We start from the raw sequence: 56900 nt of genomic DNA on the forward strand, positions 1-56900 counted from the left end.
CCGCGCTACTCGCCGACTTTGACGACCTGGTCTCCACTGCTTGACGCCGATAGGAGCATCCCGGCCAATTCCGCGCTTCCGCCCCGGGGCAACTCCGCGCTTCCGCCCCGGGGCAATTCCGCGCTTCTGCACGATCGGTGGCGGGTGAGCATTGCCACACAGGGAAGGCTCGGCTAACTTAGGCGTGCCTTCCCGTCCTGCACCCTGGAGCGCGCCGTGTACGTGTGCATCTGCTTCGCCGTCACCGAGACGGAGCTGACGAACGTCATCTCCGCCGGCGCGCGCAGCGAGGAAGAGGTCGGCGACGCGTGCGCCGCCGGCACCGGCTGCGGCAGCTGCCTGGACCGGATCTGCGACCGGATCAGCGCCGTCGACCCGCTGCACGGCCTGCGCGTGGCCACCGCCGACGCGGCCTGAGAACGGCAAAAGCCCAGGTGAGCCTCCCCTCGCTAAGGGTGGCCTGAAGAGGTGGCACCCCCTCGGCTCCGGCTAGCCTCGACCCAGCCGGACCCCAGGAGGAGCACCATGCACGGCGACGCCCGAGTTCTCCAGCTGCTCAACGAGCAGCTCACCAGCGAGCTGACGGCCATCAACCAGTACTTCCTGCACGCCAAGATGCAGGAGAACTGGGGCTACACCAAGCTCGCCGCGTACACCCGCAAGGAGTCCATCGAGGAGATGGTCCACGCGGAGCGGATCACCGAGCGGATCCTCTTCCTCGAGGGCCTGCCGAACTACCAGAAGCTGCTGGCCCTGCGCATCGGGCAGACGGTCCGCGAGCAGTTCGAGGCCGACATGGCCGTCGAGCTCGAGGTCGTGGAGCGCCTGCGCCCCGCCGCGGCCTACTGCGACGAGGTCGGCGACCGCGTCACGAAGAACCTCTTCGAGGAGATCCTCCACAACGAGGAGCAGCACATCGACTACCTCGAGACCCAGCTGCACCTCATGGAGACCCTCGGCGAGCAGCTCTACCTCGCCGGGCAGGTGGAGCACCCCACCCACAGCAACGCCTGAGCGTCTCCGGCTGACGTCCGGCCTGCACCCTCCCCGGGTGCGGGCCGGACGTGGCACGTTCCGGCGCCCTCACCGACCTGACGCCGGCCCAGCTCGGAACTGTGCACTCCCCCACCGCACCCGTGGCCCGGGAGGTGGAGACGTGCACATACAGAGCCACGTGCCCCGCCCACCCCGGCGCAGTGCCCCCGGACCGGCCGGGCCGGAGACACCGGCCGACGGGTCAGCGGCCGATGAGCCCGGCGACGACGTCCGCGGCCCGCTCCACGCCCGCCCGGTCGACGTCCAGGTGCGTGACCAGCCGCAGCCGGCGGGCGTCGACCTGGGAGACCAGCACGCCCCGGGCCTTCGCCGCCTCGGCGATCATCGGCGCGGCGACGTCCTCGACGACGACGATGTTCGTCTCCACCCGCGCCGGGTCCACGCCGATCCGCTCGGCCAGCAGCCGCGCGTGCTCGTGGTCGTCGGCCAGCCGCTCGACGTGGTGGTCCAGCGCGTACAGCCCCGCGGCGGCGAGCACCCCGGCCTGCCGCATGCCGCCGCCCAGCCGCTTGCGCCACAGCCGCCCGGCCGCGATCCGCTCGGCGGACGCCACCAGCACCGAGCCCACGGGCGCGCCCAGGCCCTTGGACAGGCACACCGACACCGTGTCGGCGAGCCGCCCGTAGGTGGCCAGGGGCACGCCGGAGGCGACCGAGGCGTTGACCAGCCGCGCACCGTCGAGGTGGACGGCGACGCCGTGCTCCCGGGACCACGCGAAGAGCCGCTCGAGCTGGCCCAGCGGCTGGACGAGGCCGCCCCCGCGGTTGTGCGTGTTCTCGACCGCGATGGCCGCCGTCGCGGTCAGGTGCCAGTCGTCGCGGCCGCGGGCCTGGGCCACCAGTTGGTCGGCGTCGAGACGGCCGCCGGTGACCACCGTGCGGGTGGAGATGCCGAAGACCGCCGCGGCCGCGCCCATCTCGTAGGTGACGACGTGCGCGTCGGCGTCGCAGAGCACCTCCTGGCCGGGCTCGCAGACCAGGCGCATGCCGATCTGGTTGCCCATCGTCCCCGAGGGCACGAACAGCGCCGCCTCGTGACCGAGCAGATCGGCGACCCGCTCCTCCAGGGCGCGGACCGCCGGGTCCTCGCCGTAGACGTCGTCGCCGACCTCGGCCTCGGCCATCGCCCGGCGCATGCCGGGCGTCGGCCGGGTGACGGTGTCGGAGCGGAGGTCGACGAGCGGGTCGGCGGGGTGGGCCGGGGAGCCCACTAGCCGCGCAGCATCTCGGCCACGAGGAATGCCAGCTCCAGCGACTGGCCGGTGTTCAGCCGCGGGTCGCAGGCGGTCTCGTACCGGCTGTTGAGGTCCTCGTCGCTGATCTCCATGGCGCCGCCGAGGCACTCGGTGACGTCCTCACCGGTCAGCTCGACGTGGATGCCCCCGGGCCAGGTGCCCAGCGAGCGGTGCACGTCGAAGAAGCCGAGCACCTCGTCGACCACGCGGTCGAAGTGCCGGGTCTTGTAGCCGGTCGAGGACTCGTGGGTGTTGCCGTGCATCGGGTCGCACTGCCAGACGACGGTGTGCCCGCTGGCGGTGACCTTCTCCACGATGGCCGGCAGGACGTCGCGGATCTTCCCGTTGCCCATCCGGCTGATCAGCGTCAGCCGGCCCGGCAGCCCCTCGGGGTCGAGGCGCTCGACGAGCTCGACGGCCTGCTCGGGCGTCGTCGTCGGGCCGATCTTGACGCCGATGGGGTTGGCGATCTGCGAGAAGAACTCGACGTGGGCGCCGTCCATCTGCCGGGTGCGCTCGCCGATCCAGACGAAGTGCGCCGAGGCGGCGTAGGCCCGGCCGTCGTGCATGCGCGTCAGCGCGCGCTCGTAGTCGAGGATCAGGCCCTCGTGGCTGTTGTACAGCTCGACCCCGCGCAGCGCGTCGGAGTCGATGCCGCAGGCCTTCATGAACGCCAGGGCCCGGTCGATCTCCCGCGCGATGACCTCGTAGCGGACGCCCGCCGGTGAGGTGGCGACGAAGTCCTTGTTCCAGTCGTGCACCGCGTGCAGGTCGGCCAGCCCGCCGCGCGCGTAGGCCCGGATCATGTTCATGGCCGCGGCCGAGTTCGCGTAGGCGCGCACCAGCCGGCCCGGGTCCGGGATGCGCTTGTCCATCACCGGCTCCAGCGCGTTGACCATGTCCCCGCGGTAGGAGGGCAGGCCGAGGGCGTCGGTGTTCGAGCTGCGCGGCTTGGCGTACTGCCCGGCGACCCGGCCGACCTTCACCACGGGGACGCTGGCGCCGTAGGTGAGGACGACGGCCATCTGCAGCAGCGTGCGGGTGGTGCTCTGCAGGTGCGGCTCGGTGTTGAGGTCGAAGGTCTCGGCGCAGTCGCCGCCCTGCAGCAGGAAGGCCCGGCCCTGGGCGACCTCGGCCAGCTGGGCGCGCAGCGTGTCGACCTCGCTCGGCGCCACGATGGGCGGCACCGTGGAGAGGGTCTCGAGGACGTCGTCGAGCGCGCCGCGGTCGGGCCACTTGGGCTGCTGGGCGGCGGGCAGCTCCCGCCACCGGTCCAGATCGGGGACCAGCTCAGCAGATTCGGTCAGGCTCACCGCTCCAGAGTACGGCCCCCCGGCCACGCCCCGGGGCACGCCCCGAGCTCGCGCCAGGACCCCCGCGGCGGGGCCGTCAGCCGAAGAACACCTCCACCTCGGCGTACCTCTCCAGGGGCACGAGCTTGAGCCGGGCCGTGGCGTCGGCGATGGGCACCCGCACGATGTCGGTGCCGCGCAGCGCCACCATCACCCCCGACGCCCCGTCGTGCAGCGCGTCGACGGCGGCGAGCCCGAACCGCGTGGCCAGCACCCGGTCGAACTGCGAGGGCGTCCCGCCGCGCTGGACGTGCCCCAGCACGACCGCCCGCGCCTCCCGGCCGGTCCGCTCCTCCAGCAGCGCCGCCAGGGCCGCGCCGATGCCCCCGAGCCGCACGTGCCCGAAGGCGTCGAGGCCCCCGTCGGCGGTGACCAGCGTGCCCTCCGCCGGCCGGGCGCCCTCGGAGACGACCACGATCGGGGAGTAGCCGCTCTCGAAGCGGTGCCGGCAGTGCGCCACCACGGCGTCGACGTCGAACGGGCGCTCGGGGACGAGGACGACGTTCGCGCCACCGGCCATCCCGGCGTGCAGGGCGATCCAGCCCGCGTGCCGGCCCATGACCTCGACCACCAGCGTGCGGTGGTGGCTGTCGCCGGTGGTGTGCAGCCGGTCGATGGCCTCCATCGCCACCCCGACCGCGGTGTCGAAGCCGAACGTGTAGTCGGTGCCCTCCAGGTCGTTGTCGATCGTCTTCGGGACGCCGACCACCTGGACGCCCGCATCGCCGAGCCGCGCGGCGACGCCGAGGGTGTCCTCCCCGCCGATGGGCACCAGCGCGTCGATGCCGCGCCGCCGGAGGGTGGCCCGCAGCCGCTCCGCGCCGTCGTCGGAGGCGAACGGGTTGGTGCGCGAGGTCCCCAGGACGGTGCCGCCCCGGGGCAGCAGCCCGCGGACCGCGGCCAGGTCGAGCGCGACGGCGTCGTCCTCCAGCACTCCGCGCCAGCCGTCGCGGAAGCCGACCACCTCGTCGCCGTGGACGTCGACGGCCTTGCGCACGACCGCGCGGATGACCGCGTTGAGCCCCGGGCAGTCGCCCCCGCCGGTCAGGATGCCGATCCGCATGCGCTGCCTCCGGGAAGGATCCGGGCCGGTCGGGAAGTTGACGAGGGTCATGATGCCGCAGCCGCCCACCTCCGTCGCATGACCGCCGTCCTCGCCGTCACCGGGGCCACCGGCGGTCTCGGCCGCCGGGTCGCCGAGCGGCTCGCCGCCGCGGGCGCGGAGCTCCGCCTCGTGGTGCGCGACGCCGGCCGGACCCGGTTCCTGCCCGGCTCGGAGGTGGTCGAGAACCCCGGCGGCTACGCGGACGGCGATGGGTTCGCCGCGGCCCTCGACGGCGTGCACACCCTCTACCTGGTGTCGGCGGCCGAGGCCGAGGACCGGGTGCAGCAGCACCGCACCGCCGTGGCCGCCGCCGGGCGCGCCGGGGTGCAGCGCATCGTCTACACCTCGTTCCTCGGGGCCGCGCCGGACTCGGTGTTCACCCTGGGCCGCCACCACGCCGCCACGGAGGAGGCGCTCGCGGCGAGCGGGGTCGCGTGGACGGCGCTGCGGCACTCGCTGTACGCGGACTTCGTGCCGTCCCTGGCCGTCGTCGGGCCGGATGCCCGCGCGGTCATCGCCGGGCCGGCCGGCAGTGGGCGGGCGAGCTTCGTGTCGCGGGACGACTGCGCCGACGTCGCCGCCGCCGTGCTCCTGGACGACTCCGGCGCCTGGGACGGTCGGACCCCCGGCGTCACCGGGCCCGAGGCGCTGACGCTGGCCGAGGCCGCCGCCGTCGTGAGCGCGGTCGCCGGCGTCCCGGTGGACTACCGGGAGGAGACGGTCGAGCAGGCGTGGGCCTCCCGCCGGCCGTCCGGGCACCCGGACTGGGAGATCGAGGGCTGGATCAGCAGCTACACGTCGATCGCGGCCGGCGAGATGGCCGCCGTCACCGACGTCGTCGCCACGGTCACCGGGCACCCGGCGCGCACCCTCGCCGAGCAGCTGCGCGCCCACCCCGAGGACTGGGCGGCCCTGCGCCGCTGACGTCAGGCGCCCTGCGCCGCCTCGATCGCCCGCCAGCGCTCCAGGTTGTAGCGGGCGTCGACGAGGGCGTCGTGGGTGCCGGCCGGCTTGGGCGGCAGCGCCGGCTGCCCGGCGTCGTCCCAGCGCTGGCGCAGCTCGCGGGTGAACCGCGGAACCGCCCGGGGCAGCGCGGGCATCGCGCCCCAGAGCTGGGCGAGCGCGACGTGGTCGTAGGCGGCGAACCACGCCCACAGCTCGATCTCCTCCCCCGGCCCGGTGAGGAAGGCCAGGAGGTCGTCGCGGATCTGCTTGCGACTGCGCCAGGCTCGGTCGGCCGGCGGCGGCAGCTGCTCGAGCACGTTGCGGCGCACCCACGGCACGGCCCGGCGGTCGTCGAACTCGGTGCTCACCGCGTAGAACTCGCGGCCGGCCTCGTCGACCACCCCGATCGAGACGAGGTCGATCGTCGTCCCGTCCTCGATGAACTCCGTGTCGTAGAAGAACCGCCGCACACTCACGGGCCCACGGTAGAGGCGTCGTGCGGCGGCCCCGGTTCCGTCCAGCTGTCCCGCACCGCGACCGCCTCCACCTCGACGAGCTGGTCGGGACGGCCCAGCAGCGTCACCCCGACCAGCGTGCTGGGCGCGGCGTGCGCGCCGAGGGCCGCGCGGACGACGTCTTCGGCGGCCACGAGGTCGCGGCGGTCGGTCGTCGCCACGAACACCGTCGTCTTCAGGACGTCGCGCAGCCCGGCCCCGGCGCCCTCGAGGGCGGCGACCAGGTTGGCCATCGCCTGGCGGGCCTGGCCGGCGACGTCGCCCACCGCGACCGTGACCCCGTCGGCGTCGACCGGGCAGGCGCCGGCGGTGAAGACCATGCGCCCCGGATCGCTCACGGCCGCGTAGGCGAAGCGGGCGGTGCCGGTCAGGCCGGGCGGGCGGACGAGCTCGATACCGGAGGCCACTCCCCGATCCTCGGGCACACCCGGCCGCCTGTCGCGCGGAGGCCCTGCGCCGCCCCGGGCCCGCCGCTAGGTTCGCCGGCATGCCGGTACTCGCCATCGACGCAGGGACCACCGGGGTGACGGCGCTGGTCGTGGGCTCCGACGGCGGCGTCCTGGCCCGCGGCTACCGGGAGTTCGCGCAGCTGTTCCCCCGCCCCGGGTGGGTCGAGCACGAGCCGGAGGACATCTGGACGGCGACGCTGGCCGCCTGCCGCGAGGCGCTCGGGCGCACCGACCGGACGCCGTCCTGCGTGGGCATCACCGATCAGCGGGAGACCGCCGTCGTCTGGGACCGGCGCACGGGCCGGGCCCCCCGCCCGGCGATCGTCTGGCAGGACCGGCGGACGACCGGCATCTGCGACCGGCTGCGGGCGGCCGGGCACGAACCGCGGATCGCCGAGCTCACCGGGCTTCGGCTGGACCCGTACTTCACCGGCACGAAGTTCTGCTGGCTCGCGGCCGAGGAACCGCGCCTGTGGGACGGCGTCCGCGACGGATCACTGGCCCTGGGCACCGTCGACTCCTACCTGGTGCACCGGCTGACCGGCGGCGCCGCGCACGTCACCGACCCCAGCAACGCCAGCCGCACCCTGCTCTACGACCTGGCCGCGGGCGACTGGTCCGACGAGCTGTGCGAGCTGTTCCAGGTGCCGCGCTCGGCGCTGCCCGACCTGGTGCCCAGCTCCGGCGTCGTCGGCACCACCGACCCCGACGCGTTCCTCGGGCTGGCGCTCCCGATCGCCGGCATCGCCGGCGACCAGCAGGCGGCCCTCTTCGGCCAGGCCTGCTTCACCCCCGGGACGAGCAAGTGCACCTACGGCACCGGCTCGTTCGTGCTGACCAACACCGGGACGACGCCGGTGCGCTCGCAGGCCGGCCTGCTCACCACGGTCGCCTGGGACGTCGGCGACGGCCTGGTCTACGCCCTGGAGGGGTCGATCTTCGTGACCGGCGCCGCCGTGCAGTGGCTGCGCGACGGCCTCGGGCTGATCGACTCGGCGGCCGAGATCGAGGGGCTGGCCCGGACGGTGCCCGACTCGGGCGACCTCGTCTTCGTGCCGGCGCTGACCGGCATGGGGGCTCCGCACTGGGACCCGCACGCCCGCGGCACGATCGTCGGCATCACCCGCGGCACCACGCGGGCGCACCTGGCCCGGGCGACGCTGGAGGCCATCGCCTTCGAGGTGCGCGACGTCGTCGACGTCATGGTCTCCGAGGCCGGGCTGGCGGTGCCCGAGCTGTCGGCGGACGGCGGGGCGAGCGCCAACGACCTGCTCCTGCAGCTGCAGGCCGACCAGCTCGGCGTCCCGGTGCGCCGCCCGCGGGTCACCGAGACCACGGCGCTGGGGGCGGCCTTCCTCGCGGGCCTGGGCACCGGGGTGTGGGCCGGCCAGGACGAGCTCGCCGCGACCTGGGCGCTGGACCGCCGCTTCGAGCCCGAGGACGGGCGCCGGGACGACGGCCGGCACGACCGCTGGCGGGAGGCGCTGGACCGGGCCCGGCAGTGGACGAGCTGAGGAACGCGCCGGTTCCGGAGCGTCCTTGACCTGCCCGGATCCCCTCCCTACGGTGCGCTGAACGCGGTTCGGTCCCGGACCGTCGGACGCACGAAGGGGTGCGCAGTGGGACGACGTCTCGTGCTGGCCGTCGGCTGTCTGGCCCTGCTGGCGGCGAGGTGCAGCGACTCCGGCTCCGCCGACGACGACGGGGCGGGCGACACCGGCGCGTCGTCGGCCCCCGCGAGCCGGACGCCGACCGTGACGCAGGCCACCGTCTCCGACGCGCTGCCGGACGGGTTCACCCTCGCGTCCAACCCGACGATCGACTACGGCGCCCTGGGCTACGAGCAGGTCGAGTACCTCCTCGACGGTCTGGCGACGGCCCACGTCCCGGCCGGGCCGCTGTCGGAGGACGGGAAGTGGATCGTCACGGCCGGGGAGGAGGCGCCGTACACCACGCGCGTCGTTGTCACCCGGCCCGTGGACCCCGAGGACTTCAACGGCACCGCGCTCGTGGAGTGGCTGAACGTGTCCGGCGGCGTCGACGCCAGCCCCGACCTGACGCTGACCCACGTCGAGCTGACCCGCAGCGGCTACGTGCACGTCGCCGTGTCGGCCCAGCAGGTCGGCCTCGACGCCACCAGGACCGCCGACCCCGAGCGCTACGCGTCGCTCTCCCACCCCGGCGACAGCTACTCCTACGACATCTTCTCGCAGGCCGGGCAGGCCGTCCGGCTCGACGCCGACGAGCTGCTCGGCGGCCTGCAGCCCGAGCGGGTCATCGCGATCGGCGAGTCGCAGTCGGCCATCCGGATGACGACCTACATCAACGCCGTGCACCCGGTCGCCGACGTCTACGACGGGTTCCTCGTGCACAGCCGGTACGGCCGGGGCGGCGCGCTCTCCCAGGCGCCGCTGGAGCAGATCGACACCCCGCCGGCCGTCCGCATCCGGACCGACCTCGACGTCCCGGTGCTGGTCTTCCAGACCGAGACCGACACCGACGCCCTGCAGGCCCGCCAGGACGACAGCGACGTCTACCGGCTCTGGGAGGTCGCCGGCACGGCGCATTTCGACTCCTACGGCCTCGCCCTCGGCGCGACCGACGAGGGCGACGAGGCCGGCGCCACCGCCTGGTTCGACGCGATGCGCGCGCCCAGCACCGAGCCGATTCCCGGCTTCACCTGCGCCCTCCCGGTCAACGCGGGCCCGCAGACCTACGTGCTGCGCGCCGCCGTCGTGGCGCTCTCCGAGTGGGTGGCGACCGGCACGCCGCCACCCAGCGCGCCCCGGCTGGAGGTGGTCAGCACCGACCCGACCGCCCCGGAGTACGCCGTCGACGAGCAGGGCATCACCCTCGGGGGCATCCGCACGCCCGCCGTCGACGCCCCGGTCGCCGTCCTCCGCGGCCTGGGGCAGCCCGCCGGCTCGGCCGACTCCCTCCAGCGGTTCTGCCGCCTGTTCGGCACGACCGTCCCGCTGACCACCGAGCAGCTCACCGAGCTCTACCCCGACCACGACGCCTTCGTGGCTGCCTGGGAGGAGTCCCTCGACCGGGCCGTCGAGGACGGCTACGTGCTCGAGGCGGACGCCGAGCTGCTGCGGTCGGTCGCCGAGAACGCGGCGGTTCCCAGCTGACGCGCGCTCAGACGGGGGTGACCGGCGCCTTCTCCTCGGTGCCGTGCACCCGCTCGGCCCGCCGCGCGCGCCGCCGGTCCAGCCACAGCATCGCGGGGCCGGCGGTGATCCCGTGCACGACGACGGACCCCAGCACGACCAGGACGGTGACCGCCCAGAGCTGCTCGGCCCCCGGGATGTCCGCCTCCTCCAACCCGTAGGCCAGGTAGTACAGCGAGCCGACGCCCCGGACGCCGAAGAACGCGATGGCGTTGCGCTCCCACCGCCCGGTGTCCCCGCCCAGCTGCGCCAGCCAGCCGGTGAGCGGCCGGACCACGAGCAGCAGGAGCGCCGCGAAGACGATCTCGCGCCGGCCGACGTCGTCCAGCACTCCGCGCGCGACCGCGCCGCCGACCAGCACGAGGACGACGACGGTGAGCAGCCGCTCCAGCTGCTCGACGTAGGCGTGCAGCACCTGGTGCCGACCGTGCCGACGCTCGGCGGCGCGCACGGTGCAGGCGCCCGCGAACACCGCGACGAACCCGTACCCGCCGACCAGCTCGGCCAGGCCGTAGGCCAGCGCGATGCCGGCGAGGGCGATGAAGCCCTCCGCGCGCTCGGCCAGCCCGACCCGCTCGGCGGGGCGGGAGAAGAAGAGCGCGCGCAGCGCGAAGCCCACGACGATGCCGGTGCCGACGCCGGCGGCGATCCGCCACAGGACGTCGACGAGCAGCCACTCCCCCAGCCAGCCGCCCGGCGCGAGCCCCGAGGCGGCGACGGCGATGGCGGCGTAGACGAAGGGGAACGCCAGCCCGTCGTTGCTGCCGGCCTCCGAGGTCAGCGCGAACCGCGCCTCGTCCTCGCTCTCGACGTCCTCGCTGGGCTCGGCGACCTGCACCTCGCTGGCCAGCACCGGGTCGGTGGGCGCCAGCGCGGCCGCGAGCAGCATCGCCGCCGCCGCGCCGAGGCCGAGGAGCCAGCCGCCCAGCAGCGCCATCGCCAGGACCGACAGCGGCATCGTGATCGCGAGCAGCCGCCACGTCGTGGACCACCGCCGCCAGCCGACCGGGCGGTCCAGCGCGAGGCCGGCCCCCATCAGCGACACCAGGACGACGACCTCCGTGAGGTGCACCGTCACCGATCCGTGGCGGACGGGATCGGGCGAGGGCAGGCCGTCGATCAGGGCGAAGCCGAGCACCCCGATCCCGACGAAGACCATCGGCATCGACAGCGGCGCGCGGCTCAGCGCCCGCGGCAGGAGTGCGGCCAGGAGGGTCGCGACCCCCGCCGCGGCGTACGCCAGTCCGGTGGGGTCCAGGGTCACGCGGTCAGTGTGGGGTCGCCCGGCCGCCCCGGCCCGGTGAGCGGGGCGGCTCCTCGCCGGGAGCTCGTCAGGGGGTCCGGCGCGTGCCGCCGACGGAGGAGCGGCCGAACTCCTGGCCCTGCAGCGCCTCGATGTCGCGCTCCAGCTGCGGCACCGCCGCGGCGGCGATGCGGGTCATCGCCTTCTCCGCGACGGCTCCGGTGACCAGCTGTCGCAGCGCCGCCACGGCGCCCACCGAGCGCGGCACGAACACCCGCCGCCGCCGGGTCTCGAGGTTGTCGACCAGCGCCCGCGCGCAGTCCTCGACGGAGGTGGACGCACCCAGCGGGCCGGGGAGCCGCCTGCGGGTCGCGGCGAACGTGGGCAGCGCCGCCTCGGTGTCGCGCACCATGTCGGTGTCGATCCAGGTCGGGTGCGCGCTGGCGACCGTGACGCCGCGGTGGGCGACCTCCAGGCGCAGCACGTCGCCGAAGCGCTCGACGCCGGCCTTGGACGCGCAGTAGGCGCTCATCCCGGGCAGCACGGTGAACGCGGCCGCGGAGCTGATCAGCAGCACGTGTCCCCGGCGCTGCGCGACGGCGGGCAGCGCCGCGTGCGCGGTGAGCATCGTGCCGATCAGGTTGACCTCGATGGTGCGGGCCAGCGCGTGGGCGGAGCTGGTCATGACCGTGGTCAGCGGCGCGATGCCGGCGTTGGCGACGACGGCGTCCAGCCCGCCGAAGGTGTCGACGACGCGCCGCACGGCCGACTCCAGGGCGCCGGGGTCGGTGACGTCGCACTCGACCCACAGGTGCTCGGGCCCGAGCTCGTCGGCCACCTGGGCCAGCAGCTCCGGCTCGAGGCCCGCCAGCGCGACGCGGGCGCCCCGGGCGGCGGCCTTGCGGGCCAGCGCGGCGCCGATGCCGCGGGCCGCGCCGGTGATGAGCACCGTCCTGCCCGTCAGCGGTACGCGCGTGCGGGACAGAGGCGCCATCGGGGACTCCCTGGGGCTCGGTGCGCTCGTGTTGAGCACTGCTCAACTCCCGTTGTAGCTTGTTGACCGTTGCTCAGCAAGCCGAGGACCCGTGTGCCGACGACGTCGCACCGACCACCCAGGGAGCGCCAGACGGTGACCAGCACGCTCGACACCCGATCCGATGCCGCCGCGGCGGCCGCCCCTCGCACCGTGCGGGTGGCCGTGATCGGCACCGGCTTCGCCGGCCTGGGGATGGCCATCGCCCTGCTCCGCCGCGGCGAGGACGACCTCGTGCTCCTCGAGCGCGCCGACGACGTCGGCGGCACCTGGCGCGACAACCACTACCCGGGTGCGGCGTGCGACGTGCAGTCCAACCTCTACTCGTTCTCCTTCGCCCCGAACCCCGACTGGCCGCGGTCGTACTCCGAGCAGCCGGAGATCCAGGCCTACCTGCAGGCCACCGCCGACCGCTACGGCGTCCGCGACAGGTGCGTCTTCGGCGCGGAGGTCACGGCGGCCCGCTGGGACGACGCCGCCCGGCAGTGGGTCGTCAGCACCACCGCCGGGGAGTTCCGGGCCACCGTGCTGGTCTCGGCGGCCGGGGCCCTGGCCGACCCGACGTACCCCGACATCCCGGGCCTGGACTCGTTCGCCGGCACCGTCATGCACTCCGCGCGCTGGGACGCCGGCCACGACCTCACCGGCGAGCGCGTCGCCGTCATCGGCACCGGGGCCTCGGCGATCCAGATCGTCCCGGCCGTCCAGCCGCAGGTGGAGAGCCTGGCGGTCTACCAGCGCACGCCCCCGTGGATCGTGCCGCGCACCGACCATCCCGTGAAGCCGTGGGTGCAGCGCCTCTACCGCCGGGTGCCGGGGTTCCAGAAGCTGGTCCGCGCCCTCCTCTACGGCGTCCGGGAGTTCCTCGTCGTCGGCCTGGTCAAGCGGCGGATCTTCCTCCGTCCGGTCGGCCGGGTGGCGCGGGCCCACCTGGCGCGCCAGGTGCGCGACCCGCGACTGCGGGCGGCGCTGACGCCGGACTACACGATCGGCTGCAAGCGCATCCTGATCAGCAACGACTACTACCCCGCGGTCACCGCACCCAACGCCGAGCTGGTGACCGCCGGCATCGCCGAGGTGCGCCCGCACTCGATCGTGACCCGCGACGGCCTCGAGCGGCCGACCGACACGATCGTGCTGGCCACCGGCTTCCACGTGACCGACCTGCCGATCGCCGAGCGGATCGCCGGCCGCGACGGGCGCACCCTCGCCGACGTCTGGGCCGGCGGCATGGTCAGCAACCGGAGCACGACGGTGGCCGGGTTCCCGAACCTGTTCCTGCTGGTCGGGCCGAACGTCGGCGTCGGCCACACGTCGATGGTCTACATGATCGAGTCGCAGGTGGCCTACGTGGACGACGCGCTTCGGACGATGGCCGCCGAGGGCCTGGCCGTCCTGGAGACCACCCCCGAGGCCCAGCAGGGGTACCGCGACCACATCGCCGCCCGGTCGGCGGGCACGGTCTGGCTGGCCGGCGGCTGCGCCTCCTGGTACCTGGACCGCTCCGGCCACAACACCACGCTCTGGCCGGACTTCACCTTCCGCTTCCGGCGGATGACCCGGCGGCTGGACCGCGAGAACTACGTCGGCACGCCCGCCGGCGACCGGGAGGTGGCAGCGTGAGTGGCGTGGGCACGCGGACCCGCGAGCGGCGCACGGGCGCCGTCCGCACCGACGACGGCGCGCTGCTGCACGCCACGATCGACGGCTCCGACGACGCCCCGGTGACCCTGGTGCTGGCGCACGGCTGGACGCTGTCGCAGGCCTCCTGGGACGACCCGGTCGCGCTCCTGGTCCCGCGCATCGCCGCCGGGGAGCTGCGCCTGGTCCGCTACGACCAGCGCGGCCACGGGCGGTCGACCTGGGCACCGGGCGACGACGACCCCGGGGCCGTCACCATCGACCGGCTCGGCCTGGACCTGGGGTGCGTGCTCGACCAGGTCGCGCCCCGCGGCCCCGTCGTCGCCGCCGGGCACTCCATGGGCGGCATGACGATCATGTGCCTGGCCGCGGCCCGCCCGGAGCTGTTCGGCGACCGCGTGCGCGGCGCGTTGCTGGTGTCGACGTCGGCCGGCGAGCTCGGCCCGGCGCCGGGGACCACCCAGGACCGGCTGGCCCGCCGCTTCGCCCCCGGCCTGGTCGCCGCGGCGGTGGGCGGCGCGCGGGTGATCGACGGGCTGCGGCGGCTGGCCCCGCCGTCCGCCCGGCAGCACCGGAGGATCGTCCGGGACCTGCTGTACGGCGCCGACGCGACCGAGGAGATGGTGCGCGCGGGCGCGGAGATCATGCACGCGACGACGGTGCGGGCGTTCGCCGTCTTCTACCCGGCCCTGGGCGACCACGACAAGCGCACGGAGCTGGCCGCGCTCGCCCGCGTGCCGGTGGAGGTCCTGGTGGGCACGAGCGACCGGCTCACGCCCGTGCGGCACGGCCGGAGGCTCGCCGAGGCGCTGCCGCACGCCGGGCTGCACGTCGAGCCCCGCACCGGGCACATGCTGCTGCAGGAGCGCCCGCGGCTCGTCGGCGACGCCCTGGGCCGGCTGCTCGGCGCCGCCGTCGACCGGGTTCCCGCCCGGGCCCTGCCGTGACCTCCCCGGCCCGCCGCCGGTCGGCCGGCGACCGGCGCGCCCAGCTGGTGGCCATCGGGCTCGAGCTGCTGCCCACCACGCCGGTGCAGGAGCTGACCATCGACGAGGTGGCCCGGCGGGCCGGGATCAGCCGCAGCCTGCTGTTCCACTACTTCGCCAGCAAGCGGGACTACTACACCGCCGTCACGCGCGCGGCGGCCGACGTCCTGCGCGAGCACCTGGCACCCCGGCCGGGGCTGCCGGCCGGCGAGCAGGCCGCCGGGATGCTCGAGCGCTACGTCGGATGGGTGGAGACCTACCGCGACGCGCACCTGTCGTTCGTGCGCGGGGCGGCGGCGGGCGACCCCTGGGTCGCCGAGGTGTACGAGGAGACCCGCGAGCAGCTGGTCGACATGGCCCTCGCCGCGCTGGAGCTGCCCGACGACGCGCGGCGCCGGCAGCTGCTGCGCGCGTGGTTCGCGTTCACCGAGGACCTGGTGAGCTCGTGGGTGCGCGAGCCGACGATGGAACGCGGTGAGCTCGTGGACCTGCTGCGCGGCCTCCTCGACCGCCTGCTCGAGAGCTAATCGCGCTCGGGTCCGGTCGGGCGGCCCCCGTGCGCGGTTCCGCCGCGAGCGTGCGAGCGGTGGGAGGGCCCGTCAGCCGGCGAGGGCCTCGGGAGCGCGGTCGGCGGCCTCGACCGCCGGCGGCTGCAGGCGGCTGACCGCCTCGTTCGCGCTCATCCCGCCGTCCATCGACTTCTTGACCTGCGCGCCGTAGACGTCGACGTACTCCTGGCCCGACAGGGTCATGACCTCGTACATGATCTCGTCGGTCACCGAGCGCTCGACGAAGCGGTCGCCGGCCAGCCCCTCGTAGCGGCTGAAGTCCAGCGGGCGCCCGAACCGGACGCTCACCCGGGGAACGTGCCGGCCGATCAGCGGGATGTTCCGCCTGCCGTAGACCATCGCGACCGGCACCACGGGCACGCCCGTCTCCAGCGCCATCCGCGCGACACCGATCTTTCCGCGGTACAGCCGCCTGTCCGGCGAGCGCGTGCCCTCGGGGTAGATGCCCAGCAGCTTCCCCTCCTGCAGGATGCGCGTGCCGGTGCGGATCGCGTCCTCGGCCGCCGAGGCGCTGGACCGGTCGATCGGCACCTGCCCGGCTCCGGAGAAGAAGGCCCGCTGCAGGAAGCCCTTCACGCCGCTGCCGGTGAAGTACTCGGCCTTCGCGAGGAAGGTGACCCGGCGGCGCAGCTGCAGGGGCATGAAGACCCAGTCCGCCGCGGACAGGTGGTTGCTCGCCAGGATCGCCGCTCCCGTGCGCGGGACGTTGTCCACGCCCTCGGCATGCGGGCGGAACACGAGCGTGGCCCACGGCCCGATCGCCACGAACTTGAGGAACCAGTAGAACAACACGCCTCCCTCGGGAACTGTCAGACTAGGGAGCCGCGGAGCGGAAGGACAATCCGCCCGCCCCCGTACCGCGACACGCCTGCCCGTCGGCACGGCCACCGGACGCCGAGGAGAACCGTGCCACCCATCGAGTCCCCGTCCGTCGTCCCCGGTGCGGAGCCGTTCGCCTTCCCCGGCGGTGCGGCCGGCGCGGGCACCGGGGTGCTGCTGGTGCACGGCTTCACCGGGTCGCCGTTCAGCATGCGGCCGTGGGGCGAGCACCTGGCGGCCGAGGGCTTCGCCGTCCGCGGGCCGCTGCTGCCCGGGCACGGCACCCGGTGGCAGGACTGCAACCTGACCACCGAGACCGACTGGGTCGACGCGGTCGTCACCGCCTTCGACGAGCTGCGGGCCGAGTGCGACCGCGTCGTCGTGGCCGGCCTGTCCATGGGCGGGACGCTGGCCCTGCGGCTGGCCGAGCTGCGCCCCGACGACGTCGCCGCCCTGGTGCTGGTCAACCCGTCGCTGCTGACCGAGCGCCTGGACGCCAAGCTGCTGCCCCTGCTCGCGCGGCTCACGCCGAGCTGGAAGGCGATCGTCAACGACATCAGGAAGCCGGGCGTGGACGAGCGCGGCTACCCCAAGCTGCCCACCCGTGCCGTGCTCGGGCTGCGCCGGCTGTGGGCGGCCACCCGCGCCGACCTCGCCCGCGTCACCGCGCCGGTGCTGGTGTTCCGCAGCGTGACCGACCACGTGGTGGAGCCGGCCTCGGTGCGGGTCCTGCTCGCCGGCGTGGCCAGCACCGACACCACCGAGGTGCTGCTCGAGGACAGCTACCACGTGGCGACGCTCGACAACGACGCCCCGCTGATCTTCCGGCGGTCGGCGGAGTGGATCCGCGAGCGGGTCCCGGCGCGGGAGGGCGGCGCGTGACCTCCCCCCGCCGCGGGCGGCGCGACAACGGCCTGGACGCCCCGCTGTGGTCCCCGCTGCAGGACGTGGACCCGCGGGTCGGCGAGCACCTGCTCGACGTCCTGCGCGACGCCGGCATCGCCGCCTACCTGGAGCCCGCGACCGACGTCGGCCCCTACACCCGCACCGTCTTCCTGCCCAGCCCGCCCAGCGACCGGCTCTTCGTCGACCGGGCCCGGGTGCGCGAGGGGCGCGAGCTGGTCGAGCAGCACGGCGACGAGCACGTCCCCGAGCACGCTCGCGGGCCGCTGCCCGAGCGCCTGCCCGCCCGCCGGGACCTCGACGAGGACGCCGAGTGGGCACGGATCGTCTCCGCCTTCGAGGCGGAGAACGGCCGCATCGCCGTCGACCGCGAGCCCGCCGACCTCCCCCCGCCGACGCCGCACGAGCTGTCGGTGCTCGACCTGCCCGAGGAGCACTACGAGCCGCCGCCGCCCCCGCCGGTCGGCGTCCCGTCGCCGAACTCGCTGTACGCCTGCCTGCTCCTCGCCGTCGGCGCGCTGCTCGTGATCGCGCCCGGGCTCGTGGGGCTGACGCTGGAGGTGGGCCTGGTCCTCGGCGTGGCCGCCGTCGTCGGCGGGGTGTGGCTGCTGGTCTCCCGGATGCGGGAGACCTCGGCCGGCGACGGCGACGACGGGGCGGTCGTCTAGCCGGGAACGCGGTCCCGGCCGGTGCCGGCGGCGACCTCCAGGCGCACCAGGTCCGCGGCGCCCACGAGCCCGGCCTGCGGGCCCAGCGCGGCGGCCACCACCACCGGCCCCGGCCGGAACCCGCGACCGGGCAGCGCGCGCTCCAGCCGCTCGCGCGCCGGCCCCAGGACGGCGTCGCCCAGCGCGCTGACCCCGCCGCCGATGACGACGACGTCGGGGTCCAGCACCGCGGCGAGGTCGGCGATGCCCTGGCCCAGCCAGTGCCCGACCTCGGCGATGAGCTCCCGGGCCAGCGCGTCCCCCGCGGCCGCGGCCTGCGCGACGTCCTCCCCGGTGAGCGCATCGGCCCGGCCGGCCACCCGTTCCAGCAGACCGGCCGCGGCGGCCGGCGAGTTCAGCGCCACCTCCCGGGCGGTCTGGGCGAGGGCGGTGCCGCTGGCGTACTGCTCCCAGCAGCCGCGGTTGCCGCAGGCGCACAGCCGGCCGTCGGGGACGACCCGCATGTGCCCCCACTCCCCCGCGACGCCGTGCGCGCCGCGCTGCAGCCGTCCACCGAGCACGATGCCGCCGCCGATGCCGGTGCCGAGCGTGATCATCAGTGCGAGCTGCGCACCCCGCGCGGCGCCGAAGCGGTACTCGGCCCAGGCGGCGGCGTCGGCGTCGTTGCCCACCCACAGCGGCAGCCGCAGGCGCCGGGCCAGGTCGCGCCGCAGGGTCGTGCCGCGCCAGGCGAGGTGCGGGCTGAACAGCACCGTGTCCCCGGTGCGGTCGAACCAGCCGGCCGCTCCCACGCCGACCCCCAGCGGTGGCCGGTCGGCGGCCGCGGCGAGTTCCTCGACGACCGCGACGATCGCGTCCTCGGTCTCGGCCGGCGACCCGCCCGGGGTGCCGCGCCGGGCGGTGGCCAGCACCGTGCCCTCGCCGGTGACCAGGCCGCCGGCGACCTTCGTGCCGCCGATGTCGACGCCGACCGCGGTCGCGACCACCTCAGGCGATCTCGATGTGCTGCACCGACGGGCCGGGCCGCTCGTCGCCGTCGGCCCGGGACGGCGGATCGGCCGGCGGCGGCTCGGCGGCCAGCGCGCGCAGCGCGGCCGCGGCCGCGGTCAGGGCGTCGGCCAGCGCGGCGGTCACCTCGGGCCGCTCGCCGCGCAGCACCGCGACCGCCTGGCACAGCGGGCACCAGCGGCAGTCGCCGCCCCGGTTCCCGGCGTGCGCCGCGCCTCCGTGCGGGGCATCGGCGGTCGGGGCGTCGGCGCCGGCGGCGAACGACTGCCCCAGTCCCGCCACCAGCCGCCGCGCCTGGTCCAGCCAGTCGTTCCCGGTGGTCATGCGGTGCTCCCCTCGGCGGCCAGCAGGTCGGCCGGCCACTGCTGCGGATCGGGTGCGAAGTCGACCACCAACCGCGCCGTCGCGCTGCCGGCGTCGGCCAGCGAGCCGCCGGTCACCACGCAGCGGCGCAGCAGCGCGTCCAGGCGCAGCGACCGCCGGGACCCGGCGACGGTGACCACGAGGTCGTCGTCCCACCGGGTCAGCTCGAGCGCGCCGCGCCGCGCGTACGGCAGGGGGACGACGAGCTGCCAGCCCCCGGGCACGCGGACCGGCGCGGGCTCGACGGGGGCGGCGGCGGGTGTGGCGCCGTCGTCGTCCAGCAGCCCGGCGAGGTCGTCGGCGGAGGCGGGCGCGGACGCGCGCTCCGGCACCGTGGTCACCGGGGCGAGCTGCGCGAGCTCCGCCAGGACCTCGGCCTGCTCGGCGAGCCGCGACGCCCACCACTCCCCCGCACCGCCGTCGGGCAGCACCCGGGCGGAGACCCCCGCCACCCGCTGGCCGTGCAGCGCCAGGACGGGCAGGGACTCGCGCACGGCGGCGACCGCGGACCGTCGCGGCTCGACGACCAGCCGCACCCCGGTGGTGGCCGGATCGCCGAGGGACACCCGGGACAGCAGCCGCTCGACCACCGGCACCGCCGACAGGACGGCGTCCACCGGTCCGGGCCGGACGGTGCCGGTACGGACGGCGGCCGTGCGCACGGCGCCGAGCACGCGGAGCCGGGTCGGCAGCACCTGCCCGAGCCACCAGCGCAGCGCCCCGGGCAGGGCCAGCAGCGCGAGCGCGGCGTCCAGCGGCCCGGCGTCGACCACGACGACGTCGGCCTCGGTCCGGGCCAGCTCGGCCAGCAGCGCGAGGTCGGCCGCGCCCGGCGGCGCCACGACGGAGCTCCCGGGCGGGACCGGGAGGTCCGGCAGCGCGGCGGCGACCGCCGGCCCGACGGGACCCCACAGCTCCTCGAACGCCCGCTGCGGATCGACGGTGACGACGCGCAGTCCCGCGACGTCCCCGAGTTCCTCGACCGGCGGCGGGCGCCGGGAGATCAGCACCGCGCTGCTGCCCGACCGGGCCGCCCGGACCGCGACGGCGGCGGACACGGTCGAGCTCCCCGCCCCGCCCGGGCCGGTCACGAGCAGGGTGGCCATGCCGGATCAGCCCTCGACGCGCTTCTTGAGCTCCTTGAGCGCGGTGTCGAGGATGACCTTCTCGGCCTTGCGCTTGATCATCCCGAGCATCGGGATGGAGAGGTCGATGGTGATCGAGTAGGTGACCTCGGTCCGGCCGGCGGACTCGACGAGCGTGTACGAGCCCTCCTGGCGCTTCTGCATCTGGCCCTTCACGAGGGTCCAGGAGACGCGGCGGTCGCCGTCCCACGTGTAGGAGAGGACGTAGTCGTCCTTGACCGCGCCGGCGTCGAGCACGAAGTGGACCTGCTGGGCGCGGCCGTCCGGTCCGGTCTCGAGGACCTCGACCCGCTTGGCCGCGGCCACCCACGTCGGGTAGGCGTCGAAGTCGGCGATGACCGCCATCACGTCCGCGGCGGGCGCCTCGACGACGATCGACTGGGTGGACTGGTCGGCCATGCGGAGCAGGCTAACCGCTCCCCCGCCCGCCGCCGCGGAGAGACTCCCGCTCCAGCTACTCACCGGTAGCGGCCTACGGCTAGATTTGCAGGCCAGACGTCCCCACCGGGGCGGGCCGGGCGACGGGGCTCGGGGCGCGGTGCGGGAGAGAGGACCAGGCGTGCGCGAGTTCAGCGTCCCGGCGACGACCGAGGTGGGGCCGGACGAGGCCCTCACCGACATGCTGGTGGAGAACGTCGCCGATCACGGCGACGAGGTGGGCCTGCGCATCCAGCGGGCCGGCCGCTGGGAGGACGTGACCTGGCGGGAGTTCGGCGAGCAGGTGCGCGGCGTGGCCAAGGGCCTGATCGCCGCGGGCGTGCAGCCCGGCGACCGCGTGGCCCTCCAGGCGAAGACCCGCTACGAGTGGACGGTGGTCGACTTCGCGGTCTGGACCGCCGGCGCCGTCGTCGTCCCCGTCTACGAGACCTCCAGCTCCGACCAGGTGGCCTGGATCCTCGCCGACTCCGGGGCCACCGCCATGATCGTGGAGAAGGGCGAGCACGCCGCGGCCGTGGACGCCGTCCGGGACCAGGCACCCGCGCTGGGCCCGGTCTACGTGATCGACGACGACGCCCTGGGCACCCTCACCGCCGCCGGCGCCGAGGTGCCCGACAGCGAGCTGGCCGCCCGGCGGGCCACCCTGACCGCCGACTCCCTGGCCACGCTGATCTACACCAGCGGGACGACGGGGCGGCCGAAGGGCTGCGAGCTCACCCACGGCAACTTCCTCTTCGAGGTCGGCAACGGCATGGCCCTGCTCGACCGCTTCATGAACGTGCAGGGCTCGCTGCTGCTGTTCATCCCGCTCGCGCACGTGCTGGCCCGGGTCATCCAGGTCGGCGCCGTGAAGACCCGCACGGTGATCGGCCACACCCCGGACGTGAAGAACCTCGTCGAGGACCTGGGCGCGTTCCGGCCCACGTTCGTGCTCGCCGTGCCGCGGGTCTTCGAGAAGGTCTTCAACCAGGCCAAGGCGAAGGCCGAGGGCGACGGCAAGGGCAAGATCTTCGACCGGGCCGCCCAGGTCGCCATCGACTGGTCCCGCGCGCAGGACACCGGCGGCGCCGGTCTGGCGCTGCGCGCCCAGCACGCTCTGTTCGACAAGCTCGTCTACGGCAAGCTGCGCGCCGCGCTCGGCGGCCGCTGCCTCGGCGCCATCTCCGGTGGCGCACCGCTGGGCGACCGGCTCGGCCACTTCTTCCGCGGCATCGGCGTCACCGTCTTCGAGGGCTACGGCCTGACCGAGACGACCGCGGCCGCGTCGGTCAACTACGACGACGCGCTGCGGATCGGCACGGTCGGCCGCCCGCTGCCCGGCGTCGGGTTCGCGATCGCCGAGGACGGCGAGATCCTCATCCGCGGTGGCGTGGTCATGCGCGGCTACTGGAAGAACGAGGCCGCCACCGCGGAGGCGATCGACGCCGACGGCTGGTTCCACACCGGTGACATCGGCGAGATCGACGCGGACGGCTTCGTCAAGATCACCGGCCGCAAGAAGGAGATCCTGGTGACCGCGGGCGGCAAGAACGTCGCCCCCGCCGTCCTCGAGGACCGGCTGCGCGCGCACCGGCTGATCAGCCAGTGCATCGTCGTCGGCGACCAGAAGCCCTTCATCGGGGCGCTGATCACCCTCGACGAGGAGGCTCTGCCCCAGTGGCTGGGGTCCAAGGGCAAGCCCGCCGACACCAAGCTCGCCGACCTGGTCGACGACGCCGAGGTGCGCGCCGAGATCGACGCCGCGGTGGCTGATGCCAACAAGGCCGTCAGCCAGGCCGAGGCCATCAAGAAGTACAAGGTGCTCTCCACGGACTTCACCGAGGACAACGGGATGCTCACCCCGAGCCTCAAGCTCAAGCGCAACGTGGTCCTGAAGGAGTTCGGCGCCGAGGTCGAGGGCCTCTACGCCGGCTGAGCTCCCGCCGCCCCCGGCATAGGAAGCGATACCCACGTCCTGCACGCCAGGACGTGGGTATCGCTTCCTATGCCCCCGTGCGGTCCGGTGCCCCCGCGGCGTCCGGCTCCAGCAGCTCGGCGAAGGTGGCCGCGATGTGCGTCCAGGACCACCGCCGCTCGACCCACGCCCGGCCGGCCGCCCCCATCGCCCGCGCGCGGGCCGGGTCGTCCAGCAGCGCGGCCACGGTGTCGGCCACTCCCGCGGCCGAGTGCGGATCGGCCACGACGCAGCCCGTCACCCCGTCCTGCACGGCCTCCGGGGCCCCGCCCGAGGTGCCGGCCACGACGGGCAGGCCGCAGGCGGCCGCCTCGAGGTAGACCATGCCCAGGCCCTCGACGTCGAGGCCGCCGCGCCGGGTCCGGCACGGCATCGCGAACACGTCCCCGGCGGCGTAGTGCTGCGGGAGCTGCCCGGGTGCCACCGGCCCGGTGAGGACGACGGAGCCGCTCAGCCCGCCGGCCTCCACCGCCCGGCGCAGCGCCGGCTCGTCCGGCCCGCCACCGACCAGCAGCAACCGCGCCCCCGGGTGGCGCGCGAGCACCCGCGGCCAGCCGGCGACGAGCACGTCCTGCCCCTTGCGCGCCACCAGCCGGGACACGCAGACCACGACCGGGTCCTCCCCCAGCCCGTACCGGCGGCGCACCTCGGCGCCGTCGACCGCGGGCGAGAACGTGTCGACGTCCACCCCCGGCGAGAGCTGGGTCATGCGGGCCCGGCCGGCCAGCGCGGGCTCCAGCCGGCTGCGGGTGTACTCGCTGATGTAGGTGAGGACGTCGAGGTCTCCCGCGATGCGGCGCATCAGCCGCCGTCCGCCCGGCACGGCCACCCAGCCCGTCTCGTGCCCGTGGGTGATACCGACCTGGTGGCGCACCCCGGCCGGGCGCAGCGCGGGCGCCAGCAGCCCCAGCGGGGCGGCCGCACCGTAGACCGCCGTGTCGCAGCCGAACCGGCGGGCCAGGCCGACCGCGGCGCGCGCGGCGGACCGGGTCGGCAGCAGCATGCCCGTCGGATGGCGGACCACCGGGTAGGGCAGCGCCGCGTCGTGCTCCTCCCAGCCGGGTGAGCGCGAGGCCAGCACCACCAGCGAGTCGGGCGGTCGGCGGGCCAGCAGCGCGGCGACGAACGTCTGGATGCCGCCCTGGCGGGGCGGGAAGTCGTTGGTGACGACCAGTGTCCGGCTCACCGGTCGCCCGCCCGCAGCCAGTCCTCGGCGAACGCCACGCGCTCGGCCTTGGTCGGGTGGGATCCGAAGAACCACTGCCACGCGGCCGGCGGGTCCGGATCGGACAGGTTCGTGGACGCCAGCCGCTCCTGCATCCGCACGAAGGCCTCCACGTCGCCGGTCAGGTCGAGGGCGTGCAGGTCGGCTCGCGCCTCGATCTGGCGCGAGACGAGGTTCTGCACGGGTGTCGAGACGAGGGTCCCGATCGCGATGAACAACAGGACGAGGGGCACGATCCGCGGATCGCCCGCCGACGTGGCCCCGGCGCGGCGGAGCAACGGCGTCCAGGTCAGCAGCCAGCCCAGCCCGGCCACCGCGCCCGCGGCCCCCAGCGCCCCCATGAGGGTGCCGGTGAGGACGTCGTCGGTGGCGACGTGACCGAGCTCGTGGGCGACGATCGACTCGATCTCGTCGTCGGGCAGCCGGCCGAGCAGCGTGTCGTACAGGACGATCCGGCGGGTGCTGCCGAAGCCGGAGACGTAGGCGTTCAGCGACGTCGTCCGCCGGGAGGCATCGGACACCAGCACGTCCTCGACAGGGGTGCCGTTCTCCTCCGCGAGCGCGAGCAGGTCGGTGCGCAGCTCCCCCGCCGGAAGGGGCTCGAAGCTGTTGAACGCCGGCTCGATCACGACCGGGTAGAGGAACGACCCGACGACGACGAGCGCCGCGGCCGCCCCCGCCGCCCAGGCCCACCAGGTCCGCGGGGCCCGGCGGGCGAGCCAGACGAGCACGAGCAGGGCCACCGCCGTCAGGGCGGCGTCGATCGCCAGCGATACGGCGACGTCGCGCAGCCACAGCGGCCAGCTGCGGTTGGACAGCCCGTACCGGTGGCGCACCACCTCGCCGTAGGCGGCGATCGGCAGCGTGACCAGCCGGCCCAGGGCCAGGAGCGCCGCCGTGCCCAGCAGGACCTGCCACACCCAGCCGCCGCCGAGCGGACGGGCCACGGCCTGCACCAGCCGGGCCCCGAGGCGGGTGAGGCCGAGCACGGCCGAGACCCCCAACCCGAGCAGGAGGGCGGTCAACGAGGCCGGCCGCAGCGCGCCGGCGAAGGCCTCGGCCCGCTCCACCACCGCGTCGGGCAGCCCGGCGCCGGGCTCGGGCGGGGTCGGGCCGCCGGGGAGGTCGGGCAGCAGCGTCCACGGCGTCCGCAACGCGACCACGAGTACGAGGGCCGCGCCGAGCACGACCGCGGCCAGCAGCGCGGCCCGGCGGGCGGACACGAGCCGATCGTAGAAGAAGGACCCGCCGCCCCCGCACGCTCGGCCCAGCCCGTGCGGATCGGCCACCCGGAACGACCCGGGCCGGCGACCCCTGGAGGTCACCGGCCCGTGTGCCGTTCGCGTCCCCGATCGGGGACCGCCTGCGCCTAGAGGATGCGGCGCATGGCGGTGATGCCGCCCATCGAGTCGATGCTGACCACCTTCACCGGCTGGCCGGACGTCGAGGCGTGCACCATCTGGCCGTTGCCGACGTACATCGACACGTGGCTGATCGGGCTGTAGTAGAAGAGCAGGTCGCCCGGCTGCAGCTCGGCCCGCGAGACCGCGGTGCCCATCTGGGCCTGCATCCGGCTGGAGTGCGGAAGGCTGACCCCGGCGGCCGCGTAGGCGTACTGGGTCAGGCCCGAGCAGTCGAAGGCGTTCGGGCCGCTGGCGCCCCAGACGTAGGCATCCCCGACCTGGGCCAGCGCCGTGTCGACGGCGACCTGCGCGGAACCGCTGGCGGCCACGGGACGCGCGACCGCGGCCGGTGCGACCGCCTGGCCGGTGCGCGCGACCTGCGCCTGCTGCACCTGCGCCTGCTGGGCGGCGCTCAGCCGGTCGTACTGCTGCTGGTACTCGGCGACGTCCGCCTGGAGCTGGTCCTCCTGGCCGCTGAGGTCCTCCAGCGTCCGGCGGGCCGCGGCCTCCGCCTCGGCGGCCTCGGCCTCGGCCTGCGCGGCCTCGTCGGCGGCGTCCGACACCTCGGCGAGGACGCCGGTGGTGTGCCCGGCGATCTGGTCGAGGAACGTCAGGCTGCTGACGAAGTCCTCGGCCGACGAGCTGGTCATCAGCAGGTCCAGGGTGGCCAGGCCCTCACCGGCACCGCCTGTGTAGGCGCTGCGGGCGACCTGGCGGAGCTGCCCGTCGAGGGAGTCCAGCTGCGCCCGGGCCTCCTCGACCTCCTGGCGGGCCGCGGCGACCGCGAGCTCCTGCAGGCCGAGCGTCTCGCGGGCCTCGTTCACCTGCTCGCTGACCGCCTCGAGGCGGGAGCTGGCCTCGGCGACGAGCTGGGCGGCCTGCTCGGGACTGGTCGCCGTCGTCGGGTCGGCGGTGGCCGTCCCCGGCAGGGTGGTGATCGTCAGAGCGGCGGTGGTCCCCACGAGCAGCCCGCGGCCGAGCCAGCGGGAGCGAGAGGGACGGCGGGATCCGGTAGCGGTACCGGGATGGACGTGCTCACGTGCATGCCCCAGGGCAGGGCGAGGCGTCGCCACGGTCGGCGGCTCTCCGTTCTTCCTCGACAACCGCCTACCGAGTTAGCTGACGGGTTCGGGCTGGGAAGAATTGCCCTATCTCTCGCGCCGCGAGCGGCACGTGCACCCCGGCGGACCGGCGCGCGTGAGAACTCACCCCAGTGCTGCGGTGGGTCCCCGGCTCACCTCGACACCGGCACCACCCTGCGGTGGCGCCGACACCTGCGGTGACTCGGCGGTGCCCGGCCGAGGCCACCCTGAATCGGGCGACGACCACCCGGTCGGACGGGGTCACGGTACGGACGTGATGCAGATGTGACAAATGCAGGCAGGGTCAATTGTGTGAATCAACACGGTTCGCAGGCTCGCCACTCCGGTCGGTCACCGCCACGACGACCCGCGCGCGGGTCAGCCGATGCGCCGGCGGCCCCCGGGTGCCTCCTCGGGCCCGGTCCGGTGCCGCAGCGGCGGCACCAGGCCGCCCTCCGCCAGGGCCCGGACGGCGCGGCGCTCGACCTCGTCGAGCTCCACGACCACCCCGCTCCGGGCGGCCTCGGCCGCGGGCTCCTCCGCCGCCGGGCGGATCGCCCGGCGGGTCATCGGCACCACGGCCGGATCGGTGCCCTGCCAGCCCGGTGGGGCCCCCAGGAGCACCGTGACCACGCAGTCGGCGCAGCCGGTGCCGCGGGCGGTACAGGTGTCGCAGTCGATGAGCATGGCCGCTCTCCTCCCGGTCCTCTCGTCGGTCAGGAGCGACGCTAGGCACGCCCACCGACAGTTCCGGGTCAGGTGCCCGCGTACTCCCAGTGCCAGGGCTCCTCGCGCCCGTTGCCGGGATCGGCCCACGTCGGGTGCAGCCAGCCGAACCGGCCGGCGTTGGCGACCATCCACCGGTACTGGGGGCTGCCGAACCCGTCGATGCCCCCGCAGAGGTCCACCGCCAGCCCCCAGCCGTGATTGCTGGTGCCCGGCACCGCGGCCAGCGCGGGCTTCTGCCCGTAGAGGCGCACCTGGCCGGCGTAGGTCCGGTAGGAGTCGGTGATGCAGATCGGCGTTCCGAACGCGGCCGCGAACGCCGCGTCCATCGCGCGGTAGGACGCCGCCGCGTCGCAGCGCAGCGAGTGCGAGCCGACGCCGATCGGACACAGCGCGCTCGGCGGGATCAGGCCGTTGGGGTAGCCGCCCCACGACCGCGTGCCGTCGAAGCTCGGCGGGTGGACGGTGTTGCCGCACTCCACCCGCAGCGCGCCGGCAGTCGGGCCCGGCGCGGCCTCCGGTGGGCGCTGCCCCAGGCTCGGCCGGCCGATCAGCAGCGCCTGGTCCATCGGCAGCGAGCGGACGACGACCGCGCCCGCGCGCGCGTCCGCGGCCAGCATGGAGCGGGAGTCCAGGGCCAGCCCGACGTGGCCCAGCCCCGCCTCCGGCGTCCCCAGGAAGACGAGGTCGCCCGGCAGCACGTCCTCCCGGGCGATCGGCCGGGTCGTGGCGAACAGGCCGGCCTGGTCGGAGGGCAGTTCCGTCCCGGCCGCGCGGTAGGCCGACTGCACCAGCGAACCGCAGTCGAAGGATTCGGGCCCCGCCGTCCCCGGCGCGTACGGCAGGCCCAGCTGGTCCATGGCCGTGGTCACCGCGGTCAGGACCTCGCGCGGCAGCACGAGCAGGGACGTCGGCTGGCGGGGCAGCTGGGCGGCCCCGGCCTGCGCTCCTCCGGCGACCGAGCCGACCGGGACCAGGCCACCGGGCAGCCCGGCGACGGGGTCCAGCAGCTGCCCGGCCGGGGGCGCCGCGACCCCGGCCGCCACCAGCTCGTCCAGGTAGGCACGCCAGTTGGCCGCCGTCTCCTGGTTGACCCGGACCTGCTCGGCCTGCAGCTGCGCCAGCTGGCGGTCCACGTCGCCCAGCGCCGCGTCCAGCTCGCTGGTCACGGCCGCCGCCGCGTCCTCCAGGGCCTGCACCTCGGCCGCCACCCGGTCGGCCCGCTCCTGCGCCTGGGCGAGGGCCGCGGCGGCGCGGTCCCGCTCGGCCACCACGGCCCGGCGTTGCCGCTCCGCCGCCGCCACCACCTCGGCGGCGTGGTCGTCGACGGCCTCGAGGTAGCCCATCGCCGCGACGACCTCCCCCGGGCTGCCGCCGGAGAGCAGCAGCGTCAGGGGGGTGAGGCCGCCGCCGTCGCGGTAGAGCGCCGAGGCGTACTCGGCGACGACCGCCTGGTGGTCGGCCAGCTCCCCCTCGACATCGGCGACCTGCGCCGCGGCCTGGTCGGCGGCGTCCCGCGCGGCCGTCAGGGCCTCCTGGGCGGCGACGACGTCGCCCTGCCGGGCCAGCAGGTCCGCCTGCACCTCCGCGGCCCGCCGCTGCAGCTCGTCGAGCGCGTCGCTGTCGAGCACCCCGGTGGTGCCGCCCGGCTGGTCGCTGGGGTCGGCCGCGGCCGGGCCGGCGAGGCCGACGACGGTCGCGGCGGCCGCCGCCACCAGCAGGATCGACGGACGACGGGCGCGCCACCGGGTGCGCGGGAGCATCGACCACCCTCTCGCCGGCGGGACCCCCGTGGTCCCCGACAGTGCATGGTGACCCGCTGCCCGCCGGCGCGCCACAGTGACCTGCGCGTTCCCTCGCGCGGGCGAACGGCGGGGCAACCGCGGGCGACCCACCGGCGGGCCCGCGGCCACGGGGCCACGCGCCGCGGCGTCCGGGAGCGGGGCGCGAGGGTCGTCGGCGTGGGTCCCGGAGACTGTCGGTGCCCCGACCTACCGTCCGCCGCGTGCCCCCCTCTCCCGCCGCGACGCCCGGCTGGGTCTCCGCGGCCGGGGCCCCGGGCGCGGGGCTCCCCCGGCCGACGCCGCGCTTCGACCCCGGCCCGCGCTACGTCCAGGGCACGATCGAGGAGCTGGGCACCCCGCTGGCGGAGGTCACCTTCGTGGTGGTCGACCTGGAGACAACCGGCGGCTCGCCGCGCGACAGCGCGATCACCGAGATCGGCGCCGTGAAGGTCCGCGGCGGCCACGTCCTCGGCGAGTTCCAGACGCTGGTCGACCCGGGCCGGGAGATCCCGCCCTACATCAGCGTGCTGACCGGCATCACCACGATGATGGTCGCCGCGGCACCCCGGATCGCCGCCGTCCTACCGAGCTTCCTCGAGTTCGCCCGCGGCGCGGTGCTCGTGGCCCACAACGCCCCCTTCGACCTGGGCTTCCTCAAGGCGGCCTGCGCCGAGAGCGGCATCCCCTGGCCGGCCGCGGCCTCGGTCGACACCGCCGTCCTCGCGCGGCGGCTGCTCAGCCGCGACGAGGTGCCCAACTGCAAGCTGGCCACGCTCGCGCCGTACTTCTCGGCCGCCACCTCGCCGTGCCACCGCGCCCTGGACGACGCCCGCGCCACCGTCGACGTGCTGCACGGCCTGTTCGAGCGGCTGGGGCCGCTGGGCATCACCTCGCTCGAGGAGCTCACCGGGCTGACCCGGCGGGTGGACCCCGAGCGCCGCCGCAAGCGGCACCTGGCCGACGACGTCCCCGGGGGGCCGGGGGTCTACCTCTTCCGCGGCCCGAAGGACGAACCGCTCTACGTCGGGACGTCGAACGATCTCCGCAGCCGCGTCCGCAGCTACTTCACCGCCGGGGAGCAGCGCAGCCGGATCACGGAGATGGTCGCCCTCGCCCAGCGCGTCGAGGCGATCCCCTGCGCGCACGACCTCGAGGCCGCCGTCCGCGAGCTCCGGCTGATCGCCGAGCACAAGCCCCGCTACAACCGCCGGTCGCGCTTCCCCGAGCGGGCGCTGTGGATCCGGCTCACCGAGGAGGTCTTCCCGCGGCTGTCCGTCGTCCGGCGGGTGCGGCCCGGGGCGGGGGTCTTCCTCGGCCCGTTCCCCGACCGGCGGGCGGCCGACGCCGCGGCCGCCGCCATCCACGAGTCCCTGCCGCTGCGCCAGTGCACCTCGCGCCTATCGCTGAAGGTCCTGGGCGACGCGTGCGCCCTGGCCGGCATGGGCCGCTGCGGCGCGCCCTGCACCGGGGCGCAGTCGGCCGACGAGTACGGCGCGATCGCCGCGGTCCTGCGGGCCGCGGTCGCCGCCGACCCGGAGGCGCTGCTGACCCCGTTGCTCGAGCGGGTCGACCGGCTGGCCGCCGAGGAGCGCTTCGAGGACGCCGCGGTGCTGCGGGACCGGACCGCGGTCCTGGTGCGCGCCGTGCGCCGGCGGCAGCGGCTGGAGTCGCTGGCCGCGGTGCCGCAGCTGGTGATCGCCCGGCCAGACGGCGCGGGCGGCTGGCACCTGTCGGTCGTCCGCCGCGGTCGCCTGGTCGCGGCCGGCGGGGCGCCGCGCGTGGGGTCGGTGCGCCAGACGCTGGCCGGCCTGCTGGCCACGGCCGAGACGCCCCTGGGCCCGGACGGCGAGCTGGCCGCCACGGTCGACGAGACCGAGCTCGTGCTCCGCTGGATGGAGAAGCCGGGCACGCGGCTGGTGGAGGTCGACGGCACGCTGGCCTGCCCGGTCCCCGGCACCGGCTCCTACAGCGCGTTCCTCGACCGGGTGGAGACCAGCCGCCGGGAGCGGGAGCCGTTCGCCGACGGCCGCTCCCTCGGTACCCGGGCCCGCCCGGAGCGGGTGTCCTCCGGGGCGCGCGGAGCGGGCGGCGCGGTGCCTCCCCGGCTAGCATCCCCGGCGTGATCACCGCCATCGTCATGATCGACGCGGCCACCGATGCCATCCCCGAGGTGGCCCAGGCCGTGGCCGACCTGGAGGGCGTGAGCGAGGTCTACTCGGTCGCGGGCGACACCGACCTGATCGCCGTCGTCCGGGTCCGGGAGTTCGAGCAGATCGCCGAGGTGATCGCCGGGCGGATCAGCAAGGTTCCCGGCGTCCTGGAGACCGACACCCACATCGCCTTCCGGTCCTACTCCCGGCACGACCTCGAGGCGGCCTTCGCCATCGGCCTGGAGTAGGCCGACTCCGGTCAGTCGCGAGCGGCGCGGCTGACCGTCACCCAGCGGTCCAGCAGGGCGGCGGCGCGGCCGTCGTCCACCGCCGCGGCCGCGCGCTCCAGGCCCTTGGCCAGTGCCGCGCCGAGGTCTCCGTGCACACCGTCGAAGGCGGCGAGCGCGGCGGCCGCGTTGAGCAGGACGGCGTCGCGCACCGGCCCCTGCTCCCCACCGATCACCCGGCGGAAGACGTCGGCGTTGAAGGCCGGGTCGCCCCCGCGGAGCGCGTCCACGGACGAGGAGGCGATGCCCAGCTCCGCGGGGTCGACCCGGCCCGGACGCACCGCGCCGTCGGCGACCACCCACACCGCCGACGTCGTCGCCGTCGTCAGCTCGTCCAGTCCGTCGTCGCCCCGGAACACCAGCGCGCGCGTGCCGCGCTCGGCGAGCACGTCGGCGAGCACGGGCGCCATCCGCGGATCGGCGCAGCCGATGGCCGCGGCCACCGGACGGGCCGGGTTGGCCAGCGGGCCCAGGAAGTTGAAGACCGTGCCGATGCCCATCTCCCGGCGCGGCGCCCCGGTGAAGCGGAAGCCGGGGTGGAAGACCGGTGCGAAGAAGAAGCCGATCCCCGCCTCCGCCACGCAGCGGGCGACGGCGGGCGCCGGCAGGTCGATGACGACGCCGAGCGCCTCCAGCACGTCCGCCGCGCCGGAGGACGACGACGCCGCCCGGTTGCCGTGCTTGGCGACGGGCACGCCCGCGGCCGCGGTCACCACCGCGGCCATCGAGGAGATGTTGACGGTGTGCGCCCCGTCGCCGCCGGTGCCGACGATGTCGACGCACTCCACGGCCAGCTCCACCGGGGTGGCCCGGGCGACCATCGTGGCCGACAGGCCGGCCACCTCCGCCGCCGACTCGCCCTTGGCGCGCAGCGCGACGGCGAACGCAGCGATCTGGGCCGGGGTGGCCTCGCCGGCCATGATCTCCCGCATCGCCCAGGCCGCGTCGTCCTCGGGCAGGTCCTCGCGGGCCAGGAGCCGGGTGAGCAGCGCGGGCCAGGTCGGTGTGCCCACGGCGCTCAGGGCCCGACGGCGGGCACGCCGACGCCGGCGCGCAGCACCTCGGCGACCACGCGTGGCGCGGTCAGCGCGTCGAGGGGGAACGGGAGGGTGGCGTCGGCCTCGGACCAGTGGGCGAGCCAGCGGTCGGACTGGCGCGCGATGAGCAGGCACAGCGCCGGGCAGTCCGCGACCTCGAGCCGCAACTGCCGCGCCACGGCCATGCCGCCGGTGGGCTGCGCCTCGCCGTCGAGGATGCAGAGGTCGATGCCGCCCTCGTCCACCGCCGCGGCGACGTCCTCCCCCGTCTCGCACTCGACCCACGTCAACGGACCGACGTCGGCCGCGGGGTGGCGACCCACCGCGGTGCGGACGGCCTGCCGCACCTCGGGCCGGGAGCTGTAGACCAGAACGGTGGCCGGCACGGCCACGCCGGCTGCGGTGGAACTCACGCCCGGGAGCCTAGTGCCCGCGGCGGGGCACCCGGGGCCCTCCGGCCCGTATCTCGACCCGGTCACGGCGCCGCCACGCCCAGCGACCCACGGTCGTCCTCGTCGACACGCGATGCCATGATGGCCGGGTGACAACGGCTCCCGTCGCGAGCGGCACCTTCGACACCTCGCGGGTCCACTCCCTGACCCGACCGAACATGGTCAGCGTCGGCACGATCGTCTGGCTCTCCAGCGAGTTGATGTTCTTCGCCGGCCTGTTCGCCATGTACTTCACCGCGCGGGCGCGCGCCGAGGAGGGATGGCCCCCGGAGCCCACCGAACTGAACCTGCCGTACGCGCTCGTCTTCACGACGATCCTGGTCGCGTCGTCGATCACCTGCCAGCTAGGCGTCTTCGCCGCGGAGCAGGGCAACGTCTACGGCCTGCGCCGGTGGTTCTCCATCACCTTCGTGATGGGCCTCATCTTCGTGCTGGGCCAGGGCTTCGAGTACCTCGAGCTCGTCGAGCACGGAACGAAGATCAACACGAGCACCTACGGGTCCGTCTTCTTCCTCACGACCGGGTTCCACGGGTTGCACGTGATCGGCGGGCTGATCGCCTTCATCTACCTGCTCATCCGGTCCACGATGGGCCGTTTCACGCCGGCACAGGCGACCTCGGCGATCGTGGTCTCCTACTACTGGCACTTCGTCGACGTCGTGTGGATCGGGCTCTTCGCCACGATCTACCTGATCCGCTAGGGAACCGGTGTCCACCACGAACCCGCAGTCCGACGCCCAGCCCGACGACGTGCCGCGTCGCGCGCGCTCCCGCCGGACCCGCCCCACCGAGGGCACCCCCGCCGCCGCGGCTCGCTCGCGCCGGCTGTCCAAGGCACGTCGCCGGGTCGCCAACGTCGCCGGCCTGATGGCCGCGCTGGTGCTCACCGGCGCGCTGTACTCGACCCTGGCCCCCGCCCACGCGGACGAGGTCGGCGCCGCCGGCGACCCCGACTACGACGCCGGGCAGGAGATCTACGAGAACAGCTGCATCTCCTGCCACGGGTCGAACCTCGAGGGCGTCGACGGGCGCGGCCCGTCGCTCATCGGCGTCGGCGGGGCGGCCGTCTACTTCCAGGTGCACACCGGCCGCATGCCGCTGGTGCGCCAGGGCGAGCAGGCCGCGGACAAGCCGGTCGTGTTCAGCGACGAGGAGATCGACCAGCTGGTCACCTACGTGCAGGCCAACGGCGGCGGCCCCGCCGTGCCGAGCGACGAGGTGGCGAGCAGCGACGGCGACCTCGCCCTCGGCGGCGAGCTGTTCCGGCTCAACTGCGCGTCCTGCCACAACTTCGTCGGTGAGGGCGGCGCGCTGTCCTCGGGCAAGTACGCCCCCTCGCTGCACAATGCCGACGACCTCGAGATCTACACCGCGATGCTCAGCGGGCCGGAGAACATGCCGGTCTTCGGTGACAACCAGCTCTCCCCCGAGGAGAAGCGGGCGATCATCAACTACATCCAGACCGTCAAGGAGATGCCCGACCCGGGCGGCGCGGGCATCGGTCGCACCGGCCCCGTGGCCGAGGGCCTGGTCATCTGGCTGGTCGGGATGAGCGCCCTGATGTTCGGGATCTTCTGGATGGGGAGCAAGGCGTGACCACGCACGACACCCGCCCCGGCTCGACCGGGGGCGCGGACACCGCCGGTCCCCTGCACGGCGGGCCGGACGACGAGTACACCCCGGAGCAGCTCGCGGCGATGCCGCGGGAGGACCTGGACCGCCTGGGCGCCCGCTACGACGGCGTCGAGGTGCTGCACGTCGAGCCCGGACCGGAGCCGGGTTCCGCGCTCGAGCGCCGCTATGTCCGCCAGATCGGTGCCGTGTTCGCCCTGGCCGGGCTGGCCGCCTTCGGCTTCGTGGTCGTCTACCTCGGCTCGGGCTGGTTCCTCCCCGACTGGGAGTGGACCATCGACAGCGGCACCTGGAGCACGCTGTTCACCCCGCTGCTCGGTGCGCTGATGGGCCTGTCGCTCATCCTCGTCGGGCTCGGGATGGTGCTGTACGCACGCAAGCTGCTCCCTCACGAGACCGCGGTGCAGGACAAGCACGACGGCTCGCACTTCGACCGGGTCACCACCGGTGCCACGCTGGTCGGCGGTCTGCACAACAGCGGTCTGGCACGGCGCAAGCTCATCACCCGCTCACTGGCCTTCATGGGCGGTGGCCTCGGCCTGATGCTGCTGCTCCCGCTGGGCGGCATGATCAAGAACCCGAACACCGGCAACCCGCTCGGCCGCACCTCCTGGGCCGAGGGCGTCCGGCTGCTCCGCGACGACGGCACCCCGATCCGCCCCGGCGACCAGGTCGCCGGCTCGCTCGAGACCGTGTTCCCGGCCGTGCCCGGCGGCAACCGCCAGGCCGACGCCGCCACCATGCTCATCCGGCTGCGTCCGGAGCAGGTGGCCGAGTCGGACCCGCGCGCGGGCCAGGCCGACTTCGGCTACGGCGACTACGTGGCCTACTCCAAGATCTGCACGCACGCCGGCTGCCCGGTGTCGCTGTACGAGCAGGAGACCAGCCGCATCCTGTGCCCCTGCCACCAGTCGCAGTTCGACGTCACGCAGGGCGCCAAGCCGGTCTTCGGCCCGGCCACGCGGTCGCTGCCTCAGCTCCCCCTGGCGGTCGACGACGAGGGCTACTTCGTGGCGCGCAGCGACTACATTGAGGCCGTGGGCCCGACCTACTGGAACCGGGAGCGCATCTGATGGCTCGAACCGCCACGGCGCCCGGCGCCCCGACCACCCGGCTCGGCAAGGCCGCGCACGAGATCGACGACCGGCTGATCGTCGCCGGCCCGCTGCGCCGGACGCTGAACAAGGTCTTCCCCGATCACTGGTCGTTCCTGCTCGGCGAGATCGCGATGTACGCGTTCATCGTCCTGCTGCTGTCGGGCACCTACCTGACGTTCTTCTTCGACCCGTCGATGCGCGAGGTCACCTACGAGGGCAGCTACGCGCCGCTGCGCGGTGTCGAGATGTCCGCGGCGTACGACTCGGCGCTCGACCTGTCGTTCGACGTCCGCGGCGGCCTCTTCATGCGGCAGGTCCACCACTGGGCGGCCCTGCTGTTCGTGGCGGCGATCATCGTCCACCTGCTGCGCATCTTCTTCACCGGCGCGTTCCGCCGGCCGCGCGAGACGAACTGGCTCATCGGCGTCACCCTGATGGTCCTGGCCCTGCTCGAGGGCGCGACCGGCTACACCCTCCCCGACGACCTCCTGTCGGGCACCGGGCTCCGGATCATCAGCGCGATCATCCTGGCGATCCCCGTGCTCGGCACCTGGGCGCACTTCGCCGTCTTCGGGGGGGACTTCCCGGGTGAGCTGATCATCGGGCGGTTCTACATCGTCCACGTGCTGCTGATCCCCGCGATCCTGCTCGCCCTGATCGCGGTCCACCTGCTGATCCTGGTGAAGCAGAAGCACACCCAGTTCCCCGGCCCGGGCCGGACCGAGCACAACGTGGTCGGCAACCGCCTCTTCCCCACCTTCGCGGCCAAGGCCGGTGGACTGTTCTTCATCGTGTTCGGCGTCATCGCCGCGCTCGGTGGGCTCGTCCAGATCAACCCCATCTGGCTGTGGGGCCCGTACAACCCGGCGCAGGTGTCGGCTGCCTCGCAGCCGGACTGGTACATCATGTTCCTCGACGGGTCGACCCGGCTCTTCCCGGCCTGGGACATCAACCTGCCCGGCAACTACACGATCCCGGCGCTGTTCTGGCCGACGCTCGTGCTGCCGGGCATCCTGTTCACGCTGCTCGCGCTGTACCCGATGATCGAGCGCAAGCTCACCGGGGACACGGCCTCGCACCACCTGCTGCAGCGGCCCCGCGACGTGCCGGTGCGGACCTCGCTCGGCGCCATGGCGTTGACGTTCTACCTGCTGCTCATCATCTCCGGCGGCAACGACGTCCTCGCGGACAAGTTCTCGATCAGCCTGAACGCGATGACCTGGGTCGGCCGGCTCGGGCTGATCGTCCTGCCGCCGCTGGCCTACGCGTTCACCTACCGCGTGTGCCTGGGGCTGCAGAAGCACGACCGCGAGGTGCTCGAGCACGGCATCGAGACGGGTGTCATCCGTCGCCTGCCGCACGGTGAGTTCATCGAGGTCCACCAGCCCCTCGGCCCGGTCGACGAGCACGGCCACGGTCAGCTCGCCTACGGCGGGGCGCCGGTGCCGAAGCGGATGAACCAGATCGGTGGCGCCCGTCGCGCGATCCGCGGGTTCTTCACCCCGATCGAGGAGCCCGCGCAGGTCGAGCTCGAGCAGCAGCGCGAGGAGCGCGGCGTGGCGAGCGCGGAGGCCCGCGAGCTCACCGGCTCGGGTCGCCCGTCCGAGGGCGGCAAGCCGCAGGAGCCGCGCGACTGACCCCAGCTCCGGCTGACGACAGGGCCCGGTGGACATCCGTCCACCGGGCCCTGTCGCGTTCTGGGCGCCGCGGTCCACTCCCCCGGCCCCGAACCGGGAAGCCGCCCCTGGAGCCGGGTCACGGCGCGGCTGAAGGGGCGGTTCTCCGGGACCAGGTAGTCGCCCGCCGGCCCGGTGACGGCGCTCGGCCGCGACCGGGGGCTGCGGTCGCCGCGATCGGGGCCGGAGCCACCCGCGGAATTCGCCGGAGCCGCCCCCGCGAGCGCCGACGCCCCCGCAGGCCCCCGTGACGCTCCTACGCGACCCGGGACACGGGCAGCGCGCCTGTCGGGCTCCCGCCCCCCTGGGCCCCTGCCGCCTGACAGCCCGCGGGGCCACCAGCCGGGTGCGGGCCCTCGACGGGGCCCCCGTCCTCACCGGGGCCCCCCACCACCACTCCCCCGGCTGTTCCGCTGCAGGCCCTGTGGTGCGTCCGCTGGCCGCCGTTTGCCAGGCCGGCAGTCGTCGGGCCAGGGCCGGCGGTCGTTGGGCCGGAGCGGCCGGAGGACTCCCCGGCCACCACACCCTGTCGCCCGGGCCATGGTGCAGCGTCCGGGGCGCCTCCCACCCCGGGACAGCCCATCAGCGGCACCGCGGCCGCAGAACGACGACGGGCCCCTCCTGCGCCTGGCAGGAAGGGCCCGTCGTGACCCGCGCCCTCACGGGCGACGGGCGGTGCTCAGCTGTGCGCGTTCTGCCCGCTGTAGTACTCGAACAGCAGCCCACCGACCGTGATGAGGATGGCGGACAGACCCGTGATGATCAGCCACGGGTAGAAGAACGCCAGCCCGACGGCCGTCAGCGCGGCCGACAGCGCGACACCGAACGGCCAGTAGCTCGCCGGGCTGAAGAAGCCCAGCTCGCCGGCGCCGTCGGCCATCTCGGCGTCCTTGCGGTCCTCGGGACGGGCGTCGATGCGCCGCGAGATGAACCAGAAGAACCCGCCCACCAGGATGGTGAGCCCCGCCGACAGGGCGAGGGCGGTGGTCCCGATCGGCTCCTTCGCCCAGAACCCGTAGACCACGGCGAAGATGACGAGCGCCAACGAGACGATGTTGAAGATTGCTGCTTCGACCTTCACGAACGTCCTCCCGGCTGCGTCGTGGCGTGGAACGGAGTGGGCACCGCGACGTCAGCCATCGACCTGCTGGGCATCCCGCTCGAGGTCGTACGGCTCGGTCGCGACCGAGTAGCCACCGAGCTCGGGGTCCACCTCGGCCAGGGCCTCGGCGGTCGTGGCCCCACCCTCGCGGAGCTCCAGGTAGTCCGCGTACTGCTCCTGGCTGACCACGCGGAGCTCGAAGTTCATGTAGGCGTGGTAGGTGCCGCAGAGCTCGGCGCAGCGGCCGACGTAGGCGCCTTCCCGGCCCTCCTCGATCGTCACCTCGAACACGTTGTCCCGGCCGTTCGCGTTGCCCGGGATCACGTCGAGCTTGAAGAGGAACTCCGGCACCCAGAACGAGTGGATGACGTCGGCCGAGCGGACGTAGAACTGGACCGTCTGCTCCGTCGGCAGCACGAGGATCGGGATCTCCTCGCTGGTGCCGACCGTGGAGACCTGGTCCTCCTCGTCCTCCGCGGTGTCCGCGTAGAGGAACTCCCAGTTCCACTTGAAGGCCTGGACGGTGATGTTCACGTCCGGCTCGTCGCTGCGCTCCTGCACCTTGTTCTGCACGACGACCGTGAAGAAGAAGAGCCCGGCGATGATCAGGAACGGGATGATCGAGTAGACGATCTCCAGCGGAAGGTTGTACGCCGTCTGCCGCGGCAGCTCGTCGCCCTTCTTCCGGTGCTTGACCATCGACCAGAAGATCAGGGCCCACACCAGGATGCCGACGATCAGGGCGGCGATGACCGACCAGATCCACAGCTCCTTGATGTCCTGGGACTGCTCCGTGATGCCTTCGGGCCAGCCCCAGCGCCAGAACTCGTTGTCGGGGGTGCACCCCGAGAGGGCCGGAACCCCCAGGAGACCGAGCGCGGCGACCCGCGCGAGCCTGTTGCCTCGAGCCACTGCTCGTTGCCTCCTCGTCCGCCGTCCGGACGGCGCCGGACGGTCATCCCCGGTGCTGCCCCCACGCCGATCCGGCGGGCGGACGAGCACCGACCTCAGTCTGCGGCGAGACTAGCCGACCCCGCTCGGCGGCCGAGCACCGGAGAGACCCGACCCGCGGGTCCGAGGCCGGGTCGTGATCCGGCGCGGCGGAGTCGGGTCGCCCGGGGCGCCCGACGGGGCCCGCCGTCAGCCCCCGGCACGGCCGTGACGACCCTCACGGGACGCCGGGCGCACCACCCCGACGGTTAGAGTCGGGGGGTGTTCTCCCGGCTGCTGACCCCGAAGTGGGTGGCGCTGCACCTGCTCGTCGCGGCGCTGTTCGTCGCCACCTTCTTCCTCGGGCACTGGCAGCTGACCAAGGCCGAGGACGGCGGCGGCGCCGTGAACTGGAGCTACGCCCTCCAGTGGCCGCTCTACGGGTTCATGGGGCTGTGGTTCTACGTGCGCATGGTCCGCGAGGAGCTGCGCCGCGACCCGGACGAGGAGGAGCCGGGCAACGCGCTGGTCCTCTACCAGCGGCCGCGGATCGACACCACGGGCGACCCGGAGCTCGCGGCGTACAACGCCTACCTGGCCGAGCTCAACGAGAAGGCACTCGGGCAGCGGGGTACCGGTGGCCGCTGAGCCCACCGCGCCGCCGGCCGGGTTGCCCCGCGCGCTCGCCCGCCGCGTCGGCCGGCAGGTGCCCGCGGCCCTGCGCCGGTACCGGGTCATGGCCTGGGTCGTCGGCGTCCTGCTGATAGCCCTGGTGCTCGTCGCCGTCCCGGTGAAGTACCTCGGCGGGCCCGACGAGCCCGTGGCGCTCATCGGCACCGCGCACGGCTGGCTCTACGCCATCTTCTTCCTGACCGCGTGCGACCTCGCCGTCCGCGCCCGCTGGACCCTCAAGGGCGCCATCCTGGTGATCCTGGCCGGGACCGTCCCGATCCTGTCGTTCGTCGCGGAACGGATCGCCACCCGCAAGACCCGCGCCGGCGAGCGCGTCTGACCACCGTCCCGGCCCCGCCGGGACACGAGACGTCCGGAGACCTGCGCCCATGTGCGGCCTGCTGGCCTACCTGTCCACCGACGCCCCCCGGGTCGGCGAGCCGATCGTCGACGGCGTCCGCGAGGCGCTGCACTGCCTGCACCACCGCGGGCCCGACGACACCGCCGTCTGGTCCGACGCCAACGTCGTCCTCGGCTTCAACCGGCTGTCGATCATCGACCTCGAGGGCAGCCCGCAGCCCCTCCCCTACGCGCGGGACCGCTACCGGATCTTGTTCAACGGGGAGATCTACAACTACCTCGAGCTGCGCGAGGAACTCGCCGCCGCCGGCGCGGAGCTCACCACGCACGGCGACACGGAGACGATCGTCGCCGGCTACCACCTGTGGGGCCCCGACGTCGTCCGCAAGCTCCGCGGGATGTTCGCCTTCGTCATCTGGGACACCGAGACCCGGACGGCGTTCGGCGCGCGCGACCCCTTCGGCATCAAGCCGCTGTTCACCGCGCGCCTGGCCGACGGCGGGCTGGTGTTCAGCTCCGAGAAGAAGGCGGTCCTGGAGCTGCTGGGCGGCAGCGCGGCCGCGGGCGGGGTCGACCCCGCCTCCCTGCAGCACTACCTGACCCTGCAGTACGTGCCGGAGCCGGCGACGCTGCACCGCGGCATCCGGCGGATCGAGAGCGGCACCAGCTTCACCGTCGTCGACGGCGAGCTGCGCACCAGCCGCTACTTCCACCCGGCGTGGCGGCCGCAGCCGGTCCCGGCCGGCCGGGAGCAGGAGCTCTACGACCGCATCGCCGCCGCGCTCGACGAGTCGGTCGCCAAGCACATGCGCGCCGACGTGACCGTGGGCTCGTTCCTCTCCAGCGGCATCGACTCGACCGCCATCGCGGCGCTCGCCCACCGCTACAACCCCGACCTCATGACGTTCACGGTCGGCTTCCAGCGGCAGGCGCAGTCGGAGATCGAGATCGCCGCCGAGTCCGCGCAGATCCTCGGCGTCCGGCACGTGCCGGTGGAGGTGACCGCCGAGCAGTTCGCCGAGGCGATCCCCACCGTCGTCTGGTACCTCGACGACCCGGTCGCCGACCCGGCGCTCGTGCCCCTGTACTTCGTGGCGCGGGAGGCCCGCAAGCACGTCAAGGTCGTGCTCTCCGGCGAGGGCGCCGACGAGCTGTTCGGCGGCTACACGATCTACCGGGAGCCGATCAGCCTGGCGTGGGCGTCGAAGCTCCCGCCGGTGGGCCGCCGCGCGATGGCCCGCCTCGCCGACCTGCTGCCCGAGGGGGTCCGCGGGCAGGACCTGCTGCGGCGGGCCTCGATGCCGCTGGAGCAGCGCTACTACGGCAACGCCCGGAACATGCGCGACGACGAGCTCGCCGCTCTGCTGCGCGGCCACGACCCGGACCTGTCGCACGTCGCCGTCACCGAGGACCTGTACCGGCAGACCCGCGAGGCCGGCTACGACGAGGTCACCGCGATGCAGTACGTGGACCTGTTCACATGGCTGCGCGGCGACATCCTGGTCAAGGCCGACAAGGTCACGATGGCGAACTCCCTCGAGCTGCGCGTGCCCTTCCTCGACCCCGAGGTGTTCGCCGTCGCCAGCACCATCCCCGTCGGTCAGCGCGTCCCGCGGCGCGGGGACGCGACGAAGTACGCGCTCCGCCAGGCGATGGCCCAGATCGTCCCGCCGAGGATCATGAACCGGCGGAAGCTGGGCTTCCCCGTGCCGACGGCGGACTTCCTCGCCGGCCCGCTGCACGACTGGGCGCGCGACATCGTCACCGACAGCCAGACCGACGAGTGGCTCGACCGCGACCACGTGCTGGGGCTGCTCGACCGCCTCCGCCGGGACGAGGTGCCCAGCAAGCGCGTGGCCCGGCAGGTGTGGGAGGTGCTGGTCTTCATGGTCTGGCACGGGATCTTCGTCGAGGAGCGGATCCGGCCCGAGATCCCCGAGACGGTCTACCCGGTCAGGCTGTAGCCCGGAACGACGGAGGCCCGGCTCCCTCGCGGGAGCCGGGCCTCTGTCACATCTGGATCGACCCCGCGACGGGGTCCTTCCTCAGCTGAACGAGTCCCCGCAGGCGCAGGAGCCCGTGGCGTTCGGGTTGTCGATCGTGAAGCCCTGCTTCTCGATGGAGTCGACGAAGTCGATGACCGCGCCGCCGAGGTAGGGGCCGCTCATCCGGTCGACGATGACCTCGACGCCGTCGAAGTCGAAGGTCTGGTCCCCGTCCATGAAGCGCTCGTCGAAGAAGAGCTGGTAGCGCAGACCCGAGCAACCGCCGGGCTGAACCGCGATGCGCAGCCGCAGATCGTCGCGGCCTTCCTGGTCGAGCAGCGCCTTGACCTTGCTGGCAGCCGTCTCGCTCAGGACGACGCCGGTCGCCGTGGTGTCCTGCACCGTCATGTGTGTTCCTCCCACGTTCGAGTGGTGCCTGCTGCAGCAGGTCCCGCGTCAGACAAACACCGCCGCAGCGGGTCCTCTTCCCACTGTACGGCGCCCCGCCGCGGCAGGAGGGGATCGGCGGGATCCCCACGTAGACTCGTTCGCGTGAAGCTCCGTCTGCCCGGCCGCCGCGACCGCACCGAGGCCGTGCCGGACACGCCCGCCGATCTGACCGTCGACCTCGTCAAGGCATCCGGCAAGGGGCGCCCGACACCCCGGCGCAACGAGGCCCAGGCCCGCCGCCCCGGCCCGCCGCCGCCGCCCCCGGCCACCCGCAAGGAAGCCCTCAAGCGGATGCGCGAGCAGCAGGCCTCCCGCCGCTCCAGCACCCGCGAGCGCCTGGCGATGGGCGACGACTCGTACCTGCCGGCGCGCGACCGCGGCCCGGTCCGCAAGCTCGTCCGCGACCTCGTCGACACCCGGCGCAACCTCGGGTCGTTCTTCCTGCCGGTCGCGGCCCTGATCCTGGTGGGCTACTTCGTCCCCAACCCCGCGGTGCAGGGGTACACCGTCCTGATCTGGATGGCCTACTTCCTGGTCTTCATCGGCGACTCGTTCGTGCTCGGCCGTCGGATCTCCAAGACGGTGCGAAGCCGCTTCCCCGACGGCCAGCACAAGATGAAGGGTCTGGTCTGGTACGGCATCAGCCGCTCCACGATGATCCGCCGCTGGCGCTTCCCCAAGCCCGAGGTCGCGGTCGGCCAGCAGGTCTGAGCCCTCCGGGCCCCACCGCTCGCGAGCTCGCGGCGAGCCTCTGCTGCACGGCCGCGCCGCGCTGACCTCAGGCGCTCGGGTCTAGTTTCGGGACGTGGAGTACCGACGCCTCGGCCGTTCCGGCCTGACCATCAGCGAGATCGCCTACGGCAACTGGCTCACCCACGGTGGACAGGTCGAGGAGGACGCGGCCCAGGCCTGCGTCGCCGCCGCCCTCGACGTCGGCATCACGACCTTCGACACCGCCGACGTCTACGCCGGCACGCGCGCCGAGTCCGTGCTCGGCCGGGCCCTGGCCGGCCAGCGCCGCGAGGGGCTGGAGATCTTCACCAAGGTCTACTGGCCGACCGGCCCGGGCCGCAACGACCGCGGCCTGTCCCGCAAGCACATCACCGAGAGCTGTCACGCGTCGCTGCGCCGGCTGCAGACCGACTACCTCGACCTCTACCAGGCGCACCGGTACGACACCACGGTGCCGCTGGAGGAGACGATGACCGCCTTCGCCGACCTGGTGCGGCAGGGGAAGGTGCTCTACATCGGCGTCTCGGAGTGGCGGGCCGACGAGATCGCCGCCGGCGCCGCGCTCGCCCGCGAGCTCGGCGTGCAGCTCATCAGCAACCAGCCGCAGTACTCGATGCTCTGGCGCGTCATCGAGGACGCGGTCGTGCCCACCTCCGAGCGGGAGGGCGTCGCCCAGATCGTCTGGTCGCCGCTGGCGCAGGGCGTGCTGACCGGCAAGTACCGCCCCGGCGAGGCGCCGCCGGCCGGCTCGCGGGCCGCCGATCCGGAGATCGGGAACATGGTCCGCGGCTTCCTCGGCGACGAGACGCTCACCCGCGTGCAGGGCCTGCGAGCCGTCGCGGACGACGTCGGCCTGTCCATGGCGCAGCTGGCGGTCGCCTGGGTGCTGCAGAACCGCAACGTCGCCGCCGCGATCATCGGGGCCAGCCGACCCGAGCAGGTGCACGACAACGTGGCCGCCGCCGGCGTACGGCTCGACGACGACGTGCTGACCCGCATCGACGAGGTGCTCGGCGACGTCGTGGAGCGCGACCCCGCAAAGACGATGCGCGGCTGACCGCGGCCTAGCTGGGCGCGAGCCCCATGGGGCCGTACACGCGGGTCCCGCCGTCGAACAGCGAGACGGCGTGCACCCCGCGGGCCAGCAGGTCGCGCCAGTTCTCGCCGAGCCAGGACTCGGCGTCGCCCTGGTTGTCCGCGGAGGGCACGGTCACCCCGACCGACGCCGGGTCGACCGTCTCCCCCGCCGGGTTCTCCAGCCGCCACGTCCAGGTCATGCCGGCGAGGCTAACCACCCCGTGGACGCCGGCCCGCCGCGACCCGATCGGGACCGCCATCCGGGTTACGCCGGCGGAGCTGCGGGCATGCAGGTCCATCGACCGCCCCAGACCCGGAGGACCGATGACCGCCCCCACACCCACCGGCGCCTCCCGCGCGACGCCGCCCCCGGCCGCGCCGCAGGACGCCTCCACCGGCGAGCTGATCAGCCGGCTGACCGAGCAGATCAGCACCCTCGTCCGCGACGAGGCCCGGCTCGCCCAGGCCGAGGTCACCCAGAAGGCCAAGCGCCTGGGGATCGGCGCCGGCCTGTTCGGCGGGGCCGGCCTCGTCGCCTTCTTCGGGCTGGCGGTGCTGATCAGCGCCGCCGTCCTGGGTCTGGCCGAAGCGCTGCCGGGGTGGCTGGCCGCCCTCGTCGTCGCCGTCGTCCTGTTCGCCGTCGCGGGCGCCCTCGCACTGCTGGGCAAGAAGGACGTCCAGCAGGGCAGCCCGCCCGTCCCCACCCAGGCGATCGCCAGCACCAAGGCCGACATCGCCACGGTCAAGAAGGCGGCCTCCCGATGAGCGACCCCACCGGAACCGGCCCCGCGGACGCCGCCCCCACCGACCCCGACGCCATCAAGGCCGAGATCGAGCAGACGCGTGCCCAGCTCGGCCGGACCGTCGACGAGCTCAGCTCGCGCCTCGACGTCCCCGCCCGGGCCAAGGAGGGCGCTGCGCGCGCCAAGGACACCGCCGTCGAGACCTACCGGGAGAGCCCGCCCGCGGTGATCGGGGCGGGCGCCGCGGTCGTGGCGCTCCTCGGCCTGCTCGTGTGGCGCCGCCGCACCCGGGACGTGCGCCGCGCGAAGCGCCAGGCCAAGCGGGAGGCGAAGCTCCTGGCCGCTCGGCGTGCCGCGACTGAGAAGGTGGTCCGGAAGACCAAGGCGAAGGCCCGGCGGGCCGCGAGGAGGGCGAAGTGAGCCGTAAGAACGCGACGTCCGAGAAGGCGATGGCCAGGGACGCGAGCACCGGTGAGGTGCGCAAGAAGAGCAAGGGCAGCAAGCTGCTCTATCGCCCCGTCGGCCTCCTCGGCGGCATCGCCGCCGGCATGATCTCCGGGGCGGTGTTCAAGCAGGTCTGGCGCCTCGCGGCCAACGAGGACGACGCCCCCGGCGCCCTCCAGAGCGAGTACCGGATGCGCGAGGTCGTGATCGCCGCCGCCCTCCAGGGTGCGATCTTCGCGGCGACCAAGGCGGCCATCGACCGGGCCGGCGCGCGCGGCTACAGCAAGCTCACCGGTAGCTGGCCCGGCGACTGATGGCGGACAGGCCGCGCGAGAGTTCCGTCGACCGGATCCGCGAGCGGGTCGAGGAGAAGGCGGCCCGGCGGGCCGCGGCGGCGCGGGCGGCCGCCGAGCGCGCCGCCGGCCGCGAGCCGGCGCGGGACGGCACCGGCCTGCCCCCCGGGTCACCGGACGAGCGCGCGCTGCCGGGCCTGCACGCGGACCAGCCGACGGCGATCCCGTGGGCGGGCTGGAAGCAGATCGTCAAGCGCGCCTGGGCCGAGAACAAGGCCGACAACATGCCGATCATCGCCGGCGGCGTGGCCTTCTTCGCCTTCCTCGCGATCTTCCCGGCGCTGATCGCGACCATCTCCCTCTACGGGCTGGTCGCCTCGCCGGAGACGGTCGCCCGCCAGGTCGAGGAGATCTCGGAGCAGCTGCCCGCCAGCGCGGCGGACATCATCGGCGACCAGCTCACGGCGATCACCAGCAACGCCGGGGGCGCGCTCACGGTGAGCTTCATCATCTCGATCGCCGCCGCGCTGTGGAGCGCATCGGGTGGTGTGAACAACCTGGTCCAGGCGGTGAACATCGCCTACGACGAGGCCGAGACCCGCGGCTTCGTCAGGCTCCGCGCGCTGTCGCTGACACTGACCCTGGGCGCGGTCGCCTTCGTGCTGGTGACGTTCGGGCTCATCGCCGTGGTGCCTGCGTTGCTCGACGCGCTGCCTCTGGGCATCGTCGGCACCGTGCTGGCCCAGGTCGTGCGCTGGGGGCTGCTGCTGGTGGTCGTCGCCGCGTCGCTCGCCGTCCTGTACCGGGTGGCGCCCGACCGGGACTCGCCGCGACTGACCTGGGTGAGCCTCGGCTCGGTCGTCGTCACGGTCGTCTGGGTGGTCATCAGCCTGGCGTTCAGCTTCTACGTGGACAACTTCGGGTCCTACAACGAGACGTACGGGGCGATCGCCGGCGTCATCGTGCTGATGCTGTGGCTGTACCTGACCTGCTACCTGGTGCTCCTCGGCGCGGAGATCAACGCCGAGACCGAGCACCAGACCTCGCGGGACACCACCGACGGGGATCCGGAGCCGATGGGTCGGCGCAACGCCGTCGTGGCCGACACCCTGCCCGCCGACCCGGTGCCGGCAGAGGATCGCAAGTCCTGAGGGCCCGCCTCAGCGGACGTGCGACTCCACGAACGGCGGCCGCACCACCGTGACCGGCTGGGGCCGGCCGCGGACGTCGACGGCGAGCTCGGCGCCCTCCTCGACGCCTCCCACCGTGTCGAGGAGGGCCAGGCCGATCCCCGTGCGCAGCGACGGCGAGAAGGTGCCGCTGGTGACCTCGCCGACCCGCTCGCCCGCGGCGTCGAGCACCGCCATCCCCGGCCGCGGGATCCCCCGGCCGGTCGCCCGCAGGCCCCACAGCTGCCGGACCGGACCGGCCTCCCGCTCGGCCAGCAGCGCCTCGCGCCCCCAGAACGCCGGCTTGCGCCAGCCGACCGCCCAGCCGCTGCGCGCCTGGTTCGGCGTGATGTCGCGCGACAGCTCGTGCCCGTGCAGCGGGTAGCCCATCTCGGTGCGCAGGGTGTCGCGCGCGCCGAGCCCGCACAGCCGCAGCCCCTCGTCCTGCCCGACCTCGACGAGGTGGTCCCACAGCTCGACGGCATGGTCCGCCGCGACCAGGACCTCGTACCCGTGCTCCCCGGTGTAGCCGGTGCGGCAGACCGTCACCTCGGTGTCCCCGCCCCCGACCCCGGTCACGAACGACATGTAGGGCAGCTCCCCGGGCAGCCCGAGCAGGGAGAGCACCTGCGGCGACCGCGGCCCCTGGACGGCGAGCACGGCGACCTCCGTGTGCCGGTCGGTGACCGTGACGCCGGCCGGCGCGGCCCCGGTCAGCCGGCGGACCACCTCGGCGGCGTTCGCGGCGTTGGGCACGAGCAGGACGTCGTCGTCGGCGCGCAGGTAGACGATCAGGTCGTCGACCACCCCGCCCGCCTGCGGCTCGCCGTCGGGGACGCAGCAGAGCGTGTACTGGGCCTGACCGGGGCCGATCCGGCCGAGGTCGTTGGTGAGGCAGGAGTCGACGAACGCCGCCGCCCCCGGCCCGCGCACGGTCGCGGTGCCCAGGTGGGAGACGTCGAACAGGCCCACGCCCTCGCGGACCGCCGCGTGCTCGGCGAGGACGCCGCCGCCCGCGTACTCGATGGGCATCGACCAGCCCCCGAAGTCGGCCAGCTTGGCGCCGGCGGCCACGTGCCGGTCGTGCAGGGGCGAGGTCCTGGAGTCCACACGGGCACGCTAGCTCCCGCCGCCAGGGTCCTTCGCCGTCCTCACGACCCGCCTGCGAGGCGCCGCATAGGATCTTCCCCGTGCCGCCGACCATCACCGCCACCGACCGCCCGCTCGAGAAGGTCCCCGGGGACGCCGTCGTCGTCGGCGTGGGCCGCGGCCCGGCCGGGCTGCTGCCGACCCCCGGCGCCGAGGCCGTCGACCGCCTGCTCGGCGGCCGCCTGCTGCCCGCCCTGGCCGACCTGGGTGCCCGCGGCGGCGAGGACGAGGTCACCCGCGTGGCCACGCTCGGCCAGGCGCCGTTCCCGGTGGTCGCCGCCGTCGGTCTCGGCGCTCCGGGCACCGAGGGCCACTACTCCCCCGAGGCGATCCGCCGTGCCGCTGGTGCCGCCAGCCGCGCGCTGACCGGCCGCGGCTCGGTCGTCACCCTGCTGGCCGCCGTCGGCGGGGCGCCGGACGCCGAGCGGCTGCACGCCGTGGGCGAGGGCGCGCTGCTCGGCGCCTACGAGTTCACCGCCTACCGGTCCGACCTGCCCGCCGACCGGCCGACGCCGCCCGGCGAGTACACCGTCGTCGTCCCCGACGCCGGCGAGGCCAAGGCGCCGCTGGCCCGGATCCGCGCGGTCGCCGCAGCGATCTCCCTGGCCCGGGACCTCGTCAACACCCCGCCCAACGACCTCTTCCCGGCCGAGCTCGCCGCCCGCGGCGCCGCCGCCGGCAAGCGGGCCGGGCTGTCGGTGGAGATCCTCGACGAGGCGGCGCTGGCCGCCGGCGGGTACGGCGGCATCCTCGCCGTCGGCGGCGGCTCGACGCGCGGCCCGCGGCTGCTGCGCCTGACCTACAAGGGCAAGAAGGCCCGCAAGAAGGTCGCGCTGGTCGGCAAGGGCATCACCTTCGACAGCGGCGGTCTGTCGATCAAGCCGGCCGCGAACATGCACCACATGACCAGCGACATGGCCGGTGCCGCGGCCGTCATCGCCGCCGTCTGCCTGGTCGCCGAGCTCGGCCTGCCCGTCGAGGTCACCGCCACCGTCCCGATCGCCGAGAACCTGCCCAGCGGCACCGCCTACCGCCCGGCCGACGTCCTCACCTTCCGCAACGGCAAGCGGGTCGAGATCACCAACACCGACGCGGAGGGGCGCGTGGTGCTCGCCGACGCCCTCGTCCGCGCCGCCGAGGACTCCCCCGACCTGCTGCTGGAGACCTCCACGCTGACCGGCGCGCAGCTGGTCGCGCTCGGCAGCCGCACGGCCGGCGTCATGGGCACCGACGAGCTGCGCGACGCCGTGGTGGCCGCCAGCCGGCGCAGCGGCGAGCCGATGTGGGCGATGCCGATGCCGCCCGAGCTGCGCCGGGGCATCGACTCCCCCATCGCCGACTTCGTCAACGCCAACGCCGACCGGATGGGCGGCATGCTCGTCGGGGCGCACTTCCTCGCCGAGTTCGTCCCCTCGGGTCTGCCGTGGGCGCACATCGACATCGCCGGGCCGAGCTACAACACGGGCTCGCCCTGGGGCTACACGCCCAAGGGGGGCACCGGCGTCCCCGTGCGCACCCTGCTCGCGACGATCGAGGACGCGATCACCGACTGACCCCGGGCAATTCCGCGCTTCTGCCCGGTGCAGAAGCGCGGAATTGCACCGGGTAGAGGGGCGGGGGTGGCCTCGGTGAGCGCGGCCCCGCGCTCGACGACCCCCGCCACGCCGCGGCGGGTCGCGACGAACTCCTCGGGGTGGCGAAGGTCCGCCCGGACCGGGCCCCGGTCGAGCGTCGCGCGCCGGTTCCGGTCCGAGGTGCGCCGCCGCGGACCCCGCAGCCGGCCGAACAGCCCCGGCGCGCCGCCTCAGCTCCCGGTCCCGGGTGTGTCCAACCACGCCCGGCACACCAAACGGGGCGCCAGGCTGCGCCGTTCCCGGAGTGGCAGGATGGGCGCTGACCATCCCCCGACCGAGCGACTCGGGGGCCGCAGTAACTCGAGGAGCCACTCGTGAGCGCACCCACCTCCCCCGCCGACCTGGTCATCCTCGGCGGTGGCTCCGGTGGCTACGCCGCGGCGTTCCGCGCGTCCGAGCTCGGCCTGAACGTCGTCCTCATCGAGAAGGACAAGGTCGGCGGCACGTGCCTGCACCGCGGCTGCATCCCCACCAAGGCCCTGCTGCACGCCGGCGAGGTCGCCGACCTCGCCCGCGAGGGCGAGCAGTTCGGCGTGAAGACGTCGCTGGCCGGCATCGACATGGACGGCGTGAACAGCTACAAGGACGGCGTCGTCTCCAAGCTCTACAAGGGGCTGCAGGGCCTGGTGAAGGCCCGCAAGATCACCTACGTCGAGGGCGAGGGCCGGCTGACCTCCCCGACGACGGTCGAGGTGAACGGCCAGTCCTACGAGGGCAAGCACATCCTGCTCGCCACCGGCTCCTACGCCCGCTCGCTGCCCGGCCTCGAGGTCGACGGCACGAAGGTCATCACCAGCGACCACGCGCTGAACCTCGACCGGGTGCCCACGTCGGCGATCATCCTCGGCGGCGGCGTCATCGGCTGCGAGTTCGCCAGCGCCTGGAAGTCCTTCGGCGTCGACGTCACGATCATCGAGGCCCTCCCGCACCTGGTCCCGCTGGAGGACGAGGCGTCGTCGAAGCTCCTGGAGCGGGCCTTCCGCCGCCGCAAGATCGGCTTCGAGCTCGGCAGCCGCTTCTCCGGCGTGCAGAGCACCGACAACGGCGTCAAGGTCTCGCTGGAGAACGGCAAGGAGTTCGAGGCCGAGCTGCTGCTGGTGGCCGTCGGCCGCGGGCCGGTCAGCGAGGGGCTGGGCTACGAGGAGGCCGGCGTCGCCATGGAGCGCGGCTACGTCCTCGTCGACGAGTACTGCCGCACCAACGTGCCGACCGTGTCCGCCGTCGGCGACCTGATCCCCACCCTCCAGCTGGCCCACGTCGGCTTCGGCGAGGGGATCCTCGTCGCCGAGCGCGTCGCCGGGCTGAACCCCGCCCCGATCGACTACGCCGGGGTCCCCCGCATCACCTACTCCGACCCCGAGGTGGCCTCCGTCGGGCTCACCGAGGCCCAGGCGAAGGAGAAGTACGGCGAGGTCACCACGCTCGTCTACGACCTCGCCGGCAACGGCCGCAGCCAGATCCTCAAGACCGCCGGCGCCGTGAAGCTGATCCAGGCGCCCGACGGCCCGGTCGTCGGCATCCACATGGTCGGCAGCCGCGTCGGCGAGCTCGTCGCCGAGGCCCAGCTCATCTACAACTGGGAGGCCGAGGCGGACGACGTCGCCGGCCTGATCCACCCGCACCCCACGCAGAGCGAGGCCCTCGGCGAGGCGCACCTGGCGCTGGCCGGCAAGCCGCTGCACGTCCACGGCTGACCCACCACCTCACCCCCACCAGCGCCACCACAGCGTTCCCACAGAAGGAGCCCCGCACCGATGCCGACGTCCGTCACCATGCCCGCCCTGGGCGAGAGCGTCACCGAGGGCACGGTCACTCGATGGCTCAAGCAGGAGGGCGAGCAGGTCGAGGCCGATGAGCCCCTCCTCGAGGTCTCGACCGACAAGGTCGACACCGAGATCCCCTCGCCCGCGTCCGGCGTGCTGACCAAGATCCTTGTCGCCGAGGACGAGACGGTGGACGTCGGCGCCGAGCTGGCGGTCATCGGTGGGGACGGCGACGGTGGCGCTCCTCCGGCGTCGGCCGAGGACGCCGACACCGCGCCGCAGACCCCCGACCAGCAGGTCCAGGACACCGACGCGGCCGCCGAGCAGCCGGCCGCGCAGGCCGAGCAGCCGGCCGCCGAGGCTCCCGCGCCCTCCGGCGACGGCGACCAGGGCGGCGGCGGTCAGGGCGGCGGCGAGGGCACCCCGGTGACCATGCCCGCCCTGGGCGAGAGCGTCACCGAGGGCACGGTCACCCGGTGGCTCAAGGCGGTCGGCGACGAGGTCACCGTCGACGAGCCCCTCCTCGAGGTCTCCACGGACAAGGTCGACACCGAGATCCCCTCGCCCGTCTCGGGCACCCTGCTGTCGATCTCGGTGCAGGAGGACGAGACCGTCGAGGTCGGCGCCCAGCTCGCCGTCGTCGGCAGCGCCTCGGCCGGTGGCGGCTCCGCGCCCGCGCCCGCCCCGCAGCAGGAGCAGGCCGCCCCGGCGCAGGCCGCACCCCAGCAGGCCGCGCCCCAGCAGGCCGCGCCCCAGCCGGTGGAGGAGACCCCGACGGCGAAGCCGGCCACCGAGGCCCCGGGCGGCGACTACGGCTCCAGCGGCTCGCTCCCGTCGGCCTCGCCCACCGACGAACCGTCGCCCGCCCAGGCGGTGGCCCCCCAGGCGTCGGCCCCTCAGGCGTCGGCCCCCTCCGGCGACGCCTCGGCGGAGTCGGCCCCGGCCGGCGACGGCGGCGGCCAGTACGTCACCCCCCTGGTCCGGCGGCTCGCCGCCGACCACGGCGTCGACCTGTCGACCGTGAGCGGCACCGGCGTCGGCGGCCGGATCCGCAAGCAGGACGTCCTGGCCGCGGCCGAGCAGGCGGCACCGGCGGCCGCGGCGCCGTCGTCCGCCCCGACCTCGGCGCCGGCGGCGCGCGCGGCGACACCCTCCCCGGCGGCGCAGCCCGACACCTCGCTGCGCGGCCGTACGGAGAAGATGCCGCGCCTGCGCAAGGTCATCGCCCAGCGGATGGTGGAGTCGCTGGCGATCAGCGCCCAGCTCACCACCGTGGTCGAGGCCGACGTCACGCGGATCGCGACGCTGCGCAACCGGGCCAAGCGCGACTTCGAGGCCCGCGAGGGCGTGAAGCTGTCGTTCCTGCCCTTCTTCGCGAAGGCTGCCGTGGAGGCGCTCAAGTCCTTCCCGTCGGTGAACTCGTCGGTGGACATGCAGGCCGGCACGGTCACCTACCACGACTCCGAGAACCTCGGCATCGCCGTGGACACCGAGCGCGGCCTGCTGGTGCCGGTCATCCACGGCGCCGGCGACCTCAACATCGGCGGGCTGTCCCGCAAGATCGCCGACCTCGCGGACCGGACCCGGAACAACAAGGTCAGCCCCGACGAGCTCGGCGGCGGCACCTTCACGATCACCAACACCGGCAGCCGCGGAGCCCTGTTCGACACCCCGATCATCAACCAGCCGCAGGTTGCGATCCTCGGCACGGGATCGGTCGTCAAGCGGCCGGTCGTCGTGTCCGACCCCGACCTCGGCGAGGTCATCGCGATCCGCTCGATGGTCTACCTCGCGCTCACCTACGACCACCGCATCGTCGACGGCGCCGACGCGGCCCGCTTCCTCACCGCGGTGCGGGAGCGGCTCGAGGCGGGCCAGTTCGAGGGCGACCTCGGTCTCGCCTAGGTAAGGCCCTCCGTCCCGGGCTCGCGCCGTGCGCGCTCGGCGCGAGCCCGGGACGGAGCCAGGGGCCTCGGCGCGCGCCGGGGCCCCTCTGCCGTCTTCGCTCCCCCGGAGGTTCCCGTGAAGGTCGCCGTCACCGGCTCGTCCGGACTGATCGGCTCGGCGCTCGTGCCGGCCCTCGTCGACGACGGCCACGACGTCCTGCGTCTGGTCCGTCGCACCCCGCGCACCGCCGACGAGCACCGCTGGGACCCCCAGCACCGGCGGATCGACCCGGCGCTGTTCGCCGACGTCGACGCGGTCGTCAACCTCGCGGGAACGGGGGTCGGCGACCGGCGGTGGACCGAGAAGCGCAAGCGGGAGATCCTCCGCAGCCGGGTCGACGCGACCGCCACGGTCAGCACCGCCCTCGCCGAGGCGGCCGCCGCCGACCCCGGCCGCGAGCGCGTGCTGCTGAGCGCCTCCGCCGTCGGCTGGTACGGCGACACCGGCGACCGCGTCGTCCGCGAGAACGCGCCGGCCGGGCAGGACTTCCTGGCCCACGTGTGCGAGCAGTGGGAGACGGCCACGGCGCCGGCGGAGCAGGCCGGCGTCCGCGTGGTCACGATGCGCACCGGACTGGTCCTGGGGCGCGGCGGTCTGCTCCGGCGCATGGCGCCGCTGTTCCGGCTGGGCGTGGGCGGCCGGCTCGGGTCCGGCACGCAGTACTGGCCGTGGATCAGCCTGACCGACGAGGTCGCCGCCATCCGCTTCCTGCTCACCGCGCCGCTGTCGGGCCCGGTGAACCTCACGGGGCCGGCCCCGGTGACCAACGCCGAGTTCACCCGCGCCCTGGCGCAGGTGGTCCACCGGCCCGCGGTCCTGCCGGTGCCCGGGTTCGCCCTGCGCGCGGTCCTGGGCGAGTTCGCGCCGGTGGGCGTCCTCGCCGGGCAGCGCGCGGTCCCGGCCGCGCTGGAGGCCGCGGGCTTCACCTGGACCCACCCCGACGTGGGGTCGGCGCTGCGCTCGGCACTGGGCCGGGACTGACCGCCGCGGCTCAGCCCGCCCGCTCCGCGGCGGCGATCCGCCAGCCGTCCGGTGCCCGCACGAGTTCCAGCACGACCGGCCCGCTCGCGCGCCCCGGGGCGTGCCGCAGCACCGGTCCGTCGGGGTGGTCGGCGGGGACGACGGCGTAGGCGGCCCAGCCGTCGCGGGCCTCGACGCGCACCCGGTCGCCGGACTCCGCCACCGTCACCGGCCCCTCCACGCGCGGCGCGAAGCCCGCCAGCAGCTCGCCCGCCTCGGCCAGCCGGCGGACCGCGGCCTCGTCGGCGGCCCGCAGCGCGCTGCCGGCGACGTACACCGCGTCGAGCCCGGCGGCGTCCGCCCGCGCGAAGGCGTCCGCGCGACGGGCGTACAGCCCCTGCAGCACGGCGAGCCAGTCGGCCTCGGCGGCCGCGGCGGGCGCCGGCGAGGCGTCTCCTGCCGCGGCGCCCGACTGCGCGGCGGCGCCGACCCGGTCCGTTCCCGCCCAGCGGGCGCCCACCCAGCTCGCTCCCCCCAGCAGCACGGCCACCGCCAGCAGCAGCCCCGCCCACCGGGACCACCGCCCGGCCGCCGGCCGCGGAACGCCCGGCCGGCGGCGCCGGGCGGGGGCACCCGCTGCCGGGGCCCGCCGCCGGGCCAGCTGGTGGGTGAGCTCCGTCCGCGGGCCGCGGCCGGTGAGCCCCAGCTCGGCGTCCGGCACCCCGGCGACCGGCAGGCGCACCGGCTCGGGCCGGCAGGCGTGCCGCAGGTCGAGGGCGAACTCCGCCGCCGTCGGACGATCGGCGGGATCGGCAGCCAGCCCGCGGGCGATGACGTTCCGCAGGGCCGGCGGCGCCTCGGGGGCCAGCAGGTCCAGGTCGGGCAGCTCTCCGGCGGCGGCGACGGCGAGCGTGTCCGCGGGGGTGGCCGCGTTCCACGGTGCGACGCCGGTGAGGGCGTGGAAGGCGGCCGCGGCGACACCGAAGACGTCGGACGCGGGGCCGGGCGCCCCACCCCGCGCGACGGTCGGGTCGACGTAGGCCGGGGTGACCTCGCCGCTCGCCACCTCCCCCAGCACGCGGGCGACACCGAGGTCGGTCAGCACCGGCCGCCCCTCGGCGGTGAAGACGACGTTGCCGGGCGAGAGATCACCGTGCACCACCCCCGCCGCGTGCGCGTGCGCCAGCGCGGCGCCGACCGGTGCGACGGCCGTGACGACCTCACCGGGCCGCAGCCGCCCGCGCCGGGCGAGCAGCGCGGCGAGACTGCCGCCGGCCAGCAGCTCGAGCACGAGGGCGACACCGGCCGGCTCCCCGCGCCGCGGCTGGTGCACGACCTCGACCAGGCGCACCAGGTGCGGGTGATCCAGCTCGCCGAGCAGTGCCGCCTCGCGGGCCTGCCGGTCGGGGTCGCCGGCCACCAGCACCTTGACCGCCACGGGCTCGCCGCCGCCGCGCGGCAGCGCGCGCCACACCTCGCCCGACCCGCCGCGGCCCAGGAGCTCGACGAGCCGGTAGCCCGGCACCACGGGGGGCTCGGGCGAGGGACGGGGTTCGGCGCTCTCCTCCGGCACGGGCGGCACCGTAGGCGAGGTCGGGTCCGCGCCGCTCCGGCCGTCCACAGGCACTCGGGGCGTCCGCCGCATAGGTTCTGGGGGTGTCCGTGCCCGCCCGCGCCGAGGTGGTCGTCGTCGGCGCCGGGCTGGCCGGGCTGTCGGCCGCGGTCCGGCTGGCCGACGCCGGCTGCGACGTGCACGTGCTCGAGGCCGGCGGGCACGCGGGCGGGCGGCTGGCGACCGAGCGCGTCGACGGCTTCGTGGTGGACCGGGGCTTCCAGGTGCTCAACACCGGCTATCCGCGGGTGGCCGACCTCGACGTCCCCGCCCTCGGGATGGGCTGGTTCCGGTCGGGCGCCGTGCTGCGGGTGGACGGGCGGGTGCACCGCGTCGTCGACCCGCGCCGGCAGCCGGCCCTCGCCCTGGACATGCTGCGCGCGCCGATCGGGTCGCTGTACGCGAAGGCCGCGATCGCGGCGTACTCCGCGCGGGTGGGCTACGGACCGGTGGACCGGCTGCTGCGGGAACCGGAGACGTCGGCCGAGGAGCGGCTGCGCGCAGCCGGTGTCGGCGAGGAGGCGCTCGAGCGGTTCTTCCGGCCCTTCCTCGCCGGAGTGCTCCTGGAGTCGGAGCTGGCGACCTCCAGCCGCTACCTCGGCCTGCTGTGGCGCAGCTTCGCCCGCGGCCGCATCGGCCTGCCCGCGCGCGGCATGCAGTCCGTCGGTGCGCAGCTCGCCGACCGGCTCGGCGGGGACAGGCTCCACCTCCGGTCGAGGGTGAGGGTC

56 protein-coding genes and 1 riboswitch (1 of these 57 running past the window's edge) are annotated in these 56900 nt (G+C 74.6%); of the genes, 31 read left to right on the plus strand and 25 right to left on the minus strand.

Annotated features, from left to right (window positions below):
* The first annotated feature begins 216 nt into the window (after positions 1–216).
* Together BMY88_RS17990 and bfr are read left to right on the plus strand one after the other, a co-directional pair.
* A complete protein-coding gene (locus tag BMY88_RS17990; RefSeq protein WP_091946760.1) occupies positions 217–417 on the plus strand; it encodes a (2Fe-2S)-binding protein in 201 nt (66 codons plus the stop codon).
* 108 nt (positions 418–525) lie between these two features.
* Positions 526–1014: a bacterioferritin gene (gene bfr / locus BMY88_RS17995; RefSeq protein WP_091946762.1), complete on the plus strand. Its 489-nt coding sequence runs from the start codon at positions 526–528 to the stop codon at positions 1012–1014.
* Between the two features lie 223 nt (positions 1015–1237).
* Here bfr and BMY88_RS18000 read toward each other — a convergent pair whose 3' ends face one another.
* The 3 genes from BMY88_RS18000 to BMY88_RS18010 form a co-directional block, all read right to left on the minus strand.
* On the minus strand, positions 1238–2266 hold the full coding sequence (locus BMY88_RS18000) for a threonine aldolase family protein (RefSeq protein ID WP_244524777.1): 1029 nt from the start codon (positions 2264–2266) through the stop codon (positions 1238–1240).
* A complete protein-coding gene (locus BMY88_RS18005) occupies positions 2266–3603 on the minus strand; it encodes a class II 3-deoxy-7-phosphoheptulonate synthase (protein ID WP_091946765.1) in 1338 nt (445 codons plus the stop codon). Before BMY88_RS18005 ends, BMY88_RS18000 begins: the two co-directional genes overlap by 1 nt.
* Positions 3604–3679: 76 nt before the next feature.
* Complete coding sequence (locus BMY88_RS18010; RefSeq protein WP_091947119.1) at positions 3680–4705, minus strand: ATP-dependent 6-phosphofructokinase; 1026 nt, start codon at positions 4703–4705, stop codon at positions 3680–3682.
* A 78-nt stretch (positions 4706–4783) separates the two neighbouring features.
* On the opposite strand from BMY88_RS18010, the gene BMY88_RS18015 reads away from it, so the two are divergent.
* A complete protein-coding gene (locus BMY88_RS18015; RefSeq protein WP_091946768.1) occupies positions 4784–5671 on the plus strand; it encodes an NAD(P)H-binding protein in 888 nt (295 codons plus the stop codon).
* A 2-nt stretch (positions 5672–5673) separates the two neighbouring features.
* Here BMY88_RS18015 and BMY88_RS18020 read toward each other — a convergent pair whose 3' ends face one another.
* Complete coding sequence (locus BMY88_RS18020; protein ID WP_244524778.1) at positions 5674–6168, minus strand: polyadenylate-specific 3'-exoribonuclease AS; 495 nt, start codon at positions 6166–6168, stop codon at positions 5674–5676.
* A complete protein-coding gene (locus BMY88_RS18025; protein ID WP_091946775.1) occupies positions 6165–6614 on the minus strand; it encodes a RidA family protein in 450 nt (149 codons plus the stop codon). The genes BMY88_RS18020 and BMY88_RS18025 overlap by 4 nt, the downstream gene beginning before the upstream one ends.
* Before the next feature lie 80 nt (positions 6615–6694).
* On the opposite strand from BMY88_RS18025, the gene glpK reads away from it, so the two are divergent.
* Together glpK and BMY88_RS18035 are read left to right on the plus strand one after the other, a co-directional pair.
* The gene (gene glpK, locus BMY88_RS18030) at positions 6695–8170 is read left to right on the plus strand and encodes a glycerol kinase GlpK (RefSeq protein ID WP_091946778.1); all 1476 of its coding nucleotides are present in this window, start codon (positions 6695–6697) and stop codon (positions 8168–8170) included.
* Positions 8171–8275: 105 nt separating this feature from the next.
* A complete protein-coding gene (locus BMY88_RS18035) occupies positions 8276–9790 on the plus strand; it encodes an alpha/beta hydrolase domain-containing protein (RefSeq protein ID WP_139220514.1) in 1515 nt (504 codons plus the stop codon).
* Positions 9791–9797: 7 nt separating this feature from the next.
* Here BMY88_RS18035 and BMY88_RS18040 read toward each other — a convergent pair whose 3' ends face one another.
* Together BMY88_RS18040 and BMY88_RS18045 are read right to left on the minus strand one after the other, a co-directional pair.
* Complete coding sequence (locus BMY88_RS18040) at positions 9798–11093, minus strand: cation:proton antiporter domain-containing protein (RefSeq protein ID WP_211435708.1); 1296 nt, start codon at positions 11091–11093, stop codon at positions 9798–9800.
* 67 nt (positions 11094–11160) lie between these two features.
* Positions 11161–12066, minus strand: coding sequence for a short-chain dehydrogenase/reductase (locus tag BMY88_RS18045; protein ID WP_091946784.1), 906 nt, complete (start codon positions 12064–12066; stop codon positions 11161–11163).
* A gap of 135 nt (positions 12067–12201) precedes the next feature.
* On the opposite strand from BMY88_RS18045, the gene BMY88_RS18050 reads away from it, so the two are divergent.
* Genes BMY88_RS18050 through BMY88_RS23490 form a run of 3 tightly spaced genes read left to right on the plus strand, consistent with a single transcriptional unit; the run spans position 12202 to position 15259 of the window.
* Positions 12202–13728 (plus strand): flavin-containing monooxygenase, encoded by a 1527-nt coding sequence (locus tag BMY88_RS18050; protein ID WP_244524779.1) that lies wholly within the window; start codon positions 12202–12204, stop codon positions 13726–13728.
* Positions 13729–13733: 5 nt separating this feature from the next.
* Positions 13734–14693: an alpha/beta fold hydrolase gene (locus BMY88_RS18055; protein ID WP_170861168.1), complete on the plus strand. Its 960-nt coding sequence runs from the start codon at positions 13734–13736 to the stop codon at positions 14691–14693.
* A complete protein-coding gene (locus tag BMY88_RS23490) occupies positions 14690–15259 on the plus strand; it encodes a TetR/AcrR family transcriptional regulator (protein WP_139220515.1) in 570 nt (189 codons plus the stop codon). Before BMY88_RS18055 ends, BMY88_RS23490 begins: the two co-directional genes overlap by 4 nt.
* A 72-nt stretch (positions 15260–15331) precedes the next feature.
* On the opposite strand, the gene BMY88_RS18065 is transcribed toward BMY88_RS23490, so the two are convergent.
* Complete coding sequence (locus BMY88_RS18065) at positions 15332–16093, minus strand: lysophospholipid acyltransferase family protein (protein ID WP_244524780.1); 762 nt, start codon at positions 16091–16093, stop codon at positions 15332–15334.
* A 114-nt stretch (positions 16094–16207) separates the two neighbouring features.
* Between BMY88_RS18065 and BMY88_RS18070 the strand changes: the two genes are divergently transcribed.
* Together BMY88_RS18070 and BMY88_RS18075 are read left to right on the plus strand one after the other, a co-directional pair.
* Positions 16208–17002: an alpha/beta hydrolase gene (locus BMY88_RS18070; protein ID WP_280138741.1), complete on the plus strand. Its 795-nt coding sequence runs from the start codon at positions 16208–16210 to the stop codon at positions 17000–17002.
* Positions 16999–17691: a hypothetical protein gene (locus tag BMY88_RS18075; RefSeq protein WP_091946789.1), complete on the plus strand. Its 693-nt coding sequence runs from the start codon at positions 16999–17001 to the stop codon at positions 17689–17691. Before BMY88_RS18070 ends, BMY88_RS18075 begins: the two co-directional genes overlap by 4 nt.
* Here the strand turns inward: BMY88_RS18075 and BMY88_RS18080 are convergent.
* From BMY88_RS18080 to BMY88_RS18095, 4 genes are read right to left on the minus strand one after another with little or no spacing between them, the layout of a single operon-like run.
* Positions 17688–18677, minus strand: a complete 990-nt coding sequence (locus tag BMY88_RS18080; protein ID WP_091946792.1) for an ROK family protein — start codon at positions 18675–18677, stop codon at positions 17688–17690. The two genes, BMY88_RS18075 and BMY88_RS18080, sit on opposite strands and share 4 nt — an antisense overlap.
* A 1-nt stretch (position 18678) precedes the next feature.
* A complete protein-coding gene (locus BMY88_RS18085) occupies positions 18679–19023 on the minus strand; it encodes a hypothetical protein (protein ID WP_091946801.1) in 345 nt (114 codons plus the stop codon).
* Complete coding sequence (locus BMY88_RS18090; protein WP_091946802.1) at positions 19020–20168, minus strand: ArsA-related P-loop ATPase; 1149 nt, start codon at positions 20166–20168, stop codon at positions 19020–19022. The genes BMY88_RS18085 and BMY88_RS18090 overlap by 4 nt, the downstream gene beginning before the upstream one ends.
* 6 nt (positions 20169–20174) lie before the next feature.
* Positions 20175–20606 carry an SRPBCC family protein gene (locus BMY88_RS18095; protein WP_091946805.1) on the minus strand — a complete coding sequence of 144 codons (432 nt, stop codon included), beginning with the start codon at positions 20604–20606 and terminating at the stop codon, positions 20175–20177.
* Positions 20607–20766: 160 nt separating this feature from the next.
* On the opposite strand from BMY88_RS18095, the gene BMY88_RS18100 reads away from it, so the two are divergent.
* Positions 20767–22560 carry an AMP-dependent synthetase/ligase gene (locus BMY88_RS18100; protein ID WP_091946808.1) on the plus strand — a complete coding sequence of 598 codons (1794 nt, stop codon included), beginning with the start codon at positions 20767–20769 and terminating at the stop codon, positions 22558–22560.
* A 67-nt stretch (positions 22561–22627) separates the two neighbouring features.
* Here the strand turns inward: BMY88_RS18100 and BMY88_RS18105 are convergent, their stop codons facing one another.
* From BMY88_RS18105 to BMY88_RS23925, 5 genes are all read right to left on the minus strand, one after another.
* Positions 22628–23785 carry a glycosyltransferase family 4 protein gene (locus BMY88_RS18105; RefSeq protein ID WP_091946812.1) on the minus strand — a complete coding sequence of 386 codons (1158 nt, stop codon included), beginning with the start codon at positions 23783–23785 and terminating at the stop codon, positions 22628–22630.
* The gene (locus BMY88_RS18110; RefSeq protein WP_091947137.1) at positions 23782–25047 is read right to left on the minus strand and encodes a M48 family metallopeptidase; all 1266 of its coding nucleotides are present in this window, start codon (positions 25045–25047) and stop codon (positions 23782–23784) included. Before BMY88_RS18110 ends, BMY88_RS18105 begins: the two co-directional genes overlap by 4 nt.
* Positions 25048–25193: 146 nt before the next feature.
* Positions 25194–26189, minus strand: a complete 996-nt coding sequence (locus BMY88_RS18115; RefSeq protein ID WP_244524781.1) for a C40 family peptidase — start codon at positions 26187–26189, stop codon at positions 25194–25196.
* A gap of 127 nt (positions 26190–26316) precedes the next feature.
* Positions 26317–26488: riboswitch (cyclic di-AMP (ydaO/yuaA leader) on the minus strand.
* Positions 26489–26687: 199 nt separating this feature from the next.
* Positions 26688–26996: a hypothetical protein gene (locus tag BMY88_RS18120; RefSeq protein WP_091946815.1), complete on the minus strand. Its 309-nt coding sequence runs from the start codon at positions 26994–26996 to the stop codon at positions 26688–26690.
* 68 nt (positions 26997–27064) lie between these two features.
* Positions 27065–28798 carry an NlpC/P60 family protein gene (locus tag BMY88_RS23925; RefSeq protein WP_170861169.1) on the minus strand — a complete coding sequence of 578 codons (1734 nt, stop codon included), beginning with the start codon at positions 28796–28798 and terminating at the stop codon, positions 27065–27067.
* Positions 28799–29040: 242 nt separating this feature from the next.
* Here BMY88_RS23925 and BMY88_RS18130 point away from each other — a divergent pair, with 242 nt between their 5' ends.
* Both BMY88_RS18130 and BMY88_RS18135 read left to right on the plus strand, forming a co-directional pair.
* Complete coding sequence (locus BMY88_RS18130) at positions 29041–30942, plus strand: DEDD exonuclease domain-containing protein (RefSeq protein ID WP_091946817.1); 1902 nt, start codon at positions 29041–29043, stop codon at positions 30940–30942.
* Positions 30939–31217: an Lrp/AsnC family transcriptional regulator gene (locus tag BMY88_RS18135; protein WP_091946829.1), complete on the plus strand. Its 279-nt coding sequence runs from the start codon at positions 30939–30941 to the stop codon at positions 31215–31217. The genes BMY88_RS18130 and BMY88_RS18135 overlap by 4 nt, the downstream gene beginning before the upstream one ends.
* 11 nt (positions 31218–31228) lie before the next feature.
* Here the strand turns inward: BMY88_RS18135 and trpD are convergent, their stop codons facing one another.
* Together trpD and BMY88_RS18145 are read right to left on the minus strand one after the other, a co-directional pair.
* Entirely contained in the window at positions 31229–32269 is a 1041-nt protein-coding gene (gene trpD / locus BMY88_RS18140; protein ID WP_091946832.1) for an anthranilate phosphoribosyltransferase, read from the minus strand.
* A 5-nt stretch (positions 32270–32274) separates the two neighbouring features.
* Positions 32275–32706, minus strand: coding sequence for a response regulator (locus BMY88_RS18145; protein WP_244524782.1), 432 nt, complete (start codon positions 32704–32706; stop codon positions 32275–32277).
* A 128-nt stretch (positions 32707–32834) separates the two neighbouring features.
* Here BMY88_RS18145 and ctaE point away from each other — a divergent pair, with 128 nt between their 5' ends.
* Genes ctaE through qcrB form a run of 4 tightly spaced genes read left to right on the plus strand, consistent with a single transcriptional unit; the run spans position 32835 to position 37111 of the window.
* Positions 32835–33446, plus strand: coding sequence for an aa3-type cytochrome oxidase subunit III (gene ctaE / locus BMY88_RS18150; protein ID WP_091946838.1), 612 nt, complete (start codon positions 32835–32837; stop codon positions 33444–33446).
* A 7-nt stretch (positions 33447–33453) separates the two neighbouring features.
* Entirely contained in the window at positions 33454–34341 is an 888-nt protein-coding gene (gene qcrC, locus BMY88_RS24715) for a cytochrome bc1 complex diheme cytochrome c subunit (RefSeq protein ID WP_280138742.1), read from the plus strand.
* Positions 34338–35450, plus strand: coding sequence for a cytochrome bc1 complex Rieske iron-sulfur subunit (gene qcrA / locus BMY88_RS18160; RefSeq protein WP_091946841.1), 1113 nt, complete (start codon positions 34338–34340; stop codon positions 35448–35450). The genes qcrC and qcrA overlap by 4 nt, the downstream gene beginning before the upstream one ends.
* Positions 35450–37111: a cytochrome bc1 complex cytochrome b subunit gene (gene qcrB / locus BMY88_RS18165; RefSeq protein ID WP_091946844.1), complete on the plus strand. Its 1662-nt coding sequence runs from the start codon at positions 35450–35452 to the stop codon at positions 37109–37111. The genes qcrA and qcrB overlap by 1 nt, the downstream gene beginning before the upstream one ends.
* Positions 37112–37829: 718 nt before the next feature.
* On the opposite strand, the gene BMY88_RS18170 is transcribed toward qcrB, so the two are convergent.
* Positions 37830–38231: a cytochrome c oxidase subunit 4 gene (locus BMY88_RS18170; RefSeq protein WP_091946849.1), complete on the minus strand. Its 402-nt coding sequence runs from the start codon at positions 38229–38231 to the stop codon at positions 37830–37832.
* A gap of 51 nt (positions 38232–38282) precedes the next feature.
* Complete coding sequence (gene ctaC, locus BMY88_RS18175) at positions 38283–39164, minus strand: aa3-type cytochrome oxidase subunit II (protein ID WP_091946852.1); 882 nt, start codon at positions 39162–39164, stop codon at positions 38283–38285.
* A 300-nt stretch (positions 39165–39464) separates the two neighbouring features.
* Between ctaC and BMY88_RS18180 the strand changes: the two genes are divergently transcribed.
* Genes BMY88_RS18180 through asnB form a run of 3 tightly spaced genes read left to right on the plus strand, consistent with a single transcriptional unit; the run spans position 39465 to position 42178 of the window.
* Positions 39465–39830, plus strand: coding sequence for a metalloprotease (locus tag BMY88_RS18180; RefSeq protein WP_091946856.1), 366 nt, complete (start codon positions 39465–39467; stop codon positions 39828–39830).
* The gene (locus BMY88_RS18185) at positions 39820–40194 is read left to right on the plus strand and encodes a DUF3817 domain-containing protein (protein WP_091946858.1); all 375 of its coding nucleotides are present in this window, start codon (positions 39820–39822) and stop codon (positions 40192–40194) included. The genes BMY88_RS18180 and BMY88_RS18185 overlap by 11 nt, the downstream gene beginning before the upstream one ends.
* A gap of 49 nt (positions 40195–40243) precedes the next feature.
* Positions 40244–42178, plus strand: a complete 1935-nt coding sequence (gene asnB / locus BMY88_RS18190; RefSeq protein ID WP_091946861.1) for an asparagine synthase (glutamine-hydrolyzing) — start codon at positions 40244–40246, stop codon at positions 42176–42178.
* An 81-nt stretch (positions 42179–42259) separates the two neighbouring features.
* Here the strand turns inward: asnB and erpA are convergent, their stop codons facing one another.
* Positions 42260–42607, minus strand: coding sequence for an iron-sulfur cluster insertion protein ErpA (gene erpA / locus BMY88_RS18195; protein WP_091946864.1), 348 nt, complete (start codon positions 42605–42607; stop codon positions 42260–42262).
* 144 nt (positions 42608–42751) lie between these two features.
* Here erpA and BMY88_RS18200 point away from each other — a divergent pair, with 144 nt between their 5' ends.
* A complete protein-coding gene (locus tag BMY88_RS18200; RefSeq protein WP_091946867.1) occupies positions 42752–43360 on the plus strand; it encodes a DUF3043 domain-containing protein in 609 nt (202 codons plus the stop codon).
* A gap of 94 nt (positions 43361–43454) precedes the next feature.
* On the plus strand, positions 43455–44438 hold the full coding sequence (locus tag BMY88_RS18205; RefSeq protein WP_091946871.1) for an aldo/keto reductase family protein: 984 nt from the start codon (positions 43455–43457) through the stop codon (positions 44436–44438).
* Positions 44439–44445: 7 nt separating this feature from the next.
* Here BMY88_RS18205 and BMY88_RS18210 read toward each other — a convergent pair whose 3' ends face one another.
* Positions 44446–44658, minus strand: coding sequence for a hypothetical protein (locus BMY88_RS18210; protein ID WP_091947152.1), 213 nt, complete (start codon positions 44656–44658; stop codon positions 44446–44448).
* A 124-nt stretch (positions 44659–44782) separates the two neighbouring features.
* Between BMY88_RS18210 and BMY88_RS18215 the strand changes: the two genes are divergently transcribed.
* From BMY88_RS18215 to BMY88_RS18230, 4 genes are read left to right on the plus strand one after another with little or no spacing between them, the layout of a single operon-like run.
* Positions 44783–45223 carry a phage holin family protein gene (locus tag BMY88_RS18215; RefSeq protein WP_091946874.1) on the plus strand — a complete coding sequence of 147 codons (441 nt, stop codon included), beginning with the start codon at positions 44783–44785 and terminating at the stop codon, positions 45221–45223.
* A complete protein-coding gene (locus tag BMY88_RS18220; protein WP_091946877.1) occupies positions 45220–45621 on the plus strand; it encodes a DUF3618 domain-containing protein in 402 nt (133 codons plus the stop codon). The genes BMY88_RS18215 and BMY88_RS18220 overlap by 4 nt, the downstream gene beginning before the upstream one ends.
* Positions 45618–45959: a DUF4235 domain-containing protein gene (locus BMY88_RS18225; protein ID WP_244524783.1), complete on the plus strand. Its 342-nt coding sequence runs from the start codon at positions 45618–45620 to the stop codon at positions 45957–45959. The genes BMY88_RS18220 and BMY88_RS18225 overlap by 4 nt, the downstream gene beginning before the upstream one ends.
* Positions 45959–47089: a YihY/virulence factor BrkB family protein gene (locus tag BMY88_RS18230; protein ID WP_091946880.1), complete on the plus strand. Its 1131-nt coding sequence runs from the start codon at positions 45959–45961 to the stop codon at positions 47087–47089. The genes BMY88_RS18225 and BMY88_RS18230 overlap by 1 nt, the downstream gene beginning before the upstream one ends.
* 9 nt (positions 47090–47098) lie before the next feature.
* Here BMY88_RS18230 and gcvT read toward each other — a convergent pair whose 3' ends face one another.
* On the minus strand, positions 47099–48217 hold the full coding sequence (gene gcvT / locus BMY88_RS18235; RefSeq protein ID WP_091946883.1) for a glycine cleavage system aminomethyltransferase GcvT: 1119 nt from the start codon (positions 48215–48217) through the stop codon (positions 47099–47101).
* Between the two features lie 80 nt (positions 48218–48297).
* Here gcvT and BMY88_RS18240 point away from each other — a divergent pair, with 80 nt between their 5' ends.
* From BMY88_RS18240 to BMY88_RS18260, 4 genes are all read left to right on the plus strand, one after another.
* Positions 48298–49809, plus strand: coding sequence for a leucyl aminopeptidase (locus BMY88_RS18240; protein ID WP_091946885.1), 1512 nt, complete (start codon positions 48298–48300; stop codon positions 49807–49809).
* Between the two features lie 395 nt (positions 49810–50204).
* Entirely contained in the window at positions 50205–51584 is a 1380-nt protein-coding gene (gene lpdA, locus BMY88_RS18250) for a dihydrolipoyl dehydrogenase (RefSeq protein ID WP_091946891.1), read from the plus strand.
* 60 nt (positions 51585–51644) lie between these two features.
* Positions 51645–53558, plus strand: a complete 1914-nt coding sequence (gene sucB / locus BMY88_RS18255; protein ID WP_091946894.1) for a 2-oxoglutarate dehydrogenase, E2 component, dihydrolipoamide succinyltransferase — start codon at positions 51645–51647, stop codon at positions 53556–53558.
* Positions 53559–53675: 117 nt separating this feature from the next.
* Positions 53676–54581, plus strand: a complete 906-nt coding sequence (locus BMY88_RS18260) for a TIGR01777 family oxidoreductase (RefSeq protein WP_091946896.1) — start codon at positions 53676–53678, stop codon at positions 54579–54581.
* 10 nt (positions 54582–54591) lie between these two features.
* On the opposite strand, the gene BMY88_RS18265 is transcribed toward BMY88_RS18260, so the two are convergent.
* Positions 54592–56133 carry a serine/threonine-protein kinase gene (locus tag BMY88_RS18265; protein WP_244524784.1) on the minus strand — a complete coding sequence of 514 codons (1542 nt, stop codon included), beginning with the start codon at positions 56131–56133 and terminating at the stop codon, positions 54592–54594.
* A gap of 83 nt (positions 56134–56216) precedes the next feature.
* On the opposite strand from BMY88_RS18265, the gene BMY88_RS18270 reads away from it, so the two are divergent.
* A protein-coding gene (locus BMY88_RS18270) for an FAD-dependent oxidoreductase (RefSeq protein ID WP_091946902.1) crosses the window boundary here: on the plus strand, positions 56217–56900 show its 5' portion. It continues 564 nt past the right edge of the window; the window shows 684 of its 1248 coding nt (coding positions 1–684); it begins with the start codon at positions 56217–56219; the stop codon falls past the right edge of the window.

The sequence above is a fragment of the Trujillonella endophytica genome (assembly GCF_900110555.1).
In the GTDB taxonomy this organism is placed as follows: domain Bacteria; phylum Actinomycetota; class Actinomycetes; order Mycobacteriales; family Geodermatophilaceae; genus Trujillonella; species Trujillonella endophytica.

Coding starts and splice junctions, on each gene's coding strand:
- bfr (WP_091946762.1), top strand. CDS start 526: ATGCACGGCGACGCCCGAGTTCTCCAGCTGCTCAACGAGCAGCTCACC.
- BMY88_RS18010 (WP_091947119.1), bottom strand. CDS start 4,705: ATGCGGATCGGCATCCTGACCGGCGGGGGCGACTGCCCGGGGCTCAAC.
- BMY88_RS18015 (WP_091946768.1), top strand. CDS start 4,784: ATGACCGCCGTCCTCGCCGTCACCGGGGCCACCGGCGGTCTCGGCCGC.
- glpK (WP_091946778.1), top strand. CDS start 6,695: ATGCCGGTACTCGCCATCGACGCAGGGACCACCGGGGTGACGGCGCTG.
- BMY88_RS18045 (WP_091946784.1), bottom strand. CDS start 12,066: ATGGCGCCTCTGTCCCGCACGCGCGTACCGCTGACGGGCAGGACGGTG.
- BMY88_RS18085 (WP_091946801.1), bottom strand. CDS start 19,023: ATGACCACCGGGAACGACTGGCTGGACCAGGCGCGGCGGCTGGTGGCG.
- BMY88_RS18090 (WP_091946802.1), bottom strand. CDS start 20,168: ATGGCCACCCTGCTCGTGACCGGCCCGGGCGGGGCGGGGAGCTCGACC.
- BMY88_RS18095 (WP_091946805.1), bottom strand. CDS start 20,606: ATGGCCGACCAGTCCACCCAGTCGATCGTCGTCGAGGCGCCCGCCGCG.
- BMY88_RS18120 (WP_091946815.1), bottom strand. CDS start 26,996: ATGCTCATCGACTGCGACACCTGTACCGCCCGCGGCACCGGCTGCGCC.
- BMY88_RS23925 (WP_170861169.1), bottom strand. CDS start 28,798: ATGCTCCCGCGCACCCGGTGGCGCGCCCGTCGTCCGTCGATCCTGCTG.
- qcrB (WP_091946844.1), top strand. CDS start 35,450: ATGGCTCGAACCGCCACGGCGCCCGGCGCCCCGACCACCCGGCTCGGC.
- asnB (WP_091946861.1), top strand. CDS start 40,244: ATGTGCGGCCTGCTGGCCTACCTGTCCACCGACGCCCCCCGGGTCGGC.
- erpA (WP_091946864.1), bottom strand. CDS start 42,607: ATGACGGTGCAGGACACCACGGCGACCGGCGTCGTCCTGAGCGAGACG.
- BMY88_RS18210 (WP_091947152.1), bottom strand. CDS start 44,658: ATGACCTGGACGTGGCGGCTGGAGAACCCGGCGGGGGAGACGGTCGAC.
- BMY88_RS18215 (WP_091946874.1), top strand. CDS start 44,783: ATGACCGCCCCCACACCCACCGGCGCCTCCCGCGCGACGCCGCCCCCG.
- BMY88_RS18220 (WP_091946877.1), top strand. CDS start 45,220: ATGAGCGACCCCACCGGAACCGGCCCCGCGGACGCCGCCCCCACCGAC.
- BMY88_RS18230 (WP_091946880.1), top strand. CDS start 45,959: ATGGCGGACAGGCCGCGCGAGAGTTCCGTCGACCGGATCCGCGAGCGG.
- sucB (WP_091946894.1), top strand. CDS start 51,645: ATGCCGACGTCCGTCACCATGCCCGCCCTGGGCGAGAGCGTCACCGAG.